At 43.7% G+C, this 50,973-nt stretch carries 71 protein-coding genes and 1 tRNA gene (3 of these 72 cut by a window edge); 31 read left to right on the forward strand and 41 right to left on the reverse strand.

Going from position 1 to position 50,973, the window contains the following annotated elements; genetic code table 11:
* The 13 genes from IAE16_RS06720 to IAE16_RS06780 all read right to left on the reverse strand — a co-directional run.
* A protein-coding gene (locus IAE16_RS06720) for a DsrE/DsrF/DrsH-like family protein (RefSeq protein ID WP_323700005.1) crosses the window boundary here: on the reverse strand, positions 1–512 show its 5' portion. Its footprint begins 22 nt before the window's first position; only the first 512 of its 534 coding nucleotides appear in the window; it begins with the start codon at positions 510–512; its stop codon lies beyond the left edge, outside the window.
* Positions 513–524: 12 nt separating this feature from the next.
* Positions 525–761 carry a sulfurtransferase TusA family protein gene (locus IAE16_RS06725; protein WP_173833675.1) on the reverse strand — a complete coding sequence of 79 codons (237 nt, stop codon included), beginning with the start codon at positions 759–761 and terminating at the stop codon, positions 525–527.
* 98 nt (positions 762–859) lie between these two features.
* On the reverse strand, positions 860–1,153 hold the full coding sequence (locus IAE16_RS06730) for a P-II family nitrogen regulator (protein ID WP_323700006.1): 294 nt from the start codon (positions 1,151–1,153) through the stop codon (positions 860–862).
* A gap of 4 nt (positions 1,154–1,157) precedes the next feature.
* Positions 1,158–2,129: a sodium-dependent bicarbonate transport family permease gene (locus tag IAE16_RS06735; RefSeq protein WP_323700007.1), complete on the reverse strand. Its 972-nt coding sequence runs from the start codon at positions 2,127–2,129 to the stop codon at positions 1,158–1,160.
* Positions 2,130–2,141: 12 nt separating this feature from the next.
* On the reverse strand, positions 2,142–3,020 hold the full coding sequence (locus IAE16_RS06740) for a CobW family GTP-binding protein (RefSeq protein WP_323700008.1): 879 nt from the start codon (positions 3,018–3,020) through the stop codon (positions 2,142–2,144).
* Position 3,021: 1 nt separating this feature from the next.
* A complete protein-coding gene (locus tag IAE16_RS06745) occupies positions 3,022–3,318 on the reverse strand; it encodes a hypothetical protein (protein WP_323700009.1) in 297 nt (98 codons plus the stop codon).
* 11 nt (positions 3,319–3,329) lie between these two features.
* Entirely contained in the window at positions 3,330–3,554 is a 225-nt protein-coding gene (locus IAE16_RS06750; protein ID WP_323700010.1) for a ferredoxin oxidoreductase, read from the reverse strand.
* 27 nt (positions 3,555–3,581) lie between these two features.
* Complete coding sequence (locus tag IAE16_RS06755; RefSeq protein WP_173833669.1) at positions 3,582–4,265, reverse strand: 2-oxoacid:ferredoxin oxidoreductase subunit gamma family protein; 684 nt, start codon at positions 4,263–4,265, stop codon at positions 3,582–3,584.
* On the reverse strand, positions 4,262–5,128 hold the full coding sequence (locus IAE16_RS06760; RefSeq protein WP_323700011.1) for a thiamine pyrophosphate-dependent enzyme: 867 nt from the start codon (positions 5,126–5,128) through the stop codon (positions 4,262–4,264). The genes IAE16_RS06755 and IAE16_RS06760 overlap by 4 nt, the downstream gene beginning before the upstream one ends.
* Positions 5,129–5,149: 21 nt before the next feature.
* Positions 5,150–6,319, reverse strand: a complete 1,170-nt coding sequence (locus IAE16_RS06765; protein WP_323700012.1) for a transketolase C-terminal domain-containing protein — start codon at positions 6,317–6,319, stop codon at positions 5,150–5,152.
* 16 nt (positions 6,320–6,335) lie between these two features.
* Complete coding sequence (locus IAE16_RS06770; RefSeq protein ID WP_323700013.1) at positions 6,336–7,049, reverse strand: carbon monoxide dehydrogenase beta subunit family protein; 714 nt, start codon at positions 7,047–7,049, stop codon at positions 6,336–6,338.
* An 80-nt stretch (positions 7,050–7,129) separates the two neighbouring features.
* On the reverse strand, positions 7,130–7,345 hold the full coding sequence (locus IAE16_RS06775) for a hypothetical protein (RefSeq protein WP_323700015.1): 216 nt from the start codon (positions 7,343–7,345) through the stop codon (positions 7,130–7,132).
* A 1-nt stretch (position 7,346) separates the two neighbouring features.
* Complete coding sequence (locus tag IAE16_RS06780; RefSeq protein ID WP_323700016.1) at positions 7,347–8,213, reverse strand: class I tRNA ligase family protein; 867 nt, start codon at positions 8,211–8,213, stop codon at positions 7,347–7,349.
* A gap of 46 nt (positions 8,214–8,259) precedes the next feature.
* Between IAE16_RS06780 and IAE16_RS06785 the strand changes: the two genes are divergently transcribed.
* From IAE16_RS06785 to IAE16_RS06795, 3 genes are read left to right on the forward strand one after another with little or no spacing between them, the layout of a single operon-like run.
* Complete coding sequence (locus tag IAE16_RS06785; RefSeq protein ID WP_323700017.1) at positions 8,260–8,589, forward strand: thioredoxin family protein; 330 nt, start codon at positions 8,260–8,262, stop codon at positions 8,587–8,589.
* Positions 8,586–9,089 carry an HIT family protein gene (locus tag IAE16_RS06790; protein WP_323700018.1) on the forward strand — a complete coding sequence of 168 codons (504 nt, stop codon included), beginning with the start codon at positions 8,586–8,588 and terminating at the stop codon, positions 9,087–9,089. Before IAE16_RS06785 ends, IAE16_RS06790 begins: the two co-directional genes overlap by 4 nt.
* Positions 9,079–9,825 carry an ABC transporter ATP-binding protein gene (locus IAE16_RS06795; protein ID WP_323700019.1) on the forward strand — a complete coding sequence of 249 codons (747 nt, stop codon included), beginning with the start codon at positions 9,079–9,081 and terminating at the stop codon, positions 9,823–9,825. The genes IAE16_RS06790 and IAE16_RS06795 overlap by 11 nt, the downstream gene beginning before the upstream one ends.
* Here IAE16_RS06795 and IAE16_RS06800 read toward each other — a convergent pair.
* Positions 9,818–10,081, reverse strand: coding sequence for a hypothetical protein (locus IAE16_RS06800; protein WP_323700020.1), 264 nt, complete (start codon positions 10,079–10,081; stop codon positions 9,818–9,820). The genes IAE16_RS06795 and IAE16_RS06800 overlap by 8 nt on opposite strands.
* A 14-nt stretch (positions 10,082–10,095) precedes the next feature.
* Positions 10,096–10,854, reverse strand: a complete 759-nt coding sequence (locus IAE16_RS06805) for an SAM hydrolase/SAM-dependent halogenase family protein (RefSeq protein ID WP_323700021.1) — start codon at positions 10,852–10,854, stop codon at positions 10,096–10,098.
* Positions 10,855–10,907: 53 nt separating this feature from the next.
* Here IAE16_RS06805 and IAE16_RS06810 point away from each other — a divergent pair, with 53 nt between their 5' ends.
* The 11 genes from IAE16_RS06810 to IAE16_RS06860 all read left to right on the forward strand — a co-directional run bounded on the left by IAE16_RS06810 (position 10,908) and on the right by IAE16_RS06860 (position 17,358).
* On the forward strand, positions 10,908–11,093 hold the full coding sequence (locus IAE16_RS06810) for a YgaP family membrane protein (RefSeq protein WP_323700022.1): 186 nt from the start codon (positions 10,908–10,910) through the stop codon (positions 11,091–11,093).
* Positions 11,090–11,494 (forward strand): Holliday junction resolvase RuvX, encoded by a 405-nt coding sequence (gene ruvX, locus IAE16_RS06815; protein WP_323700023.1) that lies wholly within the window; start codon positions 11,090–11,092, stop codon positions 11,492–11,494. Before IAE16_RS06810 ends, ruvX begins: the two co-directional genes overlap by 4 nt.
* Positions 11,491–12,462, forward strand: coding sequence for an endolytic transglycosylase MltG (mltG, locus tag IAE16_RS06820; protein WP_323700024.1), 972 nt, complete (start codon positions 11,491–11,493; stop codon positions 12,460–12,462). The genes ruvX and mltG overlap by 4 nt, the downstream gene beginning before the upstream one ends.
* A complete protein-coding gene (locus IAE16_RS06825; protein WP_323700025.1) occupies positions 12,449–12,964 on the forward strand; it encodes an archaemetzincin family Zn-dependent metalloprotease in 516 nt (171 codons plus the stop codon). The genes mltG and IAE16_RS06825 overlap by 14 nt, the downstream gene beginning before the upstream one ends.
* An 11-nt stretch (positions 12,965–12,975) precedes the next feature.
* On the forward strand, positions 12,976–14,487 hold the full coding sequence (gene atpA / locus IAE16_RS06830) for a F0F1 ATP synthase subunit alpha (protein WP_323700027.1): 1,512 nt from the start codon (positions 12,976–12,978) through the stop codon (positions 14,485–14,487).
* A complete protein-coding gene (locus IAE16_RS06835) occupies positions 14,484–15,275 on the forward strand; it encodes a DUF72 domain-containing protein (RefSeq protein WP_323700028.1) in 792 nt (263 codons plus the stop codon). Before atpA ends, IAE16_RS06835 begins: the two co-directional genes overlap by 4 nt.
* A 24-nt stretch (positions 15,276–15,299) precedes the next feature.
* Positions 15,300–15,431, forward strand: coding sequence for a hypothetical protein (locus tag IAE16_RS06840; RefSeq protein WP_323700029.1), 132 nt, complete (start codon positions 15,300–15,302; stop codon positions 15,429–15,431).
* Between the two features lie 214 nt (positions 15,432–15,645).
* Positions 15,646–16,125, forward strand: coding sequence for a tetratricopeptide repeat protein (locus IAE16_RS06845; RefSeq protein ID WP_323700030.1), 480 nt, complete (start codon positions 15,646–15,648; stop codon positions 16,123–16,125).
* Positions 16,126–16,129: 4 nt separating this feature from the next.
* Positions 16,130–16,606 carry an SsrA-binding protein SmpB gene (gene smpB, locus IAE16_RS06850; RefSeq protein ID WP_323700031.1) on the forward strand — a complete coding sequence of 159 codons (477 nt, stop codon included), beginning with the start codon at positions 16,130–16,132 and terminating at the stop codon, positions 16,604–16,606.
* 17 nt (positions 16,607–16,623) lie between these two features.
* Positions 16,624–17,241: a winged helix-turn-helix domain-containing protein gene (locus IAE16_RS06855; protein WP_323700032.1), complete on the forward strand. Its 618-nt coding sequence runs from the start codon at positions 16,624–16,626 to the stop codon at positions 17,239–17,241.
* Between the two features lie 26 nt (positions 17,242–17,267).
* Positions 17,268–17,358: transfer RNA gene (locus tag IAE16_RS06860), tRNA-Ser, on the forward strand.
* On the opposite strand, the gene IAE16_RS06865 is transcribed toward IAE16_RS06860, so the two are convergent.
* From IAE16_RS06865 to IAE16_RS06905, 9 genes are read right to left on the reverse strand one after another with little or no spacing between them, the layout of a single operon-like run.
* Positions 17,319–18,137 carry a polyprenyl synthetase family protein gene (locus IAE16_RS06865; RefSeq protein ID WP_323700033.1) on the reverse strand — a complete coding sequence of 273 codons (819 nt, stop codon included), beginning with the start codon at positions 18,135–18,137 and terminating at the stop codon, positions 17,319–17,321. The two genes, IAE16_RS06860 and IAE16_RS06865, sit on opposite strands and share 40 nt — an antisense overlap.
* Positions 18,138–18,140: 3 nt before the next feature.
* Positions 18,141–18,587, reverse strand: a complete 447-nt coding sequence (locus IAE16_RS06870; protein ID WP_323700034.1) for a hypothetical protein — start codon at positions 18,585–18,587, stop codon at positions 18,141–18,143.
* Positions 18,588–18,646: 59 nt separating this feature from the next.
* Positions 18,647–19,384, reverse strand: a complete 738-nt coding sequence (locus IAE16_RS06875; RefSeq protein WP_323700035.1) for an MlaE family lipid ABC transporter permease subunit — start codon at positions 19,382–19,384, stop codon at positions 18,647–18,649.
* Positions 19,368–20,531 carry a chorismate synthase gene (gene aroC, locus IAE16_RS06880; RefSeq protein WP_323700036.1) on the reverse strand — a complete coding sequence of 388 codons (1,164 nt, stop codon included), beginning with the start codon at positions 20,529–20,531 and terminating at the stop codon, positions 19,368–19,370. Before aroC ends, IAE16_RS06875 begins: the two co-directional genes overlap by 17 nt.
* Complete coding sequence (gene rpmB, locus IAE16_RS06885; RefSeq protein WP_323700038.1) at positions 20,531–20,734, reverse strand: 50S ribosomal protein L28; 204 nt, start codon at positions 20,732–20,734, stop codon at positions 20,531–20,533. The genes aroC and rpmB overlap by 1 nt, the downstream gene beginning before the upstream one ends.
* Positions 20,735–20,767: 33 nt before the next feature.
* On the reverse strand, positions 20,768–22,024 hold the full coding sequence (ahcY, locus tag IAE16_RS06890) for an adenosylhomocysteinase (protein ID WP_323700040.1): 1,257 nt from the start codon (positions 22,022–22,024) through the stop codon (positions 20,768–20,770).
* Positions 22,009–22,149 (reverse strand): hypothetical protein, encoded by a 141-nt coding sequence (locus IAE16_RS06895; RefSeq protein WP_323700042.1) that lies wholly within the window; start codon positions 22,147–22,149, stop codon positions 22,009–22,011. The genes ahcY and IAE16_RS06895 overlap by 16 nt, the downstream gene beginning before the upstream one ends.
* Positions 22,146–22,313, reverse strand: coding sequence for a hypothetical protein (locus IAE16_RS06900; RefSeq protein WP_323700043.1), 168 nt, complete (start codon positions 22,311–22,313; stop codon positions 22,146–22,148). The genes IAE16_RS06895 and IAE16_RS06900 overlap by 4 nt, the downstream gene beginning before the upstream one ends.
* The gene (locus IAE16_RS06905; RefSeq protein ID WP_323700044.1) at positions 22,310–23,167 is read right to left on the reverse strand and encodes a KaiC domain-containing protein; all 858 of its coding nucleotides are present in this window, start codon (positions 23,165–23,167) and stop codon (positions 22,310–22,312) included. The genes IAE16_RS06900 and IAE16_RS06905 overlap by 4 nt, the downstream gene beginning before the upstream one ends.
* A 19-nt stretch (positions 23,168–23,186) precedes the next feature.
* Here IAE16_RS06905 and miaB point away from each other — a divergent pair, with 19 nt between their 5' ends.
* Both miaB and IAE16_RS06915 read left to right on the forward strand, forming a co-directional pair.
* Positions 23,187–24,497, forward strand: coding sequence for a tRNA (N6-isopentenyl adenosine(37)-C2)-methylthiotransferase MiaB (gene miaB / locus IAE16_RS06910; RefSeq protein ID WP_323700045.1), 1,311 nt, complete (start codon positions 23,187–23,189; stop codon positions 24,495–24,497).
* A 56-nt stretch (positions 24,498–24,553) separates the two neighbouring features.
* The gene (locus tag IAE16_RS06915; RefSeq protein ID WP_323700046.1) at positions 24,554–25,036 is read left to right on the forward strand and encodes a bifunctional nuclease family protein; all 483 of its coding nucleotides are present in this window, start codon (positions 24,554–24,556) and stop codon (positions 25,034–25,036) included.
* Here the strand turns inward: IAE16_RS06915 and IAE16_RS06920 are convergent.
* From IAE16_RS06920 to IAE16_RS06955, 8 genes are read right to left on the reverse strand one after another with little or no spacing between them, the layout of a single operon-like run.
* A complete protein-coding gene (locus tag IAE16_RS06920) occupies positions 25,028–25,456 on the reverse strand; it encodes a hypothetical protein (RefSeq protein WP_323700047.1) in 429 nt (142 codons plus the stop codon). The genes IAE16_RS06915 and IAE16_RS06920 overlap by 9 nt on opposite strands.
* Complete coding sequence (locus IAE16_RS06925) at positions 25,453–26,097, reverse strand: site-2 protease family protein (protein WP_323700048.1); 645 nt, start codon at positions 26,095–26,097, stop codon at positions 25,453–25,455. The genes IAE16_RS06920 and IAE16_RS06925 overlap by 4 nt, the downstream gene beginning before the upstream one ends.
* Complete coding sequence (locus IAE16_RS06930; protein WP_323700049.1) at positions 26,097–27,803, reverse strand: FAD-dependent oxidoreductase; 1,707 nt, start codon at positions 27,801–27,803, stop codon at positions 26,097–26,099. The genes IAE16_RS06925 and IAE16_RS06930 overlap by 1 nt, the downstream gene beginning before the upstream one ends.
* 16 nt (positions 27,804–27,819) lie before the next feature.
* Positions 27,820–28,476 carry a YidH family protein gene (locus tag IAE16_RS06935; RefSeq protein ID WP_323700050.1) on the reverse strand — a complete coding sequence of 219 codons (657 nt, stop codon included), beginning with the start codon at positions 28,474–28,476 and terminating at the stop codon, positions 27,820–27,822.
* Positions 28,457–30,115: a cation:proton antiporter gene (locus IAE16_RS06940; protein WP_323700051.1), complete on the reverse strand. Its 1,659-nt coding sequence runs from the start codon at positions 30,113–30,115 to the stop codon at positions 28,457–28,459. The genes IAE16_RS06935 and IAE16_RS06940 overlap by 20 nt, the downstream gene beginning before the upstream one ends.
* A gap of 12 nt (positions 30,116–30,127) precedes the next feature.
* The gene (locus IAE16_RS06945) at positions 30,128–31,294 is read right to left on the reverse strand and encodes an acyl-CoA dehydratase activase-related protein (protein ID WP_323700052.1); all 1,167 of its coding nucleotides are present in this window, start codon (positions 31,292–31,294) and stop codon (positions 30,128–30,130) included.
* Positions 31,221–33,383, reverse strand: a complete 2,163-nt coding sequence (locus tag IAE16_RS06950) for a BadF/BadG/BcrA/BcrD ATPase family protein (protein WP_323700054.1) — start codon at positions 33,381–33,383, stop codon at positions 31,221–31,223. The genes IAE16_RS06945 and IAE16_RS06950 overlap by 74 nt, the downstream gene beginning before the upstream one ends.
* A gap of 2 nt (positions 33,384–33,385) precedes the next feature.
* Entirely contained in the window at positions 33,386–34,897 is a 1,512-nt protein-coding gene (locus IAE16_RS06955) for a hypothetical protein (protein ID WP_323700055.1), read from the reverse strand.
* A 98-nt stretch (positions 34,898–34,995) separates the two neighbouring features.
* On the opposite strand from IAE16_RS06955, the gene IAE16_RS06960 reads away from it, so the two are divergent.
* The 10 genes from IAE16_RS06960 to IAE16_RS07005 all read left to right on the forward strand — a co-directional run bounded on the left by IAE16_RS06960 (position 34,996) and on the right by IAE16_RS07005 (position 41,380).
* Positions 34,996–35,523, forward strand: a complete 528-nt coding sequence (locus IAE16_RS06960; protein WP_323700056.1) for a Uma2 family endonuclease — start codon at positions 34,996–34,998, stop codon at positions 35,521–35,523.
* Positions 35,510–36,043, forward strand: coding sequence for a Uma2 family endonuclease (locus tag IAE16_RS06965; protein ID WP_323700057.1), 534 nt, complete (start codon positions 35,510–35,512; stop codon positions 36,041–36,043). The genes IAE16_RS06960 and IAE16_RS06965 overlap by 14 nt, the downstream gene beginning before the upstream one ends.
* 12 nt (positions 36,044–36,055) lie before the next feature.
* The gene (locus tag IAE16_RS06970) at positions 36,056–37,258 is read left to right on the forward strand and encodes an argininosuccinate synthase (RefSeq protein ID WP_323700058.1); all 1,203 of its coding nucleotides are present in this window, start codon (positions 36,056–36,058) and stop codon (positions 37,256–37,258) included.
* A gap of 205 nt (positions 37,259–37,463) precedes the next feature.
* Positions 37,464–37,631 carry a hypothetical protein gene (locus IAE16_RS06975; protein ID WP_323700059.1) on the forward strand — a complete coding sequence of 56 codons (168 nt, stop codon included), beginning with the start codon at positions 37,464–37,466 and terminating at the stop codon, positions 37,629–37,631.
* Between the two features lie 10 nt (positions 37,632–37,641).
* On the forward strand, positions 37,642–37,872 hold the full coding sequence (locus tag IAE16_RS06980) for a hypothetical protein (protein WP_323700060.1): 231 nt from the start codon (positions 37,642–37,644) through the stop codon (positions 37,870–37,872).
* Entirely contained in the window at positions 37,872–38,264 is a 393-nt protein-coding gene (locus IAE16_RS06985) for a PIN domain-containing protein (RefSeq protein WP_323700061.1), read from the forward strand. Before IAE16_RS06980 ends, IAE16_RS06985 begins: the two co-directional genes overlap by 1 nt.
* Before the next feature lie 9 nt (positions 38,265–38,273).
* Positions 38,274–38,930 (forward strand): type I 3-dehydroquinate dehydratase, encoded by a 657-nt coding sequence (aroD, locus tag IAE16_RS06990; protein ID WP_323700062.1) that lies wholly within the window; start codon positions 38,274–38,276, stop codon positions 38,928–38,930.
* Between the two features lie 107 nt (positions 38,931–39,037).
* Positions 39,038–40,153, forward strand: coding sequence for a cytochrome-c peroxidase (locus tag IAE16_RS06995; RefSeq protein ID WP_323700063.1), 1,116 nt, complete (start codon positions 39,038–39,040; stop codon positions 40,151–40,153).
* A 49-nt stretch (positions 40,154–40,202) separates the two neighbouring features.
* Positions 40,203–40,649 (forward strand): hypothetical protein, encoded by a 447-nt coding sequence (locus IAE16_RS07000; protein ID WP_323700065.1) that lies wholly within the window; start codon positions 40,203–40,205, stop codon positions 40,647–40,649.
* Positions 40,646–41,380: an aminotransferase class IV gene (locus tag IAE16_RS07005; RefSeq protein WP_323700066.1), complete on the forward strand. Its 735-nt coding sequence runs from the start codon at positions 40,646–40,648 to the stop codon at positions 41,378–41,380. Before IAE16_RS07000 ends, IAE16_RS07005 begins: the two co-directional genes overlap by 4 nt.
* On the opposite strand, the gene ispD is transcribed toward IAE16_RS07005, so the two are convergent.
* The 4 genes from ispD to IAE16_RS07025 all read right to left on the reverse strand — a co-directional run bounded on the left by ispD (position 41,352) and on the right by IAE16_RS07025 (position 44,139).
* A complete protein-coding gene (gene ispD / locus IAE16_RS07010; RefSeq protein WP_323700067.1) occupies positions 41,352–41,993 on the reverse strand; it encodes a 2-C-methyl-D-erythritol 4-phosphate cytidylyltransferase in 642 nt (213 codons plus the stop codon). The genes IAE16_RS07005 and ispD overlap by 29 nt on opposite strands.
* On the reverse strand, positions 41,990–42,367 hold the full coding sequence (locus tag IAE16_RS07015) for a hypothetical protein (RefSeq protein WP_323700068.1): 378 nt from the start codon (positions 42,365–42,367) through the stop codon (positions 41,990–41,992). Before IAE16_RS07015 ends, ispD begins: the two co-directional genes overlap by 4 nt.
* A gap of 23 nt (positions 42,368–42,390) precedes the next feature.
* On the reverse strand, positions 42,391–42,636 hold the full coding sequence (locus IAE16_RS07020; RefSeq protein ID WP_323700069.1) for a hypothetical protein: 246 nt from the start codon (positions 42,634–42,636) through the stop codon (positions 42,391–42,393).
* Positions 42,637–42,708: 72 nt separating this feature from the next.
* Positions 42,709–44,139 (reverse strand): aldehyde dehydrogenase family protein, encoded by a 1,431-nt coding sequence (locus IAE16_RS07025; RefSeq protein WP_323700070.1) that lies wholly within the window; start codon positions 44,137–44,139, stop codon positions 42,709–42,711.
* Positions 44,140–44,161: 22 nt separating this feature from the next.
* On the opposite strand from IAE16_RS07025, the gene tyrS reads away from it, so the two are divergent.
* The gene (tyrS, locus tag IAE16_RS07030) at positions 44,162–45,346 is read left to right on the forward strand and encodes a tyrosine--tRNA ligase (RefSeq protein ID WP_323700071.1); all 1,185 of its coding nucleotides are present in this window, start codon (positions 44,162–44,164) and stop codon (positions 45,344–45,346) included.
* On the opposite strand, the gene IAE16_RS07035 is transcribed toward tyrS, so the two are convergent.
* From IAE16_RS07035 to rplS, 4 genes are read right to left on the reverse strand one after another with little or no spacing between them, the layout of a single operon-like run.
* A complete protein-coding gene (locus IAE16_RS07035; protein ID WP_323700072.1) occupies positions 45,333–45,587 on the reverse strand; it encodes a hypothetical protein in 255 nt (84 codons plus the stop codon). The genes tyrS and IAE16_RS07035 overlap by 14 nt on opposite strands.
* Positions 45,584–46,438 (reverse strand): 16S rRNA (cytosine(1402)-N(4))-methyltransferase RsmH, encoded by an 855-nt coding sequence (gene rsmH / locus IAE16_RS07040; protein WP_323700073.1) that lies wholly within the window; start codon positions 46,436–46,438, stop codon positions 45,584–45,586. Before rsmH ends, IAE16_RS07035 begins: the two co-directional genes overlap by 4 nt.
* The gene (gene rnhB / locus IAE16_RS07045; protein WP_323700074.1) at positions 46,438–47,037 is read right to left on the reverse strand and encodes a ribonuclease HII; all 600 of its coding nucleotides are present in this window, start codon (positions 47,035–47,037) and stop codon (positions 46,438–46,440) included. The genes rsmH and rnhB overlap by 1 nt, the downstream gene beginning before the upstream one ends.
* Positions 47,034–47,408, reverse strand: a complete 375-nt coding sequence (gene rplS / locus IAE16_RS07050) for a 50S ribosomal protein L19 (protein ID WP_323700076.1) — start codon at positions 47,406–47,408, stop codon at positions 47,034–47,036. The genes rnhB and rplS overlap by 4 nt, the downstream gene beginning before the upstream one ends.
* Positions 47,409–47,555: 147 nt before the next feature.
* Here rplS and IAE16_RS07055 point away from each other — a divergent pair, with 147 nt between their 5' ends.
* Together IAE16_RS07055 and IAE16_RS07060 are read left to right on the forward strand one after the other, a co-directional pair.
* The gene (locus tag IAE16_RS07055) at positions 47,556–48,416 is read left to right on the forward strand and encodes an RpnC/YadD family protein (protein ID WP_323700077.1); all 861 of its coding nucleotides are present in this window, start codon (positions 47,556–47,558) and stop codon (positions 48,414–48,416) included.
* A gap of 65 nt (positions 48,417–48,481) precedes the next feature.
* Complete coding sequence (locus IAE16_RS07060) at positions 48,482–50,059, forward strand: diguanylate cyclase (protein WP_323700078.1); 1,578 nt, start codon at positions 48,482–48,484, stop codon at positions 50,057–50,059.
* Here IAE16_RS07060 and purE read toward each other — a convergent pair.
* Entirely contained in the window at positions 50,056–50,553 is a 498-nt protein-coding gene (gene purE, locus IAE16_RS07065) for a 5-(carboxyamino)imidazole ribonucleotide mutase (protein ID WP_323700079.1), read from the reverse strand. The two genes, IAE16_RS07060 and purE, sit on opposite strands and share 4 nt — an antisense overlap.
* On the opposite strand from purE, the gene IAE16_RS07070 reads away from it, so the two are divergent.
* Positions 50,552–50,973 carry the 5' portion of a hypothetical protein gene (locus IAE16_RS07070; RefSeq protein ID WP_323700080.1) on the forward strand. 1 nt of this gene lie beyond the right edge of the window, so the window shows 422 of its 423 coding nt (coding positions 1–422); its start codon is at positions 50,552–50,554; only part of the stop codon is in view: it crosses the right edge, with 2 bases visible at positions 50,972–50,973. The genes purE and IAE16_RS07070 overlap by 2 nt on opposite strands.
* On the forward strand, positions 50,971–50,973 hold the beginning of the coding sequence (locus tag IAE16_RS07075; RefSeq protein WP_323700081.1) for a 4Fe-4S dicluster domain-containing protein. It continues 549 nt past the right edge of the window; only the first 3 of its 552 coding nucleotides appear in the window; it begins with the start codon at positions 50,971–50,973; the stop codon falls past the right edge of the window. Before IAE16_RS07070 ends, IAE16_RS07075 begins: the two co-directional genes overlap by 4 nt.

The raw sequence follows: 50,973 nt of genomic DNA on the forward strand, positions 1-50,973 counted from the left end.
TTGTCCGCCTCAAGCACATAGTTCATAAAGGTGGCAGCGCCGGCTGGAGGTTCAAGACCATCTATAAGGTCTTCTTGTTTATAACCAAAGAGTTCCATGGTCATCTGGCAAGCTATAAGTTTCACCTCCGCCTCCTTACAAGCTTCAATAAGCTCTGGTATATCCGCCACGCCATGCTCCTTTATGGTCTTTTTCATCATAAAACTCATAAGGTCTGTCATGCCGGGTATTATACCCATTATCTGTGGAGGTCCTGGGAATATGGAAGATATTGCGTTTGTTACTGGGTTCTGCATGGAGGGAGGGAAAGCCATAGGCATGGCAGGGTTTCCTATGGGAGCTATTTTTAACTCGTGCATTTTCTTTTTATGAATAATATTAAGCCCGTAGAAGGTAAAGAATATGGCGGTTTCTATACCAAGAGATGCGGCAGTTGAGGCGAGTATTAAAGGCGGGTACGCCATATCAAGCGTACCCTTTGTGGCTATTATGGCAAGCCTTTCTGTAGCCATTCTTATCCCTCCTCATTTCTTCTTGAGGTAGAAGATAATCTTTCCTCCCTCTTCTACCGTTTCAAGGAGCTGATGTCCTGTTCTGTTGCAAAAGGCTGGTATGTCCGCCTTTGCACCTGGGTCCGTGGTTATGACCTCAAGGATCTGCCCAGATTGAAGCTCCTCAATAGCTTTCTTTGTTTTAAGAACAGGAAGAGGACAATTAAGACCTGATGCATCAAGGGTCTTATCGGGTGTTATTGTTGCCATTTTAGACACCTCCTAAGTAAGATTATCATCATATTATAAGCATTGCATATGGCGTGTGCCATTAATAATTATGATACAGATTATAAGTTTTCCTTATATCAGTGCGTGAGCCAAAGAACATCAGACACAAGGCAGGCACCACCAACTTTTTTAAGAAGTGGTCTAAGCTCCTCTGCTATCTTATAAGCGGTCTCTTCTGGACAAACTGTAAACACATAGCTATTTTTAAACACATCTGTGAGCTCATCACCGGCCATCATACCCCTTTCCCCCTTTCCAAGGGCATCCTTTATGACCGTGTAGCCAGAAACACCAGCCTTTTCTAACACATTGAGCACCCTGCTGAGGTATATGCTGTCAATGACCACTTCCACCTTTTTCATAGGTTTCATGCTCTCACCCCCATAGGTGGTTTATTAGAAAGTAGTATAAGGGTATACCTACCGCTATATTGAAGGGAAAGGTAATAGCAAGGGACATGGTCACGTAAAGGCTTGGGTTCGCCTCTGGCACAGAAAGCCTCATGGCAGCAGGAACCGCTATATAAGAGGCACTGGCACATAGTATAGAAAACATAAAGGCATCCCCCTTGGCAAAGCCAAAGGTCTTTGCTAAAAATATCCCTACCAGAGCATTAAACACGGGCAAAAGAATTCCAAAGGCTACAAGAAACACTCCAACCCTTTTTATATCTCCTATCCTGCGACCAGCTACTATACCCATATCAAGTAGGAAAAAGGCAAGCATACCCTTAAACAAGACACCGAAAAGTGGGTCCATAGCCTTCCAACCCTTTTCACCCGTTAAGAAACCTATAAGAAGAGTTCCCATTAGTATATAAACGGATGGGTTAAGGAAAGCCTCTCTGAGAACTTCTCCCCAGTTTACCTTTGAGTTATTTTCCCTCTTAGCGAAGAGCGTTAAAAGTATAAGCCCTACAACTATAGCGGGAGACTCCATAAGGGTCATAGCAGCTACCATATAGCCACCATAACTCTCCCCGAGGTTGTTTAGAAAAGAGCCGGCAGTTATAAAGGTTACTGCGCTGATAGAGCCATAGGTGGCGGATATGGCAACCGCGTTGTATACATCCAGCTTTAATCTAAGAATAAAGAAGGCGTAAACAGGCACTAAAACCGCCATAAACACTGCAAGCAAAAGCACCTTTAGAACCTCAAGGGTAATACCGCTCTTGGAAAGCTCATAGCCACCATGAAGACCTATGGCTATAAGAAGATAGAGAGAAAAGAGCTTTGGCAGAGGTTGTGGAACTTCAAGCTCCGTTTTAAGAAGAACCGCACCAAGCCCAAGAAGAAACATAAGAACGGGAGGGTTTAATATATTTTGCAAGAGAAGGTCAAATCCCATAGATTGCCCTCCTTAGTTTTCTATTAATAAAAGAAAGGAGGGTCCGTCGTAGTCTTTTATCTCTATTGGGTTATCCACATATCCAAAGGAATAGTTTACAGCAACGGGAAAGGGATAATGCTTGAGCCTTACTATGCCCTTTACCCTTATTACGTTTTCTGGCAAGTTTTTTAATTTCCTTTCAAGCTCTTCATAGTCTACGGGTTCAATAAGGTTTATAACTTTGTGGTTATGCTTGTGTTCGTGGTCTGTGGGGAGGTTTTTTAGTTCGGGCATAGTGTAAGCTCCAGAGAATACCTCTTTAGGAAGTTTACCGTATACGGTCTTATATATCCTAATCTTTGTGTAGAGTGGCTCACCTGTAAAGGAGTTTACAGGTCTATATAAGTTCCAGATCTCTCTTATTTCCTTTTCTATAGCGTCCAGTTTACTCTCTTCAACCAAGTCCACCTTGTTGAGCACTATCACATTAGACCCACCTATTTGATACCTTGCGGTGCTGTCTTCTTGATACCTTTTAAAGTTAGCACAGTCTACTACGCATATAACTCCATCCACAGAGCAACCCAATGATTGAAGACTTATTACCACAGGAAAGGGCACCGCACCACCAGAGGTTTCTACCAGTAAAAGCTCAGGGTCATATTTATTTCTTATCTCCTCTATCGCCTTTTCAAACTCCGAGTGAAGAGAGCAACAGATACAACCCTCTGGAAGCTCCAGCACCTCTGAGTAAGAATTTTTCAACACCTTTCCGTCAACGCCCACCTCACCAAGTTCATTAACTATAACCGCCACCCTTTTGTTAGAAAAATGCTCTCTTGCAGAGTTAAGCAATAGAGTAGTCTTACCGCTTCCGAGAAAGCCTGTTATTACAAAGGCAGGAAGCATTTCACTCTCCACCGTATTCTACAGAGTCTATCTCCTCCATAAACTGCTGTATCTGAAAGGTAACAAGACCAGCAAGGTCTTTTATATCCTTTTCCCAATACATGGGGTCTATGTCTATCTCCTTTTCATAAACATCGTGTCCCTCTACCACATACTTTACCTTGATGTAGGGATAGCCCTTGACCTCACAACCTTGGTCAACTTCATTGGGAAAGCAAAGCTCAATGTCAAGGTCGGGGTTTACCATACTCTTCTTTAATTCCTCCGCCAATTGATTGAATTTTTCTTCTAAGCTCATGCCTCACCCCCTTAATCTCCAGCGGTTACCATTACCATCTCTATACAGTTTCTCTTTAAAAGGTCAGAGCAAACATAAACGCATATGGCACAGCCCTTACACCTTGAGTAGTTTACCCACGCCACATGCTTGGAGTCGTGATACATGAGGGTGTTTGGCTCTGGACAGAAGAGCACACACTGCTTACAGTTATACTTAGCACAATCTGATTCCTTTACATCCGCCACATAGTACATACCTGCCTTGCCTCCTTATAGATTAATTTAACCCGTAAGAGCTTCTTCTTCCACCCAGCCCCTTTCCTCCGCTATCTTGAAGGCTTCTCTTATAACCTGCATATTTTTCTCAAGAAGCTCCATCTTCTTTTTGAACTTCTTCTCTATAGCACTGTCAAGGGCTGTTGTTCCACCAGAAGCTACGAAGGTGTTTCCAAGAAACCTTTCTCTTACAGCTTGCTCTATGTGTTCAAAGCCTACAATACGGGTTATACCAAAGAAAAGACCTATCATTGCCATGTTTGTGGCAAGCTCAGTTCCAGCAATGTCAAGGGCTATTTTTGTGGCTGGGAACATGTAGACCCTTGTGTTGAGTTCTTTGAGAATATTCCAGTCCTCTTCTGGGATTATGTCTACGTCTGTGTTTATTATCACAAGACCGTTTTCTTTCAAACCTGAGTAGAAGGGCATGGTGTAGGACTTTCCGTGGGTTATGACCTGAGGATGATAAATCATTATCACGTTTGGATAGACTACCTCACCAACTTCGTATATAGGTTGGTCAGAGACCCTAACGTAGGCTTCAACAGGTGCCATCCTCTTTTCTGAACCAAAGAAGGGAACAAGGGTTGCATATTTGCCTGCGGCGGACATGGCATTACCAAGGATATGGGCGGAGGTGACCACCCCCTGCCCACCAACACCAGCTATGCGTATGTTATACCTTTTCATGCCTTTACCTCCTCTGGCTTCCTCTCTATCTCTTCAAAGAATTCCTTTACCTCATCGGTCATCCACTCATAGAAGCCAAAGTCTTGCTTTTCTCTCTTTCTGGCATCCTCAAGGACCTTTTCTGTTGGTATGGAGTATTCTATGTTGCAAGAGGTGTAGGCATGTATAAAGGTAGGTCCAAAGTGCCTTGCGGCAAGTATTGCCCTACGCACTGTCTTTGCTATTCTCTTGGGATTGGTAGGTGCCAGCTTTGCTACGTATACACAGCCTGCGGTCTTGGCAAGCTCCACTGCGTTTATCTTGTCAAACTGCTTGCCCTTAGGTGCCATCTTTAGCTGAACGCCTCTTGGAGACATACCACTTTCCTGACCACCAGTGTTTCCATAGACCTCATTGTCTACCATTATAGTGGTGAACTTCTCTCTTCTGAACCATGAATGCATGGTCATTCCAAAGCCTATGTCTATAAGACCACCGTCACCTGCTATAACCACCACATCCTTTTCCTTGTCAGGGAACCTTATATTGAGGGCTCTCTTTAGACCAGAGGCAACTGCGTTAGTGTCTCCATAATTTCCGTATATAAAGGGAACAGCTGCCTGAGAAAGGGCAAGCCTTGCACAACCTGCTGTACCTATAACTATGGTGTCCTCTGGTTTTGGAAGAGAGGCATAGAAAACCCTTATGAAGTATGCCATAAAGCATCCAGCACACATGGGGTGCTCTTCCACAAGCTCCTTGAACTGTCCGAGCTGTTGGACGTCTAGTTCCTTGCCAAACTGCCCATATTGGACCAAGTCTACATAGTCCTTGGGCATATATTTTTCAAAGCCTGGTGATATCCTAACATATTCCAGACCCATATCTATACCTCCTTAAGTTTTTTATACAACAACCTTCTTTTCCTTCTTTATGCCAAGGGCATTGTATATCTTTTCCATTATAAGCTCCACCGGTAGCGTCATGCCACCATAAACCCTTGGACCGCCCACTACTATATCGCTGTTGGGTATGGCCGCCTTTACTTCTTTTGCAAGCCATCCCACTATGTTGTGTTCAGGTACTATAACCGCCTTAGCCCTGGAGAGGGCTTGTCTTATCTCTTTCTCTGGGAAGGGTCTTATGGACTTGACCTTTACAAGACCTACATTTAGACCCTCAAGCTGTGCATAACGCACCGCCTCTCTTCCTTGTGCAGCAGCGCATCCAGAAGCAACTACGAAAACTTCTGCCTCTGGGTTCACCACCTCTATAGGACCGCCAAGGTATTTGTAGATGTATTTCATAGCCCTTATGTTAGAAGACCAGACCTCTTGTTGCCATACCGCGTGTATCAGGTAGCTCATAAAGTTAGACTTCTGAACTGGTGCGTCCCTTTGTATTCTTGCGGGAGGGATCTCACAGTCTGTGGGAGGCACTGGTGCCTTGTAGGGGTCTCTTGGTGGCAGTTTCATGTCCTCTGGTGTCATATTTACATAGCCCTTGGCATGGGTTACAAAAAAGCCCTCAGTGCAAACCGCTATAGGTATATAAACGTCCACCTTTTCAGATATGACAAAACTTGCGAGGGTAAAGTCAAAAACATCCTGTTGGTTTTCCGCATGAAGAACAACCACTCCAGAGTGAAGCAGGTAAGCTATCTCCACATTGTCAGGCTGTATGGAAAGTGGTGCGTTTACAACCCTTGTGAGAACACCAAGAACCGCGGGTATTCTATGTCCTGGCCAAGAAGCTATAGCCTCCAAACCTCTAAGGAGACCTGGCCCAGAAGTAGCAGAAAAAGCCCTTGCACCTCCTCTGACCGCTCCAGCTATAGCAGACATAGCTCCGTATTCCTCTTCCGCCCTGTAGTAGTCCTTGAGATAGCCCTGAGCCCATATATCACCCACAAGGTGCATAACCTCAGATTGGGGTGTTATAGGGTATGCTATTGCAATGTCCACGTTGGCACGCTTGACAGCTTCCGCCATAGCTTGGGCACCGGTTATAAACTTCCTCTCCCTCGGTGCCTCCAAAAGAAGGTAATCCGCATCTACAACTCTTTGCTCTGGCATGACACTACCTCCGTTTTTATTCGCTTTCTGTTACCTGTTCTCCCCTTCTGGGGATTAAAAGATAAGAATACTCTCCATAGTCAAGCACAGAAAGGGTTTGATACTCCTCTTTTGGAAGGGATGGATTCTCTGGTGGAAGTTTGGGCTCCCACTTTATGCCAAGCTCTTCTCTAACCTGCACAAGCACATCCTTAAAGCGTCTAATCTCCTCCGCATGCTGGTCTCTGAGGGAAACCATAGCATCCTCATGGCCCATCTCCGCACACAGGGCTATGGTAAAACAGTTGGTTCCAGCCCTTATCATTCTCAGAGATAAATTTGCATAGTGGCAGTGGACACCCACGAATATACAGGCTTCTATTTTATTGTGAAGTATGGTGAGGTTTGGATGGTTTGGGTTTATCTCTGCCTCTGGGTCTATCTTGGGATATTTGGGCCTGTAGTCGGGCATGGGTATTATCCTGCAGTTGGGTATCTCCATAGCCAGCTCAAGAACCGCCTTTGCCTTTTCCATGGCTCCGGCGTTCCATCCCCAGAGAACCAGTGGTCCTGGGAATATGGTGGGGTTTCTTCTTGTTAGCATAGCCTTTGCAGCTTCTCTCATTGCGGTCCCTTCGTCCACTATTTTTCCATAGAGCAGTGCTTTTCCCGGGGGAGGAAGTTCAACACCTTCAAAAGCTGCAGGGGTTGGTATATAGCCAGCCGGTCCTGGCAAAACTTCCATTGGCATGCCTTACCTCCTTAATGAATGGGTTATCAAAAAATTAGCATGAGCTTAAAAGCTGTCAAGGGGAATTTATATGATAAAAGTCATGCCTTTTTCTTCCCTTTCTTATCCTTGCTCCTTTTTTCCTCTTCCTCAAGTTCTCTTATCCTTTTTTCCCTTAGTTCTTCGTATCTTGGTCCTACTTTCTTATATACCTTGTCTGCTACGAAGATTATAATAAGGAGAAGGGGCAAACCCACGAGAAGCATAAGGAGTAATAGCTTTCCAAAAAACAAGAGCAAGTTTATGAGGTTCTCCATTTCAAACCACCAAGTTGAGAAGTTTGTTCTTTATGTATATGACTTTTCTTACTTCCTTACCGTTCAACCACTGGCTTATCTTTGGGTCTTTGAGAGCAAGCTCTTTTGCCACGGCCTCTTCTGTATCCACTGGCACCCTTATAACCGCCCTTAGCTTTCCATTTACTTGCACTGGAATTTCCAATTCTTCAAGGACAAGAGCCTTCTCGTCGGGTTCTGGGAAGGGATAGAAAACCATAGGTTTGTTATATCCAAGAGATTGCCAAAGCTCTTCGCATATGTGGGGTGTAATAGGATAAAGCATGAAGAGTATGCATTCAAAGGATTCTCTTAGCACCTTGTAGTCCAAATTGTCAGAAGGTTGGAAGTCTTGAATGGTGTTTAGAAGCTCCATTATGCTTGCTATGGCTGTGTTGAAGGAGAGGTCTTCTATGCTTGAGAGGTATCTTTTGAGGGTCTGATAGGTCTTGTGTCTTATCTCCCTGATGTTTCCACTGAGGTTTGCAAACTCTTCCCTGTAATATGTGGCTTCTTTCATACCTTGAAGATGCTGATGGAAGAGAGCCCAGAGCCTTCTGAGAAACCTATAAGCACCTTGAACGCCTTCTTCCGTCCATTCAAAGTCCTTCTCCACAGGACCTGCAAAGAGTATATATAGTCTTACGGTATCTGCTCCATACTTCTTTATGGCCTCTTCTGGGTCAACGGTATTTCCCTTTGATTTAGACATTTTGGCGGGCTCACCTACCTCTTGCTCTATCTTTCTTATATAGCGTTCCTCCTCAAGATTTAGCTTCTCAAGTAGAAGTACAAAGTTGTCTCCTATGGATATGGCATTTTCTTTTAAAAACTCATGCACCTTCATCATGCTTTATTATAGCACCCAGATTATAATCTTTCTAAGGAGGTTTAGCATGTTTGAGGGCTTTGAAGAGCTTACAGATAGAGACTTTTACGAAAAAGCTATGGCTGGAGAAAAGCCAGCGGTTGTTTTGCTTACCACACCAGACAATCCACAGAACCAAACCTTTTACGAAAGGCTCATAAAGTTTCAGAGGCTCTATGGGGACAAGATAAACTTTTACTGGCTTGACGTTAGTAAACATACCAGTGCAGAAGACCTTGGGGTATTTAGCTTTCCTACAGTTCTCTACTTTAGGGACACTATGGAATTGGAGAGGCATGACTATACTCCAGAGGAAGAGGATGTAGAAAGGGCTATAAGGAGGCTTTTGAGGCTATGAAGCTCCTTTGGGCACCTTGGAGAAGCCAATACGTGGAAAAGGTAGACGAGCAAGAGGGATGCTTTCTCTGTGAAGCGGTATCTCAACCAGAGGAAAAGCTCAGAGATTATCTTGTTCTGCATCGTGGCAGGAGGGCTTTTGTTATATTTAACAAGTTTCCCTACAATCCTGGACATCTAATGGTGGCACCCATAGACCACATAGGGGATTATCTGCTTCTTGACCAAGAGACCGCGCTTGAAATACACAAGCTAACAAGAGTTTGTATACAGCTTATAAGGGAAGTGATGAAGTCTCACGGCATAAACGTAGGCTATAACCTTGGCAGGGCTGCAGGTGCTGGATTGGAAAGCCACATACATCTCCATCTCGTCCCAAGATGGTTTGGAGATACCAACTTTATGCAAACCCTTGCGGATACTAAGGTTATATCTCAAGACCTCTATGAGCTTTATGACAGGATGAAGCCCGTATTCAAAAGGATACTTGATGCTTCTTGAGATAAGGAACTTAAACCTTTACTACGATGGTAATCACGTTTTAAAGGATATAAACTTTGAGCTAAAAGAGGGTGAGGTGCTTTGCATAGTAGGCGAGTCAGGCTCTGGAAAAACTTCCATATTATACTCCATAATAGGACTTTTGCCAGAGAAGGCTAAACTTGAAGGCTCTATCAAGTTCAAAGGACAGGAATTGGTAGGTCTTTCAGAAAGGGAATACAGAAGCATACGAGGAAGGCACATATCAATAGTTTTCCAAGAACCCTCCGTCTATCTTGACCCTCTTTATAAGGTGGGTATCCAAGTAGAAGAAGCCTATATGGCACACTTTGGGAAAAAGGGTGCAAGGGAAAAGGCTCTTCAGGCACTCAAAAAGGCAGGCATTAAGGAGGTAGATAGGATATACGGTAGCTATCCTCATCATCTCTCAGGTGGGTTAAAGCAGAGGGTTTGCATTGCCATAGCTACCGTATGCGACCCACAGCTTGTGCTTGCGGATGAGCCCACCACTGCCTTAGATGTTTCCATTCAGAGTAGGATACTTAAACTCTTCAGAGATATGAAGGAGGTGAGCAGAAGCGTTATTCTTGTTACTCATGACTTTGGCGTTGTGGCGGAGGTGGCAGATAGGGTTATGGTTTTAAAGGATGGCATGATGGTGGAGGAAGGAGATGTGTGGAGTATCTTTGACAACCCAAAACACCCCTACACTCAAGAATTACTGAGGGCTATTTAGAGGAAAGGAACTTCTCAAGACCTTGGATTATCTTGTCTGGAGAGATCTCATAGGCGTTTTTCTGAAGCTGAGACCTTATACTTTCAACCTTCTTGCTTAGATGCTCATAATCTACAGCGTGATTCCTCTGAGGTGGGTTAGAAAGCTCAACACTAACGCTCTTACTTTCCTCTTTTTCTTTAACCTGCCTTCTACTCCTTTCCTCAAGCTCTGCTATATACCCAACTATCTTTTGTAGCTCTATCCTGTCAATCATGATTATATTATCGGCTATGTGGGTGTTTTTTTCAAGGTAATAGACTCTCCAACCCTAACTCCAAGTTTTTCCTTAAGGTTTTCCATAGGTAGGAACACTTCCATAAGACCAAAACTTCCACACACAAGGGCAGGCTTACCTTTCTCCGCCTCAAGAAAGTAAGAAACCACCCTTAACTTCTGTCCTCTGAAATATCCCTCCTTATACCTGCCACAGGGCACATTGGTTATGCCATTACCAAAACGGTCAAAGTAGAGTATTTTTCCCAGCACTGTATCTCCCATATCTTCTGGCTCTTCCCATGGAAGTTTAAACTGATACTCTATTGGACTTCCAACTTCTTGAGGGGCTAAACCCTTACTTAACCACCCAGCTATAGGTGCAAACACATCTCTACCATGAAAGGTCTCATTTATTCTTGAGAGGGCAAATCCTTCCATATTTATCTTGTATGCCTTAGGCTTATCTTCTATATTTTTAAGGGCAAGGTCAAAAAGTCCATTGTAAGGTCCTACGAAGGTATACCCTCCAGAGCTAACCACTATTGGAAGTCTTTCGGAGCCTACACCTGGGTCCACCACACATAGAAATATCGTGCCCTTTGGAAAATAAGAAAAATGAGCTTTTAAAAGTAAGGCACCATGAAGTATATTAAAAGGCTCTACTTCATGGCTTATGTCAATTAGCTGAACCTCGGGGTTTATGCCAAGTATTACGCCCTTCATAACTCCCACAAAGCCATCTCTAAGTCCAAAGTCAGTAAGTATTGCCACAAACCCCTTCATGGTCTATTATGTTAAAATGAATACCAAAGGAGGTGCAAACCATGGAAAAGAACATGGCAGGTTGGGACAGGGCTATAAGGATAGTGTTGGGAGTGATTTTCCTTTACCTTGCTTTCACAAATGGCGGTGTTTGGTGGATACTGGGTTTAATAGGCATAGTGTTCATAGGGACTTCCGCTATAGGGTATTGCCCCCTGTATAAGGTGGTAGGCATAAAGACGGGTTGAAGATACTTTCAATAGACTATGGTATTAAGCGTATAGGATTAGCCCTTGGAGATACGACCCTTGGTATAGCTTTACCGCTGGAGGTTATTGAAAATAAGGGTGAGAAAACCTTACAAGCTATATCTGATAAAGTAATAGACCTTGGAGTTCACACTATTCTGATAGGACTTCCTCTTACACAAATGGGGAAGGAGGGACAAAGGGCAAAAGAGGTAAAAGGATTTACAGAAAAACTAAGGGATTTCCTGCCAGAAGATGTTGAGATAATACTTTGGGATGAGAGATACACTACAGAAGAGGCTTATAGGCTCATGCAAGGTGTAGGCTTAAAGAGAAAGGAAAGACTGAAAGACAGCCTGTCAGCCTACATTATACTTCTGGAGTATATGGAAAGCTTATGAGACACCTAAGGTTCATTTTCCCAGCTATTATTTTAGCACTCCTTGCCCTTTATTCTTTCCTACCTGTAAAAACACAAGAGAAAACTGTAGAAATAACATACGGCACGCCTACAAAGGATATAGCCTTCCAGTTATACAAAGAAGGACTTTTGAGAAACCCATTGAGTTTTCTATTTATTCACGCTTTATACAAGAAAAAACTTGAGGCTGGAGAATACGAGTTCAAGGGTCTTGTATACCCTTGGGACATATACGAAAAGCTCAGCAAGGGTCTAAAGAAGACTTACAGAATAACCATACCAGAAGGCTCAGATATATATGATATAGGAAGAATCTTGGAAGAAAACCACATATGCTCCGCAAAAGACTTTCTAAAGTATGCCCTTTCTGAGGACACCGTTAAGAAATATGGTCTTAAGGTAGGCAGTATGGAAGGCTTTCTTTTTCCAGACACCTACTTCTTTTCAAAAAACACCCACCCTCTCAGGGTTATAGATGTAATGCACAAAAACTTCCTAAGAAGAACCGAGGAGCTTAGGAAAAACCTTGAAGAAAAGGGACTTACCCTCGAAGAGTGGGTCACCATAGCATCCATGATAGAGAAGGAAACTTCAAAGCCCGAAGAGAGACCTCTCGTGTCCGCAGTTATACACAACAGACTAAAAAGGGGTATGAAACTGCAGATAGACCCTACCGTTATATACGCACTAAAAAGAAGAAATATGTGGGAAGGTCGCCTTACACTAAGACATCTTAGACTGGAAGACCCCTATAACACTTACGTTTATTTTGGTCTTCCACCCTCTCCCATATGCAACCCTGGGCTTGAATCCCTAAAGTCCGCTCTTGAACCTGCAGAGGTTAATTATTTATACTTTGTTGCAGATGGTTCGGGTGGACACTATTTTAGTGAAACCTATCGGGAACACAACAGAAGGGTAAGGGAATTTAGAAATGCAAGAAGGTAGATTCATATATTTAGCTGGTTTTGGTGTAGAAAAAAGACTTATACTTGCTACAGCGAAGAACATAAGAGAGGTGTTTGGCTTTGAAGTAAGATTCTCATATATCACACTTTCACCGAGACTGGGCTATAACCCTTATAGAAGACAATATCATGCCAGTACAATTTTAGAGTCCCTGTCAAGAGTCCACTATCCTGACATGTTAAAGTTTGCAGCACTTTTGTCCTTTGACCTCTACGAAGAAGGTTTGAATTTTGTATTTGGACTTGCCCAACTTGGCGGAAGGTATGCGGTGGTAAGCACATACAGATTAAAGAGTGAAGATGAGAGGCTTTTCTTTGAAAGGGTTTTCAAGGAGGTGAACCACGAACTGGGTCATACTCTTGGACTGATGCACTGTAAAAATAAAAAATGCGTTGTGAGATTCTCCAACAGTCTGCAGGATGTGGATGCCAAGAGTAGGTTTTTCTGTGAGAATTGTAGTAAAATACTTCCAAAACCCTAAGGAGGTTTGTTATGGCAACTATAACCTATGAGGAAGCTCTTCAGTTATTGAGAGAGCAGATAAAAGGCTTTGAAGCGTCCGCAAAGATGGAAGAGGTGGGTGTGGTCTACTACGTGGGTGATGGTGTGGCAAGGGCTTATGGGCTTGATAATGTGATGGCAAACGAGCTTGTGGAGTTTGAAGGCGGAACCATGGGACTTGCCTTTAACCTTGAAGAGGACAACGTGGGTATTATAGTGCTTGGTAGCGAAAGCGGTATAAGGGAAGGCTCAATAGTTAGAAGAACGGGAAGAATCTTGGACGCTCCTGTGGGTGAGGGGCTCATAGGAAGGGTTATAGACCCCTTGGGTAATCCTCTTGATGGAAAGGGTCCTATAAAGTATGAATACAGGTCTCCAGTGGAGAAGATAGCTCCAGGGGTTGTAAAGAGAAAGTCGGTCCATGAGCCACTCCAGACGGGTATAAAAGCTATAGATGCCATGATACCCATAGGAAGGGGTCAAAGAGAGTTAATAATTGGAGACAGGTCAACTGGAAGAACCACCATATGTATAGACACCATACTAAACCAGAAGGACACAGATGTCTATTGCATATACGTTGCCGTAGGTCAAAAGAGGTCAACTACTGCGAGGATTATAGAACTACTTGAGAGAAGTGGTGCTATGGAATACACTTGCGTGGTTGTGGCATCTGCCACGGACCCAGCATCTTTGCAATACCTTGCTCCCTTTGTAGGATGCACCATAGGAGAATACTTCAGAGACAACGGAAAGCACGCCCTTATCATCTATGATGACCTTTCAAAGCACGCAGAAGCCTACAGACAGCTTTCCCTTCTTATGAGAAGACCTCCTGGTAGAGAAGCATACCCTGGAGATGTCTTTTATCTGCACTCAAGGCTTTTGGAGCGTGCAGCAAAGCTAAATGACGAAATGGGTGCAGGTTCTCTTACCGCCTTGCCCATAATAGAAACCAAGGCGGGGGACGTGGCCGCCTACATTCCTACAAACGTTATATCCATAACCGATGGTCAGATTTACCTTGAGCCAGACCTCTTTAACAAGGGCATAAGACCCGCCATAAACGTGGGTCTTTCTGTTTCAAGGGTTGGTGGTGCGGCACAGATAAAGGCTATGAAACAGGTGGCTGGAACTCTCAGGCTTGACCTTGCACAGTTTAGAGAACTGGAAGCCTTTGTGCAGTTTGCCTCGGAGCTTGATAAGGCAACCCAGCAGACCATAAATAGAGGTCTTAGGCTTGTGGAGCTCCTAAAGCAAGAACCCTATAACCCTATTCCTGTTGAAAAGCAAATAATAGCCATATACGCAGGAACAAACGGATACATTGATGACCTACCGCCTCAGTCTGTAAGAAAGTTTGAGAAGGAGCTATATACATACCTTGACAAGGAAAGTTCAGACTTGCTAAAAGAGATAAGGGAGAAAAAAGCCCTTGATGACCAGCTTAAGGCAAAGATAGACCAAGCCCTAAAGGACTTCAAATCTAAGTTTATTCCTTGAGGGTATACATAGGCTGTAGTGGTTTTTTCTACAAAGACTGGGTGGGAGGGTTCTACCCTCCCCTTTTAAAGAGAGAGGATTACATAAGGTTCTATTCTAAATACTTTGAGGTTGTGGAGATAAACTCGTCCTTTTATAACCTTCCCAACAGAGGAGCTGTAAAAAGTATGCTTTCCAGAACTTCAAGTTTGAAGTTTGCTTTCAAAGCCAATAGAGTTTTCACCCACCATAGAAACTATCTCCAAGAAGACGTTAAGAAGTTTCTACATGCCATAGAGCCTGTCATTGAAGAGGATCGCTTTATTGCAATTCTTTTCCAATTTCCTGAAAGCTTTGGCTACAGAGAAGAAAACCTTCAGCATATAAAAAGACTCTCAGAGGATTTCAGAGGTTTGCAAAAGGTTGTTGAGGTAAGAAACAAGAGCTTCAAAAAGTCAGATTTTTATGGTTTCCTTGAAGAGCTTGGCTTCTCTCTCGTTAACACCGATGCACCGAAAGGAGGTGGCTTTCTTGTGGGTCCGTGGGTTGAGGTAGGTGGAGTAAACTATGTGAGACTTCATGGTAGAGACTCTGAAAAGCCTTACGACTACCTTTATTCCCTTGAAGAGCTCAAAAAGATAAAGGAAAAAATCAAAAAGTTAGGAAACAAGGACACATACGTGTTTTTTAACAACACGGTAAAAGCCCGAGCGGTGCTTAACGCACTTCAGCTAAAACTGCTTTTTGGCATAAGGGCAGACATTCCCAAAAGTCTTCAAAGTTCTCTTAGAGAGAAGGAGTGGGAATAGATTATTATCAAACGGAGGTGCGCTATGGTAAAGTTCCTTTTTATATTCCTACTCTTTGGTATTGCTTTTCCTAAGGAAGTTCCCTTTACCTTAGAAGACAGAGACAGAATAATCAGGCTTGAGGAAGGGCAAAAGGCTATCGTGCAGAGAGTTTAGCAATAGGACAGAAAGACAGTGGTTAAAAAAGCTACAACTGAGACTCCTGAAAAGTTTGAAAGTGGAAGGTTCAAAAACTTATTGTAAGCTGTGAGAGATGTGGCAAAGGAATATGAACAAATTGCAGGGGCTTTGAAAAAGCACAATCTATTGTAAGTATGTGCTTTAGTCCCTTGTTGTCAATTTTTGTGATAGGGATATATTTAAACTTACTATGAGGGATATAAGCAAGGATGCCAAGGAGCTTTTGGAGAAGGCTCTTCAGGAGCACATGGCTGGAAACATACAGCAAGCTATTGAACTATATCAGCAATCTATAGATATTCAGCCTACCGCAGAAGCCTACACTTACATGGGCTGGGCATACAGCATGCTCGGTGAACTTGAAACCGCAATAGAGCTGTGTTTGAAGGCTATAGAAATAGACCCTGATTTTGGAAACCCATACAACGACATAGGTTCATACCTTATGGCTATGGGAAGGCTTGACGAAGCCATTCCCTGGCTCAAGAGGGCAATAACTGCACCAAGATACGAACCAAGGCAATATCCTCACATGAACTTGGCAAGGATATATCTCATGAAGGGAATGTATAAGGATGCACTAATAGAAGTGGAGAATGCAATAAGGGTGGCACCAGACTACAAACCAGCTCATATATTGAGACATCAGATATTGGCTATGTTAAACTGATAGAATGGCTAAAGAAAGTGGAGAGCTTACTGTAGCCTACAACAAGGAAGCAAAGGCGGAATACGACATATTGGAAACTTACGAAGCTGGAATAGTGCTTGAAGGTCCTGAGGTAAAGGCTCTCAGAAACAGACAGACGGTTTCTTTCAAAGACAGTTTTGTGAGGATTCAGGATGGAGAGGCATGGCTCTATAACCTGTATATTGCACCTTATCGTTATGCGACCATAAAACCTCCAGACCCACTCAGAACAAGAAAGCTCCTGCTTCATAAGAGGGAAATACTTAGGCTTATGGGAAAGGTAAAGGAAAAGGGTTATACCCTTATACCTTTAAGGGTATACTTCAAAAAGGGAAAGGTGAAGGTGGAGGTAGCTCTCGCTCGAGGCAAAAAGGCTCACGATAGAAGGGAAGAGCTCCGTCAAAGAGACCTTGAGAGACAGCTAAGAAGAGAACTAAAGGAAGGTAAAATAAAACTATAATAGTAGGAGGCAAGAAGATGGAAGGCGGAGAGGTTAGTGAATTATTCAAAGCATTACTGGATAAGTTAAATGATTTGCTGTTATCAATACGCAACGATGCTATGCATATAATACAAGAAGGTAATTATGCAAAGGCACAAGAATACATAATATTGGCACAGCAAGTAGAAAGATTTATTGCGGAAATGCATGTTAAATATCAAGAATGGCAGATGCTATCAAACAAACCGATGTTGCATCAAAAAAGCACGGCACTAACCAAAAATGAACCATATGAACGAATAAATAATATAACTTCACAAGTAAAATATAAACTGCCACGTGGACTTCGCACACCAGAGCAAGCTTATCGAATCCCAATCCTAAAAGCTCTTGTTGAGTTGGGTGGAGAAGCTCCAATGCAAGAAGTATTAAAAAAAGTTTACGAACAGATGAAAACTATCCTAAAGCCTGTTGACCTTGAACCACTGTCATCCGATCCAAAAAAAACCCCGCGATGGAAAAATACAGCCATGTGGGAGAGATTTAATATGGTAAGAGATGGTTTACTGCGCGGCGATTCTCCAAGAGGTATTTGGGCAATTACAGAACGTGGACGGGAATATTTATACTATCACAAAGAATACAGTCAGTAATTTTTGGAGTATAATTTTACACCTTAGGAGGGGTGGCCGAGTGGACGAAGGCGGGTGATTTGAAATCACCAGTGGGTTCACAGCCCACCGGGGGTTCGAATCCCTCCCCCTCCGCCAACCACAATCTCTAAAAGTTTCAAAAACTCCTCGGTCTTTATGCCTATATCCTTAGCTAAAGTTATACACTCTCTTTCAAGTTCCTGTATCTTTTCCAATAAAGCCTCGCCATACAAAAGATAAAAGCCATCCTTGTCCTTTAGGTCATCCACCATCTGAAAGAGCAAACCTGTCTTTAGACCCAAAACTTCAAGATTTCTAAAAAGGTCTGACCTTTTGGCTACTATGCCACCAGCTTTGAAACAAAAGGAGAAAAGCCTTGCGGTTTTCTTGAGGCTTATCTCTTCTTGAGAGGAGAGCTTTCTTATATCCATAACCTGTCCACCCACCATACCATTAAGTCCAGAATCAAAAGCAAGTTCTCTGATGAGTAATATAAGTTCTCTGTCTTGTATGCTTCTGAAGTTTTCCCTTTTTGAAAGCACTTCAAAGGCATAAGTAAGCAAGGCATCACCCGCCAGTATGGCAAGGTCTTCACCAAAAACTAAATGGCATGTGGGTTTTCCTCTCCTTACGCTATCGTTATCAAGTGCAGGAAGGTCGTCGTGAATCAAAGAGTAGTTATGCACCATCTCCACCGCACAGCCTACAGTAATGGCATCCTCCATATCACCACCAAGGGCGTTGCATACCGCACACAAAAAGAGAGGTCTTATGCGTTTACCTTCCTGAAAAAGGTAATAGGACATAGCTTGGTAAAGGAGCTGTGGCTCAAAGGGTCTTAGAAGGTCTCTAAGCCTCCCTTCTATCTTCTCCTTCCATCTTTGGAGGTTTTCCATTCTTTAACGTTCCACTGGAGAGATTTCAGAATTTTCTATTCTGTATAGGTCTCCCTCTTTGCCTGAATGCATCTGTCTTAGGTCATAGTTAACTAAAAACCTATTGCCCTTGTATTCAAAAAGCACGCTACATTTAAAGACTCCCTCTTCTGTCTTACGAGCTTTACCTTTTTCTATGAGCTTAAGCTCCTTCATAACGGGTTCTATCTTGTTCATTAAAGCACTTTCCACTTCTTGAGTTTCACCAGTGATAAGAGAAAAGCCTACGCCTAAACCTAAGAGGAGTGCTTCCATGGGATTTTGTTGAGACCATACATAAAAGGCGGTCTGAGCTCTTACGTCCTCTAAGAATTTTTCCTCATAGCAGGGGTTTGTGAAGGGTAGACCTTTGCAACTCACAGAGAAGGCAAAAGCAAGTATAAAAAGCAGTTTATAGTAGCTCTTTTTCATAGCTTGCCTAATTAATTATACACCAGACGGAGCATCCAAAGTAAAGGCAAAGTGCAAGTTTAAAATATTATGGCAGTCAAGAAGTAGTCGGATATTAGGATAAGCATAGATGAGGTTACTACGCTGTTGGTAGTAGCTCTTCCCACGCCTTCTGTTCCACCCTTTGTGTAGTATCCAAAATAACAGCTAACCGCAGAGATAATAAAGCCAAAAAAGACCGCCTTGTATAGACCGCCGATAAAGTCATAAAGCTCTGCAAGGTCTTTCATTTTCTCCCAGAAGAGGTATTCGTTTACTCCAAAGAGTTTGACTGCCACAAACCATCCACCAAATATGCCAGAAATGTTCGCAATTACCACAAGCATAGGGACACCCACAATGCCCGCAAATAACCTTGGAGACACAAGATAGCTCTTTGGGTTTATTCCCATTACCTCAAGGGCGTCTATCTGCTCTGTTATCCTCATTGTGCCTATGTTGGCGGTCATTGCAGAGCCTACCCTTGCCACCACCATGAGGGATGCAAGCACTGGTCCAAGCTCCCTTCCCATGGATATGGCAACCACCGCACCAATGAGAAACTCCGCATTAAAGCGATGAAAGGTGCTATAGGTCTGGAGTGCTATAACGCCACCAGAAAAAATAGAGGTTATAACTACCACAGGTATAGTTTCTGATGCCAAATAGGCAAGCTGTTTAAAAAAATGTCTTGCCTTCGGAGGTTTTCTAAAAAGGTAATACAGACCCCAAAGGGTAAGAAGTGTAGCTTTTCCAACCTCTTCAAAAATTCTTAACATGTTGGATATACCTTTCAAACCTTTCCTTTATCTCCTCCATGAAGTCTCCACCCAGTTTTTCAAGTAGGGCGTCTGCGAGCACTATAGCAAGCATGGCTTCACCTACTACAGACGCGGCAGGCACTGCCACCACATCGCTTCTTTCCTTTCCAGCCTTTACTCCTTCCTTGGTGTTTATGTCCACACTTCTGAGTGGTTTCGTCAAAGTTGGTATGGGTTTCATAACACACCTAACCACAATAGGCATGCCGTTAGTTATACCTCCCTCTGTGCCACCAAGGTTGTTGCTGTATCTAAAATACCCTTCCCCTTCCGACCAACCTATTTCGTCATGAACCTCAGAGCCAAAACGCTCCCCGCTTTCAAAGCCGAGCCCAATCTCCACACCCTTTATTGCCTGCATGCTCATCATAGCCTGAGCTATCCTACCATCTATACGCTTGTCCCATTGAATATGACTTCCAAGACCGGGAGGAACGCCCAAAGCAAAGACCTCAAAAACACCACCAAGGCTCTCTCCTTTTTCCTTTGCCTCATCTATTGCTCTTATAAACTCCTCGTCCTTTGTAGGGTCTGGAAAACGCACCTCGGAGAGTTCTGCAAGTTGATGTCTTCTCCAAAGGTCTTGCTCCTCTATGGGAGGCTTAACCTTTCCTATGCTAAGCACATAGCTACCTATTTTTATACCAAACTCTTCAAGAAACCTCTTGCAAACCGCTCCAACCGCAACCCTTGAGGCGGTTTCTCTGGCGGATGCTCTTTCAAGGATGTTCCTTAGGTCTCTTTGGTTATACTTTATGCCACCTGCCAAGTCCGCATGACCTGGGCGAGGTCTCACAAAGGGCACAACGCTCTCTGATGGCTCGCCTTCGTATGCCATCTTCTCCTGCCAGTTTTCCCAGTCCTTGTTCCATATGACCATACTTATGGGACTTCCCAAAGTTTTGCCAAAACGCAGACCAGAAAGAAACTCCACCCTGTCGCTTTCTATCTTCATCCTCCCTCCTCTGCCATAGCCTCTTTGCCTTCTTTGAAGCTCTCTGTTTATATACTCGGAGGAAAGCTCAAGGTTTGCAGGAATACCCTCAAGGATGCAAACTAATGCCTTCCCGTGCGACTCTCCTGCGGTAAGAAACCTAATAGGCATCAGCTTTTTACAGAAACCGCCTTTACCACCTTACCTGCTTTTAGACACTTGGTGCAAACATATACTCTTTTTACAGTGCCATCTTCAAGAACAATCTTGACTTTCTGAAGGTTCGGCTTAAAGGTCCTTGAGTTTTGCTCTGCAGAGAAGGTTACGCTCTTTCCAAACTTGGTGGTCTTTCCACAAACATAACACCTTGCCATCTTCAACCTCCTTCAAAAGGGTAATATTATAAACTATGTGCCAAACTCCCAAGAGGATAGATATTTTACCTGCTCTGGTGTTAGTTGGTCTATTTCCACCCCCATGCTCCTTAGCTTCAAAGAAGCCACCTCTTTGTCTATCTCTTCTGGCACTCTGTAGACGTCTTTTTTGAGGTTTTGGTGGTTTCTGAGGATATACTCCGCAGAGAGGGCTTGGTTAGCAAAGCTCATATCCATCACGGAAGCAGGATGACCTTCCGCACTGGCAAGGTTTACAAGCCTTCCTTGTGCCAAAAGATAGAGTCTTCTACCATCCTTGAGCCTATACTCCTCAACGAAAGGTCTTATCTCCCTTTTACTCACACTTAACCTTTCGAGAGCCTCTATGTCTATCTCCACGTTGAAGTGTCCAGCGTTGGAGATAATGGCACCGTCTTTCATCCTCTCAAAATGCTCCTCTCTTATTACAGAGGTATTGCCTGTAACCGTCACGAAAAAGTCCCCCAGTTTGCAGGCTTCTCTCATGGGCATAACCAAGAAGCCGTCCATCTTAGCCTCGAGTGCCTTTATGGGGTCTACCTCGCAGACTATAACCGTTGCTCCCATACCTCTTGCCCTTTGGGCTACACCTTTGCCACACCATCCGTAGCCTGCAACCACAAAGTAAGAACCTGCTATAAGTCTGTTGGTAGCCCTCATTATGGCATCTATGGTGGACTGTCCTGTGCCATACCGGTTGTCAAACATATGCTTTGTATAAGCATCGTTTACCGCTATTATGGGAAACTGCAAAACTCCCTGCTGAGCCATAGCCCTTAGTCTTATAACTCCTGTGGTGGTCTCTTCCATTCCTCCGTAAACTCTTTTTGCAAGCTCGGGAAACTCCTTATGAAGCGTGGATATAAGGTCCGCACCATCGTCTATCACTATGTGTGGTTCCCTTTTTATGACCTCTCTTAGGTGCATATAGTAGGTGTCTGTGTCTTCGCCCTTTATGGCAAAAACTGGAATGTCGTAGTATTTTACCAATGCGGATGCGGTGTCATCTTGGGTAGAAAGGGGGTTTGAGGCTGTCAAAAAGACCTCTGCACCACCTTCTTTTAGAGTTATCATAAGGTTTGCAGTCTCTGTGGTAACGTGAAGACATGCGGATATGCGTATACCTTTAAAGGGTTTTTCTTTGGAAAACCTCTCCCTTATGCTTCTAAGCACTGGCATATCCCTTTCTGCCCATTCAATCCTCTTTTTGCCAAGCTCCGCAAGGCTTAGGTCTTTTACATGGTAATCCATCTTACTCCTCCAAACTTAATATCTTTCGCTACCTCCTTCAGGAAGACCTCAAAGTTTCTAAACTCTGAGCTTCCTATTATAGCAAAGGTTAAGTGGTTTCTCCTCTGGTCGTGCTCTGCCTTCATTGGGTCAAAAACCCTACTTTTACGACATGCTCTGCAGTGCCAAGCCCATAATATGCAGGGCATTCTCTTGCAAGGCACTCTAATCTGTCTCTTGCTACCCTTAGAAGAACCTTCAAAAACCCTTCCTCTCCCTGCGTTCTTCTCTTTGCATAAGCTAAACTCATGCACTCAAAGGAGGTCCTATCCTTACCAGACCGAGCTCCGTTATCTCCATGTAGTGCGTTCTTGTGTCATGACCGCACATCCTGCATCCATCTATACGAAAGAGCCTAACTATCTCACCTATAGGCTTTTTGTAGAGCCTTGATTGTGCCTGCGTGAGAATTATGTCCTTAGATAACACCATAGAGCAGTCCACTATGTGGCTTATAGCGTAGCCACCTGCAGCTTCTGCGGTAAGCTCCTCATGTCCGCTTCTTTTTTGAGAGATAAAAAGAGCGGTCTGATACCACCTTTTCATAAAGTTGAAGAGTTGACGCACCACAACTCTTGCTTGCATTTCACGGGCTTCATAAAGTCCAGTTATTGAGTCTATGACCGTGTGTCTTACCTTGTAGGTCTTTATTACGTGTGCGAGTGTGGCAAGAAGGTCTGGTATGTTTTCCCTTAGCCTTCCGTGGCTTGCAGCGTCTATTAGGATTATGCGGTCTTGAATGCTTTCAAAGTCTATTCCCATGGCTTTTGCCCTTTCCCTTATACCCGTAATGGTAAAGTGTGCAGGAGACTCTACAGTTATGAAAGCCACAGGCTCTCCTCTGCTTGCCTGCATCACCGTATACTGCTCAGCCATAAGACTTTTACCCGTATCAGAAACTCCCGTTATATTAGTAACCGAGTAGGCTGGTATACCACCGAGAGGTTTTCTTACTGGCTTACCCTCTTGTATATCCGATGTGAAGAAAAGCTCGTCAAGACTCTCAACACCCGTAGGCACTCCGTATAGTTTTGGAGCTTTCTTTATCGCTTCTTCCGCAGTCCATATGCTTTCTTCTACGACCTCTGGCTTTTTCTCTTCCATGGTAGTAAATTTTAACACTATGAAGTACTACATAAAAACCTTTGGATGCCAGATGAATTTTAACGATTCAGAGAGGTTAAAGGGTATACTGCAGAGTATGGGCTACGAACCTGCGGAAAGTTGGGAACATGCGGACATAATCCTCATTAACACCTGCACTATAAGGGAAAAGCCAGACCAAAAAGTCTACTCTCACCTTGGGGAATACAAGAAGATAAAGGAGAAAAACCCGGGGGCTATCATAGGCGTATGTGGATGCCTTGCCCAGAGGATGGGAGAAGAGTTGGTGCAAAAAGCTCCCGTTATAGACATAATGTTTTCCAGCTTTAATATGCACCATCTACCAGAGTTAATCCAGCAGGCTCAGGCGGGATATAAGGCTATAGCCATCCTTGAAAACCCACCAGAGGACGAGGACAAGCTGTGGGAATATGCTACCGTAAGGGATAACCAGTTTTGTGCCTATGTGACGGTTATGAAGGGCTGTGATAAAAACTGCACCTACTGTGTGGTGCCAAAAACAAGAGGCAGACAAAGGTCAAGAAGTCTTGAAAGCATACTATCGGAGGTCAAAAGCCTCGTGTTAGATGGTGTAAGGGAAATACATTTGCTTGGTCAGAACGTGACCGCATGGGGGCAGGACCTTGGTATTCCCTTTGAAGAATTACTTTACAGAGTTGCGGAAATTCCCGGCGTGGAAAGAATTAGGTTTACCACAGGACATCCCAAAGACCTAACGGAGGGCATAGCAAAAGCCATGGGAGAGATACCTCAAGTTTGCGAGCATATACACCTACCTGTGCAGGCAGGCTCTACAAGGATACTCAAGCTCATGGACAGGGGTTATACAAAGGAGGAATACCTACAAAAGATTGACATGCTAAGGCACTATATAAAGGGCATTACCTTCTCCACTGACATAATTGTAGGCTTTCCCACAGAAACAGAAGAAGACTTTGAGGATACCTTGGATATTTTAGAAAAGGTGAAGTTTGAACAGGTTTTCTCCTTTAAATACTCGCCAAGACCAGACACACCAGCCTACAGCATGGAGGGGCAGATTCCTGATGAGATTAAATCCCAAAGGATGTCAAGACTTCTTGAATTGCAAAAGAGGATACTATCAGAGATAGCCAAGTCCTACGAGGGGACGGAGCAAGAGGTCTTGATAGAGAGCTACGAAGATGGAAAGCTCACGGGCAGAACAAGAACAAACAGGTGGGCTACCCTTAAGGGAGATAGTAGCCTGCTTGGAAAGCTGGTAAAGGTAAAGGTGCTAAACTCAAAGCCCTTCAATATGGAGTGCGAAGTCCTAAGGGTAATAGGATAGGCGTTTCATATTGCTACAGGTAAGGAGAGGAGTAAATTTATACATGGAGGTCTGCCATGATTGAGATGGTGGTGCATGGAGTTACCCTTGACCCAGTGTCTCAGATGCCTATAGTGGTGCTTAGAGCAAAGGATAATGAGGAGGTATTATTGCCCATATGGATTGGTATCTTTGAGGCGGACAGCATAGTGCGTCAGCTTCAAAATATAGAGCCTCCAAGACCTATGACCTATGAGCTTACAAAGAGCATAATAGAGAATATGGGTGCAAAGTTAGAAAGGGTGGTGATAAACGACTTGAAGGATAGCACCTACTATGCGGAGCTCCATATACTGCAAGGCAACAACCTTATAGTAATAGACTCAAGGCCGAGCGATGCCATAAACCTTGCCTTGAGGTTTGATGCTCCTGTATTTGTAGAGGAAGAGGTGCTTGAAAAGTCCAGGGTGCCAAAGCCAGAGGAGGAGGAAGAGAAGGAAAAGCTAAAGGAGTGGCTTGAAAACATAAAGCCAGAAGATTTTGAAAAAGGGTTAAGCTGATATAACCTTCTTGAGACATTCCAACATTAGCTCCTTTGGAGGGCTACCCACATCTATCACGGGTTCTACAGCTACAAGGTTATCCCTTTTGAGGTTCTCATAAAGAAGCCTGTATACCCTTTCCAAACCCTCTTGAAAACTTAGTCCTTCCTTGAAAATATACAGCTCCAAATCCTCCCTGTAGCCCATAAGGTCGTAGTCCTGTGGGTTTTTTATCTCTTCGTCAAAGCCTATGGCGTAAGCCATGCCATGCTCTACTGCCAACTTGGCGGGTGCGTATTCAGAGGCGTAGCACTCCATATCCACTGGGTTCAAGGGCTTGTCCTCTGGTAGAGCGACCACATATACCGCAGAAACACGGTCTTTGCTACCCTTCTCGTAGTATCCTAACAGTTCTATATAATATACCCAAGACCTCATATTCTACCTAAAAGATAGTTCCAAAGGAAAAGAATGGGCGGGAATATAGCCCTGCCTATCACTCCAGTAAAGAGAAGAAGCGTTATTATTAGAAAGCCATACATCTCAAACCTGTAGAAAAGCTCCCAGTATCTTACAGAGAAGAAGCTCATTACAGCCCTGCTTCCATCAAGAGGTGGTATGGGTATGGCGTTGAAAAAGGCAAGGACTAAGTTTATGAGGACTGCGGTTGCAGAGAATAGAGCAAGGGGTATAAGCACTGGGTCGCTCAGAAAGTTTAGATAACCTTTCATTATGGCTCTGTAGAGAAGGGCAAAGGCAAGGGCAAGCCATATGTTCATCACTATACCCGCTATGGATACAAAAAAAGTTCCTACTCTAAGGTCTCTAAATCTGAGGGGGTTTATGGGCACAGGCTTTGCCCAGCCAAAGAGTATAGGAGAGCCTATCAATATTAGCATGCCGGGTAGTATTATTGTCCCAAGCAGGTCTACGTGTGGTATGGGATTAAGTGTAAGCCTACCAAACTCCTTGGCAGTTGGGTCTCCCATCTTGTAGGCAACCCATCCATGAGCGTATTCGTGAAGTATCACCGCCATCATAAGGGCTGGTATAGATATAACCGCCATCTGCAAGTCCATCAATATTTCCTCTCCGCAGGTTGGTGATAGGTTATTTTTACGTCTATATATTCTATTTTCAGTTTATCACCCTCTTGCCACACCAACGTATGCTTTAAGAAGTTTTCATCATCCCTCTCTGGATAATCCTCTCTGTAGTGTCCACCTCTTGATTCTCTTCTATGAAGGGCACAGTAGGCTACCGCCCTCGCAAGATGTAGCATATTCCTTAGCTCAAGCACCTCTATAAGGTTTGTGTTAAAGACCTTGCTTTTGTCCACCACTGGAATATTCTCCCAACGCTCTAAAAGTTCAGAAAGCTCCTCGTAAGCACTTTGTAGGGATTTCTCATCCCTGAATATACCCATCTTTTCCCAAGTTATATCACCCATCTTTTTCCTTATGTCCGCAAGTTTTTCATAGCCTTCTCTTTTCATAAGACCCTCTATAAGCTCTTTACCCTTAGCTTTTTCTCCTTCTGAAAGCTCAAGAAAATCCACCTGTTTGGCGTATTCCCTGGCGGATATGCCACAGAACTTGCCAAAGACCAGAAGTTCTATAAGGGAGTTTCCTCCAAGCCTGTTGGCACCATGCACGGACACGCAGGCACACTCACCTACTGCATAAAGACCCTCAAGGGGTGTGGAGGAGGTCATGTAGTTTTCCACATGCACTCCACCCATGCAGTAGTGGGCTGTGGGTCTTATTGGCACAGGGTCATAAACTGGGTCTACGCCTTCAAAATCTATGGCAAGCTGACGCACCTGAGGTAGTCTTTCCTTTATTTTTTCTTCTCCCAAATGCCTCAGGTCCAAAAGCACATAGGCAGACGTGCCTTCTCCAAAGCCTCTTCCTTCTCTTATTTCATACTCTATAGACCTTGAAACCATATCTCTTGGTGCAAGCTCCATTTTCTGAGGTGCATACCTTGCCATAAAACGCTCGCCAAACTTGTTTATGAGATACCCACCTTCTCCTCTACAGGCTTCTGAAAGCAGTATGCCAGTTTTGGCGAGACCTGTGGGATGAAACTGGATAAATTCCACGTCCTTGAGAGGAATTCCATTAAGCAGTGCTACCGCCACGCCGTCGCCTGTGTTTCCTATGGCGTTTGTGCTTCTTTGCCAGTATATGCGTGCAAAACCACCTGTGGCGAGGACTACCGCTTTAGCCTTTAGGTTTACCACCTCTCCGTTTTTTATATCGTATAGGGACACACCCTTGACCCTCTGTCCGTCGTGGATAAGGTCAAGAAGGAAAAACTCGTTGAAAAAATCTATGTTTTCTCTGGCGAGTGCCTGCTCAAAGAGGGTATGCAAAAGCACATGCCCCGTCCTATCTGCGGAGTAGACAGTCCTTGGGAAGGATGCACCACCAAAGGGTCTTTGGGCTATCCTGCCATCCTCCATTCTTGAAAAGGGCACACCCCAACGGTCAAGCTCGTAAACCACCTCGGGTGCATGTTTGCACATAAAGTAGACTGCATCTTGGTCCGCCAAAAAGTCAGAACCCTTTATGGTATCAAAGGCATGGGCTTCTGGGCTATCTTGAGGAACTGCGTTTCCAAGAGCAGCGTTTAGACCCCCCTGTGCTGCACCTGTATGAGACCTTGTGGGGTAGACCTTTGAGACCACCGCCACTCTTATGGATGGGTCCCTTGCACACTCTATGGCAGTGCGAAGACCAGCACCACCTGCACCTATAACTACCACGTCATAGCTTTTCATGGCTTTAAATTTTAACCTATATTACCTTCAGCACATAGAAGGTTAGCACCAAGCAGGCTATAAATATAACCACTCCATAAGCCTTGTAAAGCCAAGTGTGTGTCCTATAGAAGCCTCTGTCAACCTGCTGTATAGTTCTATGGAAGTTAGCCATGCCAAGGATTAAGGTAAGCAAGCCAACCACTATAACAAAGATACCTATGCCTACAAGCCTGTGGTGCTCTTCCGCAAGGTGAATGTTAAAAACCTTTTCAAGCTGAAGTAGAAAAAACTCAAACTTCTCTATAACAAAGCCAAAAACTATAAGAGCTATGGCAGTCCTCACCCAAGCAAGAAAGGTTCTCTCCGCTGCCATGTAAATCCTTGGGTCTATAACTTCCTTTGGATGCACAGGAATGCCTCCTTCTATGTATTTTATGTCAAGGTAGAAGGTAATTAAACCTGCGATAATCATAAAAAGCCCCACGACCCCAGAGGCTCTGGCGGTCCATTCAAGAAGCACAGAAGCATGTATCTTTTGGGTAATGACAGCCAGCGTCTCCAACTTTCTGAGAAATACTCCAAAGGACAAGGTGTATAGGGCAAGCCTGACATAGCCAAGGTATGTTCTTTCCACAGACATGTATATGCGTGCATCCCTGGCAGAGGGTAGTTTATTCCTTAGTATCAACATAACTCACAAACTCTTTTACAAGCTCCTCAAAGGCGTAGTAGTAGGGATTTATCACCCTGTATATTCCTATCTTTTCTAACTTCTCCGCATCTCTTTGAGACCTTGCGACCGCTATTATTTTGCCCTTGTAGTCCATATCCCTTAGGTTATTTACCAGTGTCTTTATGTCTTCCAGCTCTGGAACGGTTATAACTATTATGCTGGACTGACTTATAGGTAGCTCTTCCAAGGTTGTTTTGTCCTCCGCAGAGCCAAAGTGGGCAGGCAGTCCCTTTTCTCTAAGCTCGCTTACCCTTGAAGGGTTGTAGTCCAAGCCTATGGCGTTTATACCCATCTCCTTACAGTGCTCTAAGAGCTCTCCACCAAGCCTGCCAAGTCCAAATATGATAACCTCCACTGGTCTTTCTTCAGAAAAGAGCCTCTCAAACCTTAGCTCTGCATGAGGTGTCCTCTTTTCAAAAACACGAAGAAGAGGCTCAAGCCATCTATATAACTTGTGGGAGTAGAGTATCATATAGGTGGAAAGGGCTATGGTTATAAGACCCACCATGGTGGTTATGCTAAGGGCGTCCATTCCCACATGACCTAAGGACATACCCATAGCCACGAAGATTATGGAGAACTCGCTTATCTGTGCCACTGTAAGACCTGCCAAAAAGCCTGTTTTCTTCCTGTATCCCATAATACCCATTATCACCATAACGATAAGAGGGTTGCCAATTAGAACAAATAGGGACAGAATAACTGCAATGTGCCAGTCCATGCGAATTACAGAAAAGTCAAACTTAGTGCCAAGGTCTATAAAGAAGAAAAGGAGCAGAAAGTCCCTTATGGGCGTAAGTCTTGAGCTTATCGCATCCCTAAAGTGGGTTGCAGAGAGGGAAAAGCCTGCAAGAAAGGCACCAAGCTCCTTTGAGAGCTCAAGGTATTCTCCAAGTGCTGCAAGACTTACAGACCAAGCTACCGCAAAAAGGAGCAAAAGCTCAAGAGAGCCTGCCACGACCCTTAGGAGCCTGTCCGCTATGTATTTCATAAAGACATAGATAAAAAGACCCATAAGCGAGAGCTTTAAGATAACGGTAAGAACTATCTGAAATACATCCCCCTCCTTATCCGTTATACCGAGAGCACTCATTACCACAAGGGCTATTATGACCGCTATGTCTTGGACTATGAGAAAGCCTATAGCTATCCTACCGTGAAGGGTATCCACTTCCTTTTTGTCAGAGAGGAGCTTGACTATTATCACTGTGGAGGAGAAGGTGAGGGCTATGGCAAGATAGAGGGAAGTGAGCCAGTCTTTGCCAAGAAGCAAGATTATAAAAAAGCCTATAACACTGGTAAAGATTATCTGACCCAAGCCAGTGGCTACCGCCACCGCCCCAAGTCTACGCACATACTGAGGGTTTAGTTCCAAACCTACAAGAAAGAGAAGCACCGCAACGCCTACTTGAGCCAAAATATCTACCGTGTCCTGTGCCTTAACAAGCCCAAAGCCAGAGGGACCAAGCAAAATGCCAAGGATTATGTAAGCTATAATGAGAGGTTGGCGAAGCACAAGACCCAAAAGACCCAGCAAAACCGCAAGGAGCAGTATGAAGGCAAATTCAAAGTAAGCAGTGGTGAAAAAGGGATGCATTATATTCTTATTTTAAACCAAAAGTTGCGAAGGCACAGCTCCAAGTCTGCTGAGTTTTTTCTTTATGATGTCCTGTGAATACTTTTCCAAGTAGTAGACTATGGTTTCCACTCTTATCTTTACACTACCTGCAGGCTTTGTCTCATCTAACTCTCCGAACTTGAAAAAGAGCGTCCCAGAACTCTCCACTATCTTCTGCACTGGTGTAAAGGTTGGCTGGTCCATACCACACTCGTAGCTGGAAAGTCTTATAACCCCCGTTATCCATGGAAACCTCGCAGAAAACTTTGCTCCCCATATTATCTCGTTGGTGTTTGAGCTGTAAGAGGAAGTCCACACATCTGAGATATCAAAGTAGCTCCTTATTATGCCAGCCCTTATCTCCTCTCCAAAGAGCCACTCCAAGAGCCAGGCATCCAAAGGTAGGTAGTTATACCAAAGCACAGGAAAGCCATACTGTTGGAATTCTCCATCTATATCATGCCCTATGCCAGGGTCCATATGGTAAGGTCTTGCAAGGACAAGGATGGCAGGTCTGTTGTTTTTTACGCACCACCTTATTATCTCAAGGCTCTTTTCTCTCATTTTTCTTTCAAAGTCCTCAAGGGCTCTAAAGCCTTCTTTTACCGCTCTTGCGGTCTCTTCAAGAGTAAGACCCGGAATATGCTCCTTTAAGGACTCCCACAGATACTTGGGAAGAAGTTCAGGCTCTGCAAAGGGCACAAAGGGAGAAACAAAGGCTATCCCCCTTTCTTCAAACTCCTTTCTCTCTCTCAAAAAGCCAGCCTTTATGTTCTCCACGCTCATCATTACCCGAGTGCAAGAGAGAGTATCCACCACATGACCCTTTAGAAAGGATGGCAGAGAGTATATCATGGGAACAAAAAGCAGGTTTATATCCTTGTGAAGAAGCTCGCCCATATGCCCTGCGAGAGCCTTTACGGGAAAGCAGGAGTCCATGGTTATTCTACCCTTTCCATATTCTCTGTATTGCTCCTCAGAGGTGTCTGAGCTAAAGACTATCCTGCCCACGCCAAGGCTTTGAAAAAAGCCCACCCAAAACTGGTGAGTGCCCCATATGTTGAGAAACTTAGGGATACCTACCTTAATGGACCTTCTGTCCCCTTGGGACTTTAAAGGCCTCTTTTTTAACAAAGTCAGCGATGTTAGGAAATTCATGCTTTAACCTCTCCATTTTTTCTTTGACTGCCTTTAGCTCCCTTTCGTCTTCCACAAGACCCTTCGGGCAGGCGTTGTTAACAATAAGCCTTACCCATCCTGCAGTAAGTGGAACTTTGCTCCAAGGTCTTCCCTCACCTTCGCCTATGTAAACATCTATAAAGCTCCTCTGACAGTTTACAGGACACCAATGGCATACTGTGTCCTTTGAGGTGGTGGACCTGTAGGTGAGCCTCTCTATGCTCTCAAAGCCTCTAAAGGAAGTCTTTCCATGTTTTTGGTAATGCTCAAGTGCGATAAGTGCTGAACCTATAGCTCCTGCCTCGCCTGAATAGGGATGCACGTAGACCTCTGCGTCTGGGACTTTGGACTTTATGAAGTCTATTTGAGCTTTCACCACCGCAAGGTTTCTGTGCGTGCCACCTTGGAGGATAAACTTTTTGCCTACCTGTGAGAGGTTATTTATGTTGCCCGCATAGACCCACACATTGAGAGGAAGCACATAGCAAAGTCCTGCAAGAATCTCCTCCGCCTTCCAACCCTTTCTTTGCTGGTTTACTATATCGCTTTGTAGAAAAACGCCACAGCCCATGGTAAAGCTCGGCATAGCCTTTGCAGAGAAAGCCCTGTCCGCTATTTCAGAAAGTGGGATGCTAAACCTCTCCGCCACTCCCTGCAGAAAGGCACCGTTTCCGGAGGAACATTGAGAGTTTAGCCTAAAGTCCACCACAGAACCTTGACGCAGTATCATAATCTTTACATCCACTCCGCCCACATCGCATATGCAGTCCGCATCTGGGAAAAAGTGAAGACCAGCAACCGCATGAGCGACCGTCTCCACCACCGCCACATCCGCACCGAGAACATCCTTTAATAGGTCTTTACCATATCCCGTAAGTCCCAAAGCAAGAACCTTTCTATCGCCAAGGTATTCTTTTATCTGTCTGAATATGTCCTTTGCATCCTCTATGGGATTTCCCTTGCTTAGGCTGTAGCAGGAAAAGACTATTTCCTTCTCTGGTGTTATGCAGACCGCCTTGGCAGTGGTTGACCCAAAATCACAACCTATGATTATCTCCTTTGCCTTCTTTGGCTGAATTTTGTTTTCCACCACGTAGGAGTATTTCTTCTTAAACTCAAGGAGCTCCTCCTCCAAGGAAACGAGACCTCCCTTACCTTCCCTTAGCTTTTGCTCATATTGACCTTCTTCCACCCACCAGCGAAGCCTTTCTGTGCCTGCGTAAAGCCCGCCTTCTTCCTCAAGGGCTGTGAATATGCACCCCAGCGCAGCGTAATATAGGGAGTTTTCTGGAACAATAACCAGCTTTTCCATCTCCTCCTTGCTAAAGTCCCCTATGCCCCTTTCCTTCCAGAGCCTTTGCAGATGCAGTCTCCAAGCCTGTTGAAGTCCTTTGAAGAAGAGATTAGGACCTCCAAGAAGAAGCACCTTGGGAAGAGGAGTGTTTCCCTTGGTAAGCTGAGCGAGGTTTTGATAGACCACCGCCTCAAAGAGGGAGGCAATTATCTCTTCCTTTGGCACGCCCGCTTTCACCAAAGAGTTCACGTCCGCCTCCGCAAAAATGCCACACTTGGAGCTTATTCTGTGAAGCGTATAGCCCTCGTAGTCCATCTGGGAAAGGACGTCAGAGGAGATGCCTAACTTTCTTGCGGACTTCTCTATAAAAGTTCCAGTCCCACCCGCACACACATTTTGCATATAGACCTGTCTGTTTCTTTTCCCCTCCTGTTCCTTTATAAAGATGGTTTTCATGTCCTCCCCGCCTATCTCGCTTACAAACCTCACATCTGGATGCAGTTTTTCCACCGCAGTGGCAACCGCCACCACCTCCTGCACAAAGCGAGCCCCTATTAGCTCCCCAATAAAACCACCCCCAGAGCCTGTTATGTATACTCTGTCTCTGCCCGGCTTTAGACCGTATCTGCCTTCAAGCCTTAGAAGAAACTCCAAAACCTTCTCAGCTTGTTTTGTGTTGTGCCTTTCGTAAGCCCTGTCAAGTATATTGCCTTTTTCGTCCGTCAGCACATACTTACAAGTGGTGCTACCCACATCTATACCCAGCAAGAGCATAACTATATCCTCCCCATAAGCTTTGCTATATGCATCGCATAATTGCTGGCAGTGCCCGCATATCCGTAGTGTGGGACTTTGTAGGTTGCCCTTCTTAGCTCTGGATGGTCTTCTTCAAAGTTCCTTATATCTTCCACCGTCAAACCAGTCCTTTCCAGAACCTCCTCAAACTCCTCTTTTGCTCTTCTTTTTGCCTCCGTTAATATCATCTGACACCTTGAGTAGGCATGCACCTCCGCATCTCCCTTTATCTCAATAGGTGCATAAAGCAGGTCCGGATAGTCCCCAAGCACCTTTGCCATAGCACCCACCGACATGGTATTAGGCAGACATCCATAAGGAGATAGCTCACATATCATATGTGCCTGCCTATTTAAATAGGCATACAGGGCTTTGCCAATAAGCATATGACCTTCTCCACCCGTTAGCCTGTAGTGGAAGTATGGTCTTGCCAATTCTTTGAGTTTCCTTTGGTCTGGCAGTGGGTTTGGTATGTTGTTGAGGGCTTTTCTGAGGCGGTTGTAGACCATCTTGTAAAGCCCTGCTATTGTGCCTATGGCGAGCTTTTTAAGGTAATACTTTTTCACAAAGCCCTTGGCATCTTCCAACTTAAAAAGCTCCATGTTTATCAAATAGTCCATCCAAACTGCCACAGGCGGTGGTATAACCTCCGCACCTTCCTTCTCAAGCCACCTCTTTATGTTGTAGTTGCCATCCCCTTCGTGGGTTTGCAACCAAAACTCACCAGTTATCTTCACCTTTGGCTTTACTCTAAGCCTATCCACCTCTATCTCATCCCACAGCCTTCTTACCTCCTTTAAGGCATCCACAAAATAGCCTGTGAAAACATGCCACACCAAAGAGTCTATCTTTTTGCCCTTTATGGGTCTGTTTTTTAACTTTTCATATAACAATTCAATGCTCTCTTTTACTACCCTGTCTGTAGAACCCTCAACCACTTCATAAGGTCTTATTGCATATTCCATGTCCGTTATAAGGTCTGCATAAAACATGGAATACACAAGCCCAAAGGTGAGAGGCATGCTTATCTCAAGCCCACCACCGGGTGCGGACTGTTCCATCTGCATAAGGTCAAGGAGGAAAAGCCTAAAGTCTGTAAGGTTTAACCCTTCAAGCACCCTCTCGTAAGACTCGTGATATTGACCAAACCTACAAGGTCCACAAGCTCCTATGGTTACGAAAAGATAATTGTTCTTTACGCCTTCTTCACCCTCTCTTTCTCTCAAAGTCATCAATGTCCTTGCCAAATTCCCAGCGGTAAAAGTAGTAGGACAGCAAGCCCCCACATCTATGAACTCCTTTCCTATGTCTAAGTCTTGTCTTTCTATATTAGGCAAAGGCATGCTTTTGTATCCCATCCTCTCAAGAGACCCTTGTATAAGCCTTTCGTGTTTCCATGTAAGTCCACCAAAGAGTATGGTGGTTTTTGACCTCTCTTCCTTTGTGAAAGGTCTTGGTCTGTAGGCTCTATAATGAAACTCTTTTGTCTCCATAGTAAACCCTCCTTAAGTTTTCTAAAAATTTATGCCTACTGCCTGACTTTTATTTATGCTTCTGGTCATATGAAAGCCTATAAGCCTATATTTAAAGCATGGGCTTGGCTGAGAGATATCCTGTAAGATATACGGTAGAGGATTGGAAGCATTGGCAAGGAGACTGGGAACTCATAGAAGGCATTCCTTATGCCATGGCTTCTCCAAGACCTATCAATCAAAGAATGCTTATCCTAATAAGCCTCATTCTTGAGTTAACTCTGAAAGCTAAATGTCCTGAATGTCTGGTCTATGCGGAGCTTGACTGGTATATATCCTATGACACGGTTATAAGACCAGACTTAATGGTGCTGTGTGGAGAAATACCAGAGAGGGTAGAAATCCCTCCACATATGGTTATTGAAATAGTCTCACCCTCCAGTAGGCAAATAGATGAGGGTCTTAAGTTTGAACTATGTGAGAAAGAGGGTGTGAAATACTTTGTTTTGATTTATCCTGACGAGAAGCAAGTGAAAGTTTTTGAACTATCTTATGGCAGATACATAGAAAAGCAGGATAGAAATTTTCTTTTTGAAGCATGTCAACTGGAGATAAACTTTGAGGAGGCTTTCTATGGGATTGGCTGAGAGGTATCCTGTAAGGTATACGGTAGAGAACTGGAAGCATTGGAAAGGAGACTGGGAACTTATAGAGGGCGTTCCCTACGCGATGGCTTCGCCAAGACCTGTTAATCAGTATATCCTCGTGAAAATTTCACAGATGCTCGCCAACATACTTGACAACACAAGAGACTGCAATAAATGTTTTGCTTTTGCAGAACTTGACTGGTATATATCCTATGACACAGTTATAAGACCAGACTTAATGGTTCTGTGTGGAGAAATACCAGATAAGGTTGAAAGTCCACCACAAATGGTTGTCGAGATAGTCTCGCCATCAAACAGGCAAATGGATGAGGGCTTGAAGTTTGAACTCTGTGAAAGAGAGGGCGTGAAATACTTTGTGCTCCTTTACCCTGACGAGAGGCAGGTGAAAGTTTTTGAACTCGTGGGTAGCAGGTATGAAGAGAAGAGGGATAGCGTATTTACCTTTGGTAGGTGTGAACTGAACATAGATTTTTCAGGAGCCTTTGATAGGCTAAGATGATATAATAGACCTATGCCAAAAAGAGTAATACTTGCCTATTCTGGTGGGCTTGACACTTCCGTAATAGTAAGATGGCTAACCGATAGAGGTTATGAGGTTATAACCTACACTGCGGATGTAGGGCAGGGTGAAGAGCTTTCTGAAATATCTCAGAAGGCAAGGGCATCTGGTGCGGTAGAGGCTATAGTAGAAGACCTAAAGGAGGAGTTTGCAAGAGAGTATTGTCTGCCAACCCTTAGGGCTTTGGCTCTTTATGAAGGCAAATACCCTCTAACCGCAAGCCTTTCAAGACCCCTCATAGCCAAAAAGTTGGTAGAATACGCAGAAAGGCTGGGTGCTGACTATGTGGCACATGGTTCTACTGGGAAGGGCAATGACCAAGTGAGGTTTGAGCTATCCGTTTGGGCTTTAAACCCAGACCTTGAGGTGCTTGCACCTGTGAGAGAGTGGGAGTTTCGCTCAAGAGAGGAAGAGGTTGAATATGCTCTCAAATACAACATACCTGTAAAGGCTACAAAGGACAAACCTTATTCCATAGATAAAAACCTCTGGGGCATATCCATAGAATGCGGTCCGTTGGAGGACCCTTGGACTGAGCCACCAGAGGATGCCTTTGAGTGGACCCTTTCACCTCAAAAGGCATCAGATGAGCCAGAGTATGTGGAAATAGGCTTTGAAAAAGGAGTGCCTACCGCCATAAACGGGGAGAGGTTTGAAAAGCTAAGCGAACTTATCCTTAGACTAAACGCCATAGCAGGAAGGCATGGAGTTGGTCGCATAGACATGGTAGAGAACAGGCTTGTGGGAATAAAAAGCAGAGAGGTTTACGAAGCTCCGGGGGCAACGGTACTTTATGAAGCCTACAGGGACTTGCTCTCTTTGGTGCTTGACAGGTTTACTTTCCACTATTTCCTAACCCATATCCCACACGAGTATGCAAAGGTGGTATATGAAGGTCTATGGTTTTCACCTCTTAGGGATGCAATGGACGCTTTTAATTCCACCCTTGCGGAGTATGTAAATGGCAAGGTTATGCTTAAGCTATACAAAGGACATGTGCAAGCAGTAGGCAGGAGCTCACCCAACAGTCTATATGTGGAGGATTTGGCAACGTATTCTGAAAAGGATGCCTTTGACCACAAGGCAGGTGCCAACTTTACAAAGGTGTTTGGTCTACCATTAAAGGTTTTAGGAAGGGTAAAGAGGGGCATATGAAATTTTCCGCTCCAAAACTCGTGCGTGCCTACCTTTTCCTTTATTACCAACCTACCGATGTAAGACAGCTTGCTTTTGATATAGAAGCGGTATTAAACAAAGAGCTACTAGGGAGATACACTCCTGCCTTTTATACTTTCTTAATGTGTCTCAAAGCGTGTATGGCAAGCGTAATATAATCAACCCTTTACAGATATATGATAAGATGCCTGATAGAGATATCTACGAAGCAGGTGTTCAGATAGTATGTGACCTAAATGATAGATATGCTTTCAATAACATAGAAGATTACACAACAAATGAAAGCTCTCTCCAGAAGGCTCTTGACCTTGCCTTTTCAAGCATTGAGAAAGAAATTACAAGAATAAGATAGGAGGATTGAAATGGTATATACGCAGGAATACGAGCTGGGTATTTATGAAAAATTAAACCCTCAACCACGATATACAATAACAAAACTATCTACCACCGTTTTCTCAGAAAGTTATCAAAACTTAATAGATGCTAAGAAATTAATAATTAAAAGGCTTAAAGGCATATATAAAGACACGCCTCTATCTGTTGATGATTTTCTAAAGGAAAAACATGAAAGAGTGGAAAAAGGTTTGGATTAATGCGGTATATACTTGACGCTTCTGCTATTATAGCCTATTTCAGAGACGAAAGTGGTGCAGACATAGTCTATTATTATCTAAACAAAGAGAGTTATGTTCATAGAATTAACCTGTGTGAGGTTGCATATTTTCTGCTTCGCAATGGAATTGATAAGGAAGAAGTTAAACAGAAAATACAAGAATTAGAAACCTCGCTAAGTGGAGTTTATGAGGATTTTGATGAAGAAATATGCTTGCTTGCCAGCAAGATTAAATATAATTGCAAAGTTTCAATTGCAGATGCGATACTTACTGCAATCGCCAAGAGATATGGTTATAAGATAGTGACCGCAGACAGAAGAGATTTCCAGAGAATAAGCGAGAGTGGATTCTATAGCAATTTTATAAGGTAAAATATACCTATGCTCATAGCAGTCCCCCTCTCAGACAGAGACTTTGAGGAAAATCTAAGCCTTTGCAAAGAAAAGGGTGCGGACATAATAGAGCTTAGGGTGGACCTCTTTGAAAATAAGGACACTCAGTTCGTTCTTGAATGTGTAAAAAGGGTTCAAAAAGAGGGTCTAAAGACTATTCTTACAGTGAGAAGCCAAAGGGAAGGTGGTTCACAGGTTGAAAATAGGTTGGAAATTTTCAGAAGGGTCGCCCCATACAGCGATTACACAGACATAGAGCTTTCCTCTCAAGATATCATCTCTCAGGTAAGGGACATAGTAAAGACCGCCAGGAAAAAACTCATAATCTCTTACCATAACTTTGAGCTTACGCCTGCCAATTGGATACTAAGGGAAGTATTCAGAGAAGCAAGAAGGTGGGATGCGGATATCGTAAAGATTTCTGTAAAAGCAAACTCCTACCAAGATACCGCAAGGCTTTTGTGTCTTGGTAAAGAGGAAGAAGGAGAAAAAATCCTAATTGCTATGGGTGAATACGGAAAGGTTTCAAGGGCTACGGGCTTTGTCTTTGGGTCTGTGATAAGCTATGCTTTTATAGGTTCTGCGGTAGCACCCGGGCAGTTGAACCTTGAGGAGATGGTGAAGATAAGAAATCTTTTCTTCTGATGCAAAAGAGCTTCTGCTTATAAAATCATCTTGCAAATTTTTCGCAGAAGTATTATAATTTAGATCATATATGGCTGTATAAAAAAACTTTATAAGGAGGTGAAGGCATGAAGAAAGTGTTGTTAAGTGCGGTATTGGTTGGAGCGGTAGTTGCGGGTGCTGGTGTTTATGCCCAAAGCAAAGGAAAGGCTCAAGCTCCTCAGCCGAAGGATGAAGATGCACAGCTTCTTGAGCAGGCAAGACAGTTTTTCCAACCTCTACCCCAAGTGATGGACAACCCAGAAAACCCAATAACCAAAGAAAAGGTAGAACTTGGTAAGATGCTCTACTATGATCCAAGGCTTTCAAAGAGTGGTTTGATAAGCTGTAATACTTGCCATAACTTGGCAACCTACGGCGTGGATAATCTTCCCACTTCCATAGGGCACGGTTGGGCTATCGGTCCAAGAAACGCACCTACCGTATACAACGCAGCATTGCATACCGCTCAATTTTGGGATGGAAGGGCAAAGGATGTGGAAGAGCAAGCTCTCGGTCCGATACTTAATCCTATAGAGATGGCTATGCCTTCTGAAAAGGAAGTGATTGAAAGGCTAAGGTCTATTCCAGAATATGTGGAAATGTTCAAAAAGGCTTTCCCTAACGACAAGGAACCTCTTAGGTATGAAAACATAGGTAAGGCTATAGGAGCTTTTGAAAGAACCCTAACGACACCCTCAAGGTTTGATGAGTTCCTCAAGGGCAATACAAAGGCTCTAACTGCAGAAGAAAAGAAGGGTCTAAAACTTTTCGTTGAAGTTGGCTGTGTAGCATGCCACTCTGGACCTGCCTTAGGAGGAAACGCATTCTTTAAGTTCGGTCAGTTTGTAGACTATTGGAAGGCAACCGCACCATACGTAACTCTTGATAAACCCACCATACCCGTTGACCTTGGAAGGTTTGGTGTTACTAAGAAGGAAGAAGACATGTTTGTATTCAAATCTCCTTCTCTTAGAAACATAGAAAAAACCTATCCATACTTCCATGATGGAAGTGTTTGGAGTCTTGAGGATGCAGTCAAGATAATGGCGGAAACACAACTTGGAAGGAAGCTAACAGAGGAGGAAACGCGTTATATAGTAGCCTTCCTCAAGTCACTTACCGGTCAGATACCAAAACACGCCCTTGAAGTGCCTGTCCTTCCTGCATCAACGGACAAAACACCAAGACCTCAAGCAAAGTAAAGAAGGCTCAGGGGGTCCGAATGGACCCCTTCAGTTTATAATAAAAGCCATGATGATTGTTGTGTTTCTAATACTCTTCGTAGTTGCGGTATCTCACCCTCAGACCTTAGACAGGCAGTTTTTTGAGTTTGAAAGCCTCTTACAGAAGCATGCCCTAAGATACAAGAAACAAATGCGTGCAGATGAAGTAATCTATGCTCACAGAAATCTCACCTTACGCATAGAAAAAACTGGCGCAAGGGTCTCTGGCTTAAGTGCGTGGATAGTTCCAAGAAGGGATTACAGAGAAAATAAGCAGACAATTGACTTTCTGTCCTCCGGGGTAAGAGTGTTTTGCAAGGCAAAGGACAATGAAGTAAACAGGTTTGTAGAGACCCTTTCTTACTCTATAACCCATACAAAAAGCACCTCCGTAAACGTGGGAACATGCAAGGGTGAACTCCGCCATGTGATAGAGATGATGAGCTGGGAGCTTCTTTTAAGGTTAGATAGATGATTACACGAACCACTCTGTTTGGTGAAGGTCTTTTTGAGACCCTTAGGTGGAGACCCTCTGAAGAGAAGCTAAAACTTCATTACGAAAGGTTAAAAAGCTCTGCGGAGTTTTTTGAGATTCCTTGCCCTACATACGAAGAGTTTTTAAAAGACCTTGAGGAGGTTTCAAGAGGAGAAAGAGAGCTTTATATAAAGTATGTGCTTATTTCAAAGGGTGGGGAGTATCTTACAGATAAGCCTCAGTCCTATGGAAAATTGTTGTTGGCTAAGCCACTAAAACCTACGCCCAAAAGGGTGAAACTCTGCTTTTCCTCATACAAGAGACACTCCACTGACCCAATATGCAGGCACAAGACCACTTCTTATCTTTTTAACCTTTTGGTCAAAAAGGACGCATTAAAAAGAGGCTTTTGGGACGGAATAATAGTCAATGAAAAAGAGCATATCTGTGAAACCTCTACAGCAAACTTGCTTTTTTTGAAAGGTTCAAAGCTATACACTCCTGTCAAGGAAGATGGGCTTTTGTGGGGGACTACCCTTGAGTTTTTAAGCAGGCGTTTAGAGATAAAGGAAGACTACATAAAAGTTTCTAAGCTTGAAGGTTTTGACAGCGTATTTGTGTTAAACTCTCTCTTACTCTGTGCGGTAGTGGAAGATGTGGATGGGAAAAAATTGAGGAGGGACAATGCCACCCTTGAAGAGATTAACCGTATCCTAAGAGTTTCCCTATAGCCTCTGCAAGTAGTATGTCCTCTGGGTATGTGATTTTTATATTGGTGGGCTCACCTTGAATTACACCCACCTTGTAGCCATACCTTTCAAGGAGTTGAGCATCATCAGTGGCACAAAAACCCTCATTTCTCGCTTTGAAATGACATTCAAGCAAGGTTCTTTTCCTAAAGGCTTGGGGGGTCTGAGAGAGCCACAGGTTTGTCCTGTCTACTGTTTCTACCACCATGCCATGGGCTACCCTCTTTATGGTGTCCCTCACGGGCAGTGCAGGAATTTTTCCCTCAAACTCTCCAAGGTCACAAACCCTTAAAAAAAGTTCAAGGCTTGCAAAGGGTCTTGCACAGTCATGCACTACTACAAGGTCTCCCTTGGCTTCAAGAAGTGCATTAAAGACAGAATCTTGCCTCTCCTTTCCACCAGGAACCTTAACCACTCCAGCGGGAATGCTATGGTTTATATCTTCAGGGGGCAAGACAAGAATGGTCTCATCAAACTTACCAAGAAGCCTATCTAAAGAATGCATAAACAGAGGCTTTCCAAAGAGCTTTTCAAACTGCTTTTTCCTGCCAAAGCGTCTTCCCTCGCCTGCGGAGAGAAGAATAAGGCTTATCATTCTTCCTTGAGCCTTTCTATCCTATCCACTATATCATCTTTTAGTTCTTCTATGATGGGGTTTTCAGAGGAGAAAAAGTATTCTCCATCCCTGTCAAGCACCATGGCAAGGAGATAATAGCCCTTGACCTCGTTTTCAAGAGCCTCTCTTGTGGTTCTATCAAGAAATTTCTTTATGCTTTCTGGGTCTCTTAGGTTAACTTTTATGTCTACTATTTCAAACTCTTCCACATCTATCTGATTGGCAGGCAGGCTCTCCCTTTGCACATACACAGGAGAGTATATGCAATATATAGTATGCTCACCTAAGCCCTTTTCCTTTATATTCTCAAAGAGCTTTTCCACGTAATTCCTTACTTGATGTCTTACACTCATAGGAATATTTTAGCTTAAAAGGTCTAAAGGATGCCAGCTTCTTTTAGTGCCTCTTTTACCTTTCCAATTTTTTCCTCTCTTTCTTCAAGCTCCTTTGTCTTTCTGATAGCTGGAGCAAGTGCACTTCTCCTGTCCCATATGACAAAACCTATAAGGCTCATCATACCAGCAAACAAAACTCCAAAGCCCCAGAGCATAATGTTTATTACATCATCTATTCTCTTGTTTAAGTCATCTATCCTTTTGTTTGCATCATCTATCCTCTGCATTAAAGCCTTTTGATTTTCCTCAAGCCTTATAATCCTGTCCCTATCTTCAAGAGTAAAAGGGACCTGCTTGGCTTAAGAAAGGTCAAAAATAACCATCTTTATCTCCGTGTAGTCTTCTATGGCAAAGCGTGGTCCTTCTCTACCTATGCCAGAGTATTTAACACCGCCGTATGGCATATGGTCTGCTCTAAAGTTAGGTCCTTCGTTTATAAGCACTCCGCCTGCTTGAACCTTCCTTATAAATTCCCAAGCTATGTCTATGTCTTTGGTAAATACTCCCACCTGAAGACCATACTCTGAATCGTTAACCATCTGTATGGCTTCCTCTACTTCCTTGTAGGGGTTGACCACCACCACTGGAGCAAAGGCTTCTTCCCTATAGAGTTTTGTGTTTGGAGGAACAAGAGAAACAATCGTCGGCAAAAGCACAGAAGAAACCCTATCTCCACAAGAAACACCACCAGTTATAAGTTTTGCACCTTCATGAAGAGCTTCATCTATCCACTCCTGAACTCTTTGAACCTCAGAAACCCCTATCATTGGTCCCACATCCGTATCCTCTTGCATGGGGTCTCCCATCTTGAGCCCCTTTACCGCCTTTTCAAGCTCCTCAAGGAATTGGTCAAAAAGCTCCTCGTGGACAAAGACCCTTTGCACAGATATGCAAACCTGACCTGCTATGGCGTAGCCTCCGAGAAGGGTTTTTTGCACTGCCTTTTTTAGGTCTCCATCCTTGTGAAGCACTATGGCGGAATTTGACCCAAGCTCAAGCACCACCTTTTTTATACCTGCCTGACGGGTTATTATCTCTCCTATCTTTCTGCTTCCTGTAAAGGAAACTACCCTCACATCAGGATGCATTGTCATAGCCTTTCCCACATCGCCGTATCCTGGGAGGATGCTAAGGGATTGTGGAGGAAGTCCAGCCTCAAGCATAACCTCACCGAGCATAAGAGGTGTAAGAGGTGTCCTCTCTGAGGGTTTAAGGATTACCGCATTTTCGCAGGCAAGGGCTGGTGCTACCTTATGCATGGAAAGGTTTAAGGGAAAGTTAAAGGGTGTTATGGCAGAGACTATACCCACAGGCTGACGAAGGTAAAAGCCTACTTTACCCTTTCCGTTGGGATGGGCGTCAATGGGAATGACCTCTCCTCCTATCCTTCTTGCCTCTTCCGCAGAGAAGATTAGGGTCTGTATGGCTCTTTGAACCTCCGTCCTTGCCTCTCTTATGGTTTTTCCCACCTCAAGCACAAGGGTTTTGGCAAATTCTTCCGCTCTCTTTCTGAGGATATGGCTTGCTTTCATAAGGATTTCATATCTTTCGTATGAGCTCAAGGAAGAAAGTTTTTTGTGTCCCTCCTTTGCCACCTCTATAGCCTTATAGACATCTTCCTCACTTGCCTTTGAAACCTCTGCCACAACTTCGCCAGTGTAAGGGTATACCACCGACAGTTTTTCTTCCTTTGAAACCCACTCTCCGCCAAGTAAAAGCTCCGTTCTCATGGGTTATAATTTTAACTCCATCATGCTTAGCCCAAAGGAGCAACTTAAACTTCTCAAGCAGGGAACTGTAGAGATAATAGAAGAAGAGGAGCTTTTGGAAAAGCTAAAAGAGGGTAGACCGCTTCGTATAAAGGCTGGCTTTGACCCTACCGCTCCAGACCTTCATCTTGGGCATACGGTTCTTCTTCAAAAACTGCGTCAGTTTCAACTCTTGGGGCATGAGGTCTATTTTGTGATAGGTGATTTTACCGCCATGATAGGAGACCCCACAGGAAGAAGTGAGACAAGACCGCCTCTTAGTAGGGAGCAGGTCTTAGAAAACGCCAAAACATATGAACATCAAGTCTTTAAGGTGCTTCTGCCAGAAAAAACCAACATAGTCTTTAACAGCACCTGGCTTTCTTCTCTTGGAACAGAGGGTATTATAAAGCTGGCAGGTCAATACACAGTGGCGAGGATGTTAGAAAGAGATGACTTTTCAAAAAGGTTTAAAGAGGGTAATCCCATATATATCCATGAGTTTCTCTATCCATTGCTTCAAGGTTATGACTCTGTTTTCCTAAAGGCGGATGTGGAGCTGGGTGGCACAGACCAGAAGTTTAACTTGCTTGTAGGAAGAGACCTTCAGAGAGCCCTCGGTCAAAAGCCTCAAGTGTGTATAACCATGCCACTTTTGGTGGGTCTTGACGGTGTAAAGAAGATGTCCAAGTCCTATGGCAATTACATAGGCATTACGGAAGAGCCAAACCAAATGTTTGGAAAGATTATGTCCATCTCCGATGAGCTTATGTGGAACTACTACCTTCTGCTTACAGACTATAGGCAGGAGGAGATAGAGGAGTTTAAAAAGAACTTACATCCTATGGAAGCCAAAAAGAGGCTTGCTCATTACATAGTTTCCCGTTATCACTCAAAGGAAAGTGCGGACAAAGCCCTTGAGTTCTTTGAAAAAACCTTTTCTCAAAGAGAGTTTCCAGAGGACGCACAAATCATAAAAGTTCCCGCAGGCTATCGCCAAAAGGCTCATGAATTTCTCTTTGAGTTGGGTATAGAAGCATCAAAAAACTCCGCACGCAGGCTCATAGAAGGTGGAGGTCTTAAGATAAACGGTCAAAAGATACAAGACCCAAATCAAGAAATTCAAGTATCCGAGGAGCTAAAACTTCAAGTTGGTAAAAAGAGGTTTTATAGGATTATTCCCCAGTAGAGCTCTTAACCACCTTTATCCTGCTCCAATCTATGGGACTAAGCCCAGAAGATTCTGCGTAGCTTTTAACAGTTTTGTAGTTTATGTGTTTCTCTATTTCAGCCTTTAGAGTCAGACTCCTTTCTTTTTCTCTCTTTAGCTCAGAGACCTTTTTGGCATAATCTCTTGCCACATTTAGGCTATAGGAGGAGTATAGCAGGTTAAACATAAGAAGCAAAGAAGCCAAAATTAAGTATTTCATGGCTTTTCTCCTGCCCTCAACTTTGCACTTCTACTTGCAGGATTTTTCTTCACTTCTTCCATAGTAGGCGTTATGGGTTTTTTTGTCAAGGGTTTAAGGTGTGTTTTTATAAAGTTCTTTACTATCCTGTCTTCAAGAGAATGAAAGGATATGACCACTACTCTACCTCCAGACCTAAGAAAGTCAAGGGTTTTCCGCAGGGCTATCTCAAGGCTCTTTAGCTCTTCGTTTACTTCTATCCTTATAGCCTGAAAGACCCTTGTGGCAGGATGTATCCTTCCACCCTTGTAAGGTAAGAGCGAAGTTATTATCTCCACAAGCTCAAGGGTGGTTTCTATGGGTTTTTTGGCTCTCGCCAAAACTATCGCCCTTGCTATCCTTTTTGCATAAGGCTCTTCTCCGTATTCTTTGAATATTCTTTCCAAATCCCTCTCCGAATAGTTATTGACCACTTGGTAGGCACTCAACCTGTCCTCTGGATTCATCCTCATATCCAATGGCTCGTCCCTTTGAAAGGAAAAGCCTCTTGGACTCTTTAACTGTAGCATAGAGACACCAAGGTCAAAGAGAAAGCCGTCCACCTGCGAAAGTCCTTCCATTTTGAGGACTTGGTCAAGGTCTGAAAAGTTTGCATGATAAAGGCTGTATCTACCTTCAAAGTCTTTGAGGCTTTCCTGTGCCATCTCAAGTGCGTAAGGGTCTCTGTCTATGCCTATCACAAAGGCTTGTGGGTTTTTCTCCAATATCCTACGCGTATGCCCACCAAGACCTATGGTGCAATCCACATAAAGTTTTCCTCCATTACCTAACAGTAGGTCTGTGGACTCCTCAAGAAGAACAGGGATATGCATTAATCTCCAAAAAGGTTTGACTGTCTTATTGGAGAAAAGCTCCTCCTGTGTATTGGGCTTTCTCTATAAAGTCTTATGGCACTTATATGCTCCCTTGTTGCGTAGCCCTTATGTTTTGAGAAGTTATACTGAGGGTAGAGTTTATGATAATGCTCCATTATTCTGTCTCTGAGAACCTTTGCCACAACGCTGGCACAGGCACAGCTAAGGCTCTTTTCATCACCCTTCACAAGAGGAACACATTCATAACCTTCCACAGGCAAGTAGTCGCTTATAACCACATGAAACTTGTGCTTTAGGTCTTCCAAAGCCCTTTTAAAGGCAATGAGATTGGCTTTTAAGATGCCCACCTTGTCTATTAGAAAAGAGTCCACAACCGCAGTGCCTATAGCGAGGGCTTTGGACTTTATCAGCTCATAGGCTAAATCCCTCTCCCTCTGGCTCATGGACTTGGAGTCGCCTTCTATAAAAGGTTCTATAAAGGGTGGAAGTATAACCGCACAGGCAACGAGAGGTCCAGCCAAAGGACCCCTTCCCGCTTCGTCAACACCTGCCACTAAAAGACCCTTTTCCCAATGGGGCCTTTCGTATTCTATCATGCCTTTTTCCTGAGCTCCCAGGGCTTTATCTCCCTTATCTTACCCATAGCCTCCTTGCCCTTGTATTTACGCAGGAAGTAAAGCCTTGACCTTCTGACCTTTCCATACTTGACCAGCTCAATTTTCTCTATGTTTGGGCTATAAAAGGGAAATGTCCTTTCTATACCCACTCCATAGGACTCCTTCCTTACAGTAAAGGTCTTACCTATGCCACCACCCTTTATCCTTATAACCACGCCCTCAAAGGGCTGTATCCTTTCTTTTTCTCCTTCCACTATTTTGTAGTGAACCTTTACCGTATCACCCACCTTAAAGGCTGGGTATTGTTTTTTTGGAAGATATAGCTCCTCAATTTTCTGAAGCAAGCTCATAGCTAAGACCTCCTTTTATACTTAAGACATACAATTATAGCACAGTTTGGGTTATAATAACGCAAGTTGCAAGCTATAAAAAATTGATAACCTTGAGCCCGTCATGAGGGATAGGAGGAGAAAGTTGTTTGATGATATAATCCTTTTGTGTCTTCAAAAGATATAACTCTCAAAGACATCTTTGAGGAAGTCCCACACAGGCTTAGCAAAATCCTCTCTCCAGCCCCCATTAAAGAGCTGTTGCCAACATCTCTGCCATCCACTGAGCTAAGAGTGGACTTCTTGGCAAGACTTGAGGATGAAAGCATCCTACATATGGAGTTCCAATCCTTTAACGATACAAACATGCCTTGGAGGATGCTTCGCTACTATACCGCCATAGCAGAAAAATACAAAACACACAACATAAAACAGCTCCTCGTGTATGTGGGAAATGAAAAGCTCAGGATGAAGCCCTCTCTCAAGATTAAGAACTTAGTCTTTAGGTATGAAATACTTGACATAAGACAGATAGACTGCAAGATACTACTTGAGAGCCAAGACCCTGTAGATAGGATAATGGCATGTTTGTGCAAAGTAGAGGATGAAAGATATTTGATAGAGAAACTTGTGGAGACGCTGGAAGGCATGGAAGAGGAACAAAGGAAAGACTACATCATGAAGCTATTGACATTGACAGAGCTAAGACCTAACTTAAGGATAAGGCTAACAGAGGAGGTCAAGCACATGCCTATAGTGGTTAGACCTGAGGATATAAAACTGCCAAAGAGGAAGTTGAGAAAGGACATCTTATACAGGCTTGGTCTTGAGGAAGGGTTCATAAAAGCATTGCAAGATACAGTGTTGACTCTTATAAGGGGCAAGATTGGAAGAGTTCCTGAAGGTGTAGAAGTAAAGGTGAAGGGCATAAGGGACAGGGAATATTTAAATGCTTTGATAGAGAAGTTAATAAACTCTGGAGATGTTTTGGAGCTTTTGAAGGAGGAGAGGCTTTTGAGTTGTAATTGACAGGAAAGCACTATATAATAACTTGCAATTTGGTTTATAATGGAAAAATCTCTGGGTTTTTGCTAATGGACTACTCCGCACTTGACCTTATAGCTGAGCCAATTCTGATAGTGGATAAAGAGCATCGCGTTCTCTTTGCTAACAAAAAGGCAAGAGAGGTATACGGTAATAGGGCGGAAACCTGTTATGGGCTTTCTCATTCCTTCTCAAAACCATGTTATGAATACGAGGGGCATCCATGTCCAGTTAGAAACATAAGAGAGCTGGGAATAGAAAAGTCTGGCGTCCTACATGTTCACAAAACGCAAGAGGGTGAAAGGTATTTTTATGTGTTAGCTCACTACCTTCCGGAAAAGGGCTTTTATGTGGAGTTTCATATAGACCTCTTTGACCTTATGGAAAATCTAAAGCTCAGTGGTCAGAGGACGGAGCTTTTTCTCTCTGGAGGTCCTGTGGTCTTTTTCCAATGGAAAAGGGCAGAGGGCTGGCCTGTGGAGTTTGTTTCACCCAATGTGTCTGAGTTTCTTGGATATACAGCAGAGGACTTTATATCGGGAAGAATAAGGTATTCAGAGCTTATACATCCAGAAGACTTGGAAAGGGTAGCCCAAGAGGTAATGTATCACACAGAGAAGAAATCTCCCTTTTGGACACATCAAGATTATAGGCTTAGAAGAAAAGACGGAGAATACATATGGGTTCTTGACTATACCGTGCCATTATTTAATGACAAGAATGAGATAATTGGCTACTATGGATACTTGCTAAATATAACTGAAAAACATGAACAGGAAGAGCTTTTCCATATTCTTGCAGAGTCAAACCCTCATGCGGTGCTGGTCTACGATTTTTGGCAAAACAAAATTCTCTATTTGAACCAAAGGGCGGTAAAACTTTTTGAATATAATAGAGAGGAATTACTTAACATTGAGGACCCTATAAGCCTCGTATTTTGGAGAGATAGAGAGGTGGCTTATGAAAACTTAAAGAAAAGGAAAGAGGGTGACAGAAGTCCTATCAGCTACAAGCTAAGAATTGTTACCAAGCGTGGAAAAATAAAATGGGTCAACTTATCTTCAAGTGTAGCGTCTTTCAAAGGAAAGACTGTCTCCATAATAACTCTCGTAGACATATCAGAAGAGGTAAAAAGGGAAAGAACCCTAATAAAACTTGCCACAAGAGACCAGCTTACTGGCATATTTAACAGACGGGCACTTATCCACGATTTTGAGCGTCTTTTATTTCAGGCAAAAAGATACCAGACACCCTTTTCTTTGGTCATCCTTGACATAGATAACTTCAAAAAGTTAAACGATACATACGGACATCTTGTAGGAGATAGGGTTTTAAAGGAGATGGTTAAAGAAATAAGGAGGATTCTGCGAAAAAGCGATATCTTTGGAAGATGGGGTGGTGAGGAGTTCTTGGTGCTTCTTCCTATGACCTCGGAGCCTTACGCACCTGCAGAGAAGATAAGACAAGCTGTGGAAAGCCATAAGTTTTTTGGAAACTTGAAGATAACCATATCTCTGGGAGCAACCACTTACAGGGAAGGTGATACTATGGACAGCATGATTTCAAGGGCGGACGAAGCACTTTACCAAGCAAAACAGCAGGGGAAAAACAGGGTGGTAGTTATCTAAGAGAGCTGTTCTTTTAGCTTCTCGTTCATTTCTTGGACCTTTTGCCTTAAGGATGCCTCATAGTCTTTTAGTTTTTTCTCAAGCTCTGGGTATTTTATGGAGAGTATCCTTATGGCAAGAAGCCCTGCGTTTGTGCCGTTGCCTATGCCTACGGTTGCCACTGGGATGCCTGCTGGCATCTGCACTATGGAGTAAAGGGAGTCCACACCATTTAGGTGTTTAGAAGGCACGGGGACACCTATCACTGGTAGTGTGGTCATGCTGGCGGTCATGCCCGGGAGATGTGCGGAGCCTCCTGCACCTGCTATTATTACCTCTATGCCTCTTTCTCTTGCGGTTTTTGCATATTCATACATGGCTTCTGGCGTTCTGTGGGCGGATACAACCCTGACTTCGCAGGGGACTTCAAACTGCACAAGGACTTCGTAAGCAGGCTTTAGCCACTCCCAGTCAGAAAGACTACCCATTATTATTCCCACCAAAGGACTTTTCATGCATATAATTTTATGCATGAGTATAGAGAAGTTCATGAAAGAGCTTTTTGATATGGAAGAGAGCCTCTGGCAAAGGCGTATGAAAGTCCTTTATCAGTATAAGAGAGTTCAAGAAATGAGGCAGAAGATACGAGAGATTGAAGAGGTATTTGAGGAAGAGGTAGGCATTGACCTTCAAACCGCCCTATACTTCTTGGAAGAATACGAGAGCAACCCTCAGAGCTTTGAGAGAATAAAGGAAACACTGGGAGAAGAGGTTTTTCAGACGATAGAAGCTCTTGCGGACAGGATTAGGCAGATAAGGGATATGAAGAAGGAAGTGGATGAGGTGGAAAAGGAGATATTTGAAATAGATGCGGAGATAGACGATACCTTTGAAAAGCTCCAAGAATACAAAAGAAAAATTCAGGAAATGCTATG

The organism is Hydrogenobacter sp. T-2, assembly GCF_033971325.1.
GTDB classification, from domain to species: Bacteria; Aquificota; Aquificia; order Aquificales; family Aquificaceae; genus Pampinifervens; species Pampinifervens diazotrophicum.

What these genes read in the sequence shown, in the direction of transcription:
- IAE16_RS07035 (WP_323700072.1), bottom strand. Translation starts at nt 45,587, where the DNA reads ATGAAATACTTAATTTTGGCTTCTTTGCTTCTTATGTTTAACCTGCTA.
- IAE16_RS06935 (WP_323700050.1), bottom strand. Translation starts at nt 28,476, where the DNA reads ATGTTGATACTAAGGAATAAACTACCCTCTGCCAGGGATGCACGCATA.
- IAE16_RS06965 (WP_323700057.1), top strand. Translation starts at nt 35,510, where the DNA reads ATGGGATTGGCTGAGAGGTATCCTGTAAGGTATACGGTAGAGAACTGG.
- aroC (WP_323700036.1), bottom strand. Translation starts at nt 20,531, where the DNA reads ATGCCTATTAGGTTTCTTACCGCAGGAGAGTCGCACGGGAAGGCATTA.
- IAE16_RS06955 (WP_323700055.1), bottom strand. Translation starts at nt 34,897, where the DNA reads ATGGAGACAAAAGAGTTTCATTATAGAGCCTACAGACCAAGACCTTTC.
- IAE16_RS06845 (WP_323700030.1), top strand. Translation starts at nt 15,646, where the DNA reads ATGAGGGATATAAGCAAGGATGCCAAGGAGCTTTTGGAGAAGGCTCTT.
- IAE16_RS06940 (WP_323700051.1), bottom strand. Translation starts at nt 30,115, where the DNA reads ATGCATCCCTTTTTCACCACTGCTTACTTTGAATTTGCCTTCATACTG.
- rplS (WP_323700076.1), bottom strand. Translation starts at nt 47,408, where the DNA reads ATGAGCTTGCTTCAGAAAATTGAGGAGCTATATCTTCCAAAAAAACAA.
- IAE16_RS06750 (WP_323700010.1), bottom strand. Translation starts at nt 3,554, where the DNA reads ATGTACTATGTGGCGGATGTAAAGGAATCAGATTGTGCTAAGTATAAC.
- IAE16_RS06800 (WP_323700020.1), bottom strand. Translation starts at nt 10,081, where the DNA reads ATGATTGACAGGATAGAGCTACAAAAGATAGTTGGGTATATAGCAGAG.
- IAE16_RS07000 (WP_323700065.1), top strand. Translation starts at nt 40,203, where the DNA reads ATGATGATTGTTGTGTTTCTAATACTCTTCGTAGTTGCGGTATCTCAC.
- IAE16_RS07005 (WP_323700066.1), top strand. Translation starts at nt 40,646, where the DNA reads ATGATTACACGAACCACTCTGTTTGGTGAAGGTCTTTTTGAGACCCTT.
- IAE16_RS06755 (WP_173833669.1), bottom strand. Translation starts at nt 4,265, where the DNA reads ATGAAAAGGTATAACATACGCATAGCTGGTGTTGGTGGGCAGGGGGTG.
- tyrS (WP_323700071.1), top strand. Translation starts at nt 44,162, where the DNA reads ATGCTTAGCCCAAAGGAGCAACTTAAACTTCTCAAGCAGGGAACTGTA.
- IAE16_RS06925 (WP_323700048.1), bottom strand. Translation starts at nt 26,097, where the DNA reads ATGGACTTGCAGATGGCGGTTATATCTATACCAGCCCTTATGATGGCG.
- IAE16_RS06770 (WP_323700013.1), bottom strand. Translation starts at nt 7,049, where the DNA reads ATGCCAATGGAAGTTTTGCCAGGACCGGCTGGCTATATACCAACCCCT.
- IAE16_RS06980 (WP_323700060.1), top strand. Translation starts at nt 37,642, where the DNA reads ATGGTATATACGCAGGAATACGAGCTGGGTATTTATGAAAAATTAAAC.
- IAE16_RS06795 (WP_323700019.1), top strand. Translation starts at nt 9,079, where the DNA reads ATGCTTCTTGAGATAAGGAACTTAAACCTTTACTACGATGGTAATCAC.
- IAE16_RS06900 (WP_323700043.1), bottom strand. Translation starts at nt 22,313, where the DNA reads ATGAGTTTAGCTTATGCAAAGAGAAGAACGCAGGGAGAGGAAGGGTTT.
- IAE16_RS06745 (WP_323700009.1), bottom strand. Translation starts at nt 3,318, where the DNA reads ATGAGCTTAGAAGAAAAATTCAATCAATTGGCGGAGGAATTAAAGAAG.
- IAE16_RS06825 (WP_323700025.1), top strand. Translation starts at nt 12,449, where the DNA reads ATGCAAGAAGGTAGATTCATATATTTAGCTGGTTTTGGTGTAGAAAAA.
- IAE16_RS06765 (WP_323700012.1), bottom strand. Translation starts at nt 6,319, where the DNA reads ATGCCAGAGCAAAGAGTTGTAGATGCGGATTACCTTCTTTTGGAGGCA.
- IAE16_RS06810 (WP_323700022.1), top strand. Translation starts at nt 10,908, where the DNA reads ATGGAAAAGAACATGGCAGGTTGGGACAGGGCTATAAGGATAGTGTTG.
- rpmB (WP_323700038.1), bottom strand. Translation starts at nt 20,734, where the DNA reads ATGGCAAGGTGTTATGTTTGTGGAAAGACCACCAAGTTTGGAAAGAGC.
- IAE16_RS07020 (WP_323700069.1), bottom strand. Translation starts at nt 42,636, where the DNA reads ATGCAGAGGATAGATGATGCAAACAAAAGGATAGATGACTTAAACAAG.
- IAE16_RS06920 (WP_323700047.1), bottom strand. Translation starts at nt 25,456, where the DNA reads ATGAGGTCTTGGGTATATTATATAGAACTGTTAGGATACTACGAGAAG.
- IAE16_RS06775 (WP_323700015.1), bottom strand. Translation starts at nt 7,345, where the DNA reads ATGGAGAACCTCATAAACTTGCTCTTGTTTTTTGGAAAGCTATTACTC.
- smpB (WP_323700031.1), top strand. Translation starts at nt 16,130, where the DNA reads ATGGCTAAAGAAAGTGGAGAGCTTACTGTAGCCTACAACAAGGAAGCA.
- IAE16_RS06930 (WP_323700049.1), bottom strand. Translation starts at nt 27,803, where the DNA reads ATGAAAAGCTATGACGTGGTAGTTATAGGTGCAGGTGGTGCTGGTCTT.
- IAE16_RS06865 (WP_323700033.1), bottom strand. Translation starts at nt 18,137, where the DNA reads ATGGAAAACCTCCAAAGATGGAAGGAGAAGATAGAAGGGAGGCTTAGA.
- IAE16_RS07060 (WP_323700078.1), top strand. Translation starts at nt 48,482, where the DNA reads ATGGACTACTCCGCACTTGACCTTATAGCTGAGCCAATTCTGATAGTG.
- ispD (WP_323700067.1), bottom strand. Translation starts at nt 41,993, where the DNA reads ATGATAAGCCTTATTCTTCTCTCCGCAGGCGAGGGAAGACGCTTTGGC.
- rsmH (WP_323700073.1), bottom strand. Translation starts at nt 46,438, where the DNA reads ATGCATATCCCTGTTCTTCTTGAGGAGTCCACAGACCTACTGTTAGGT.
- IAE16_RS06760 (WP_323700011.1), bottom strand. Translation starts at nt 5,128, where the DNA reads ATGGGTCTGGAATATGTTAGGATATCACCAGGCTTTGAAAAATATATG.
- IAE16_RS06975 (WP_323700059.1), top strand. Translation starts at nt 37,464, where the DNA reads ATGCCTGATAGAGATATCTACGAAGCAGGTGTTCAGATAGTATGTGAC.
- miaB (WP_323700045.1), top strand. Translation starts at nt 23,187, where the DNA reads ATGAAGTACTACATAAAAACCTTTGGATGCCAGATGAATTTTAACGAT.
- mltG (WP_323700024.1), top strand. Translation starts at nt 11,491, where the DNA reads ATGAGACACCTAAGGTTCATTTTCCCAGCTATTATTTTAGCACTCCTT.
- IAE16_RS06725 (WP_173833675.1), bottom strand. Translation starts at nt 761, where the DNA reads ATGGCAACAATAACACCCGATAAGACCCTTGATGCATCAGGTCTTAAT.
- IAE16_RS06950 (WP_323700054.1), bottom strand. Translation starts at nt 33,383, where the DNA reads ATGCTCTTGCTGGGTATAGATGTGGGTAGCACCACTTGTAAGTATGTG.
- IAE16_RS06855 (WP_323700032.1), top strand. Translation starts at nt 16,624, where the DNA reads ATGGAAGGCGGAGAGGTTAGTGAATTATTCAAAGCATTACTGGATAAG.
- IAE16_RS06790 (WP_323700018.1), top strand. Translation starts at nt 8,586, where the DNA reads ATGAAGCTCCTTTGGGCACCTTGGAGAAGCCAATACGTGGAAAAGGTA.
- ahcY (WP_323700040.1), bottom strand. Translation starts at nt 22,024, where the DNA reads ATGGATTACCATGTAAAAGACCTAAGCCTTGCGGAGCTTGGCAAAAAG.
- IAE16_RS06875 (WP_323700035.1), bottom strand. Translation starts at nt 19,384, where the DNA reads ATGTTAAGAATTTTTGAAGAGGTTGGAAAAGCTACACTTCTTACCCTT.
- IAE16_RS06945 (WP_323700052.1), bottom strand. Translation starts at nt 31,294, where the DNA reads ATGAATTTCCTAACATCGCTGACTTTGTTAAAAAAGAGGCCTTTAAAG.
- IAE16_RS06905 (WP_323700044.1), bottom strand. Translation starts at nt 23,167, where the DNA reads ATGGAAGAGAAAAAGCCAGAGGTCGTAGAAGAAAGCATATGGACTGCG.
- purE (WP_323700079.1), bottom strand. Translation starts at nt 50,553, where the DNA reads ATGAAAAGTCCTTTGGTGGGAATAATAATGGGTAGTCTTTCTGACTGG.
- IAE16_RS06840 (WP_323700029.1), top strand. Translation starts at nt 15,300, where the DNA reads ATGGTAAAGTTCCTTTTTATATTCCTACTCTTTGGTATTGCTTTTCCT.
- IAE16_RS06915 (WP_323700046.1), top strand. Translation starts at nt 24,554, where the DNA reads ATGATTGAGATGGTGGTGCATGGAGTTACCCTTGACCCAGTGTCTCAG.
- aroD (WP_323700062.1), top strand. Translation starts at nt 38,274, where the DNA reads ATGCTCATAGCAGTCCCCCTCTCAGACAGAGACTTTGAGGAAAATCTA.
- IAE16_RS06730 (WP_323700006.1), bottom strand. Translation starts at nt 1,153, where the DNA reads ATGAAACCTATGAAAAAGGTGGAAGTGGTCATTGACAGCATATACCTC.
- atpA (WP_323700027.1), top strand. Translation starts at nt 12,976, where the DNA reads ATGGCAACTATAACCTATGAGGAAGCTCTTCAGTTATTGAGAGAGCAG.
- IAE16_RS06780 (WP_323700016.1), bottom strand. Translation starts at nt 8,213, where the DNA reads ATGATGAAGGTGCATGAGTTTTTAAAAGAAAATGCCATATCCATAGGA.
- IAE16_RS06735 (WP_323700007.1), bottom strand. Translation starts at nt 2,129, where the DNA reads ATGGGATTTGACCTTCTCTTGCAAAATATATTAAACCCTCCCGTTCTT.
- IAE16_RS06960 (WP_323700056.1), top strand. Translation starts at nt 34,996, where the DNA reads ATGGGCTTGGCTGAGAGATATCCTGTAAGATATACGGTAGAGGATTGG.
- IAE16_RS06785 (WP_323700017.1), top strand. Translation starts at nt 8,260, where the DNA reads ATGTTTGAGGGCTTTGAAGAGCTTACAGATAGAGACTTTTACGAAAAA.
- IAE16_RS07015 (WP_323700068.1), bottom strand. Translation starts at nt 42,367, where the DNA reads ATGAGTGTAAGACATCAAGTAAGGAATTACGTGGAAAAGCTCTTTGAG.
- rnhB (WP_323700074.1), bottom strand. Translation starts at nt 47,037, where the DNA reads ATGATAGAATACGAAAGGCCCCATTGGGAAAAGGGTCTTTTAGTGGCA.
- IAE16_RS06985 (WP_323700061.1), top strand. Translation starts at nt 37,872, where the DNA reads ATGCGGTATATACTTGACGCTTCTGCTATTATAGCCTATTTCAGAGAC.
- IAE16_RS06740 (WP_323700008.1), bottom strand. Translation starts at nt 3,020, where the DNA reads ATGCTTCCTGCCTTTGTAATAACAGGCTTTCTCGGAAGCGGTAAGACT.
- IAE16_RS06895 (WP_323700042.1), bottom strand. Translation starts at nt 22,149, where the DNA reads ATGAAGGCAGAGCACGACCAGAGGAGAAACCACTTAACCTTTGCTATA.
- IAE16_RS07025 (WP_323700070.1), bottom strand. Translation starts at nt 44,139, where the DNA reads ATGAGAACGGAGCTTTTACTTGGCGGAGAGTGGGTTTCAAAGGAAGAA.
- IAE16_RS06995 (WP_323700063.1), top strand. Translation starts at nt 39,038, where the DNA reads ATGAAGAAAGTGTTGTTAAGTGCGGTATTGGTTGGAGCGGTAGTTGCG.
- IAE16_RS06970 (WP_323700058.1), top strand. Translation starts at nt 36,056, where the DNA reads ATGCCAAAAAGAGTAATACTTGCCTATTCTGGTGGGCTTGACACTTCC.
- IAE16_RS06870 (WP_323700034.1), bottom strand. Translation starts at nt 18,587, where the DNA reads ATGAAAAAGAGCTACTATAAACTGCTTTTTATACTTGCTTTTGCCTTC.